Below are 46311 nucleotides of genomic sequence, written 5' to 3'. Positions count from 1 at the left end.
GATGGTCATTGCGCGGGTCTTCCAGGTCTGCAAAGTATGCGAGCAAGCTCGTTTCGGGTAGCATGGCAGCCTCCTTGTCGTTTGGCTGCCATTGTCCTACATTAGAGTTTCACATGCGATTGCCCTACCCGGCGTGGTATGATTGACGCCCGTCGATCATCTTCCCGACCGGCAAGGATTGCTTTATGCGCGTGCTGCACGCTATCGCCCGCCGGGCCGCACCCCTGGCACTGCTGGTATTCCTGGCCGCCTGTGGCGTGGACCCCGATTCCGCCCCAACGCTGACCCCCGATCCGGCGCTACCGGCCACCGCTGCGGCGCTCTTCCCATCCCCGATTCCTACCGCCGCGCCTACGCTCACGCCGCTGGCTGTTGCAGATTCCGCCGCGGCGATCGCCCGGCTGGTGGATGCCCTGCAGAGCGCCGTGCTGCGGCGCGACCGCGCCGCCTACCTGGCCCTGGTCGATCTTTCCGACCCGATCTTTGCTCTGGAACAGCGCCGCTGGGTTGATGACTGGGCTGCGCCAGGCGTGGTCCTGCGCTTCACCCTGGCGATCCGCAACCTGACACTGGCCGCCGATGGTCAGACGGCCAGCGCCAGCTTCTCCATGACCTGGAGCACCCTGGCCGACCTCCAGACCAGCCGGGGCGCGGATTTCCCGGCTCGTTTCACGCGGGGGGCGGATGGCCAGTGGCGCTACGCCGGGGAGGGCTGGGCGGCGGCGCTTGAAGCCGGGCCATTGCTGGTGCGGGCCTTGCCCGGCCTGGAAGCACCCGCCGCAGCGGTCGCGGCCTTCCTGCCGGACATTTACGCGCAGGTGACGCAGACACTGGATCATGTACCCGCCGGGCCGCTGGAAGTCAAGCTCTATGACCATCCCTGGGCGCTGATCGCCACCACCCGGTTGAGTCTCACGGCGGCGACTGACGGCTGGAGCATGCCGGGTGAGGCGATCAAGATCGTGGTTGCGGACTCTGACGAAGCAGCGGGCGCTGGCGGAACAGCGGGCGCTGGCGGAACAGCGGGCGCTGATGAGGCGACGCTCGCCTATCTCCTGGCTCGCTACACCCTGCTTGACCTGGCCGCGGGGGCTTCCGGCACTCTCCCGGTCTGGGCGCTGGAGGGAGCGGCTGAAGCTGTCGCGGCCCGTTACCGGACGCAGGCTGACCGCAACGCTCGCCTTCTCCAGTTACAGGAGCGTCGCCGGGCCGGAGGCCTGGCGGCCTGGGATAGCCTGGCCGCCCCCGGCCCGCTGGCGGCGGACCTGAGCGATCTCGCCCGGTTGCAGGGATACGCGCTGCTGGCTTACGTCAGCGAAACCTACGGACAGGCGGCATGCAATGCCTGGTTGCGCACCCTGGCTGGCACGTCACCGGAGGAAGCGACGCCATCCGCGCTGGGCATGCGCTTTGCTGACCTCAATGAGAACTTCCTGGCCTGGCTGGACAGCCGCTTCTAGCCGCCCCTACCCGCGCAGGCGCAGGCGGGTGATCCGCGCATCCTGGAAGCCGCTGGCGTGGTAGAAGGCACGGGCGACGGCGCTGGCCTGCTCCGTATTGACGTAAATCTGGCTCATATTCAGCAGGTCAGCCTGGCGCAGGGTGGCTTCCAGCAATGCCGCGCCCACGCCCTGCCGCCGGTAAGCCTGGTCGACAACCATGGCATCGATCCAGCCGATCGGGCTGGTCAGGGTTGGGACGCGGGACAGGGCCACAAAGCCGATCACCTGCCGGTCAGGGCCATAAGTTTCCGCGACAAACAGGAGCAGAGAAGGGTCTTCGCGGACACGCTGGGTGACGGCGCGGGCCAGGTCTGGCTCCGGTGTGATCCGGCCTGGAATCTGCGCGGCCAGCGCCAGCATGCGGTCGACGTCATCCGGCAGTGCGGCGCGGATGTAGAAGCCGTCCCGTTCGACGGTGTGGTAGGTCTGCCAGTGGACGCTCTGGCGGGCCTGCCAGCGGGCCAGCGCCTGGCGATGGGTGCGGAAGGGCAGGTCCGGGAAGGAATCCGGCAGGAAGACGCGCACCTCCGCCGCGTCGTCGCCGGCGCCCAGCCGCCCGCCGACGGGCCGGGCGCGGTAGAAGACGATGATCCCGCTGGTAGGCGGCCCATCGGGGAAGGAGAAGACCCCCACCATATCGCGCAGGGTGACCTCCAGGCCGGTTTCTTCCCGCGCCTCGCGGATGGCCGCCTCCTCTACGCTTTCGTCGGCTTCTACAAAACCGCTGGGCAGCGCCCAGTGACCGGCCTTGGGCGGCTGGCCGCGCTTGACCATGACCAGCCCGCCATCCTTCTCAATCAACAGGCCCACCGCCGGAATGGGGTTCTGGTAGTGGACAAAACCGCACTCCGGGCAGACGGGGCGCTGTCGTCCGGCCATCTCCCGCACCACCAGCGTGGTACCGCAATTGGGGCAATAAACGGGGGCCGCTTGGCTCATCCCTCTCTCCCTGACAGGCCGGCTGCCTTGCCCCTGATTATAGACTCGCCGGGCCGCTTTTTCCTATTGCTTCCAGTATGGATTGCCGTTTCTGAGGTGGTTTACGCCGATGTATTACCCCAGGCCGCCGCATCGTAGCCACGTAATGGCCGCTGCCCGCCGGAAGCGAAGGCGTGCATGGTGATATCAGCTACTTCAAAGCCGTGCCGGAACAGCCGCTCGAATTCCTCAGGCGTGATCCGGCGCAGGGTCGATTCCATCGTCGCCGCCAGGCGGACCTCGCCCTCCGGCAGGTAGCGCGGTGCGATGGCCGGTATCTCCGCTGCCCGGCCTGCTTTTTCCAGCAGGTAGGCGGCGGAGTTATCGATCTGGAAGAAGCTGCCGGGGTTACCGGCCTGCAGATGGGCCACCACCATCCGTGCCCGCAGGGCGCGTACCTGGTTGGTCGCCAGGCTGATCAGGCGGTAGGCGGACTTGAAGAAACGGTAACGTTCGCCGCCGGGCACGGCCCCCGCGTCGCTGGTGAGCAGGAATTGCACGTTGTAGCGGTAGCCCTGGCCGGGCTTGAACAGCGCTTCAACACCCAGGTTCTCGTACACGCCGCCGTCCCACAGGTGAACACGGGTGTGCAGCGGCGGGCGGGGCGCCGTCTCGCTGCCGGAAGTCCAGACATAGCGTCGCGTGTCCAGGGTTAGCGGGCCGATGAAGCCGGGGAACGCGCCGGAAGCGGCCATGGCTGCAGCCAGCGGAAAATCCGGGTCGCGGCTGTAGCCGAAGAGGTAGTCGCCCATCCGATCCGGGGCGAAGCGCCAGTTGACGCCGGTCTCATAACAGGTGGCGTTGATCAGCCAGTAAGGGGCGCGGGGGAGTTCGCGCAGCGACGTTCTGACACCCCACAGTTCCTCGATCAGCCGGGCAATGTCACCCGCCCTGGGCCGCAGCAGGCTCAGCGGCGCACGCAGCAAGCGACCGAGGTAGGTACCCTGGAGGTCCTGCGTGGTCAGGATGTGCCGGGCGCGGGGCACAACGGTCGCCCGGTATTCGGCGCTGGTCGGCCAGCGATAGCTGTTGGCAGCGTAGACCAGCCCGATTCCCAGGCTACCGCCTGAGACAGTTGAGAGCGCTACAACCTGTTCCAGCAAAGATTCATCCGCCAGGCGGGCCAGCACCCCCAGGTGAAAGACCAGGGCGCGCACACCGCCGCCGGAGAGCGCGAGTCCGATGTTCATATGCGTTTCCCCTCACAACAATACTATCCGATGTTTACCGGCCCACTGGCGGGGCCGGGACTGCGCAGGCTTCATTATAAGTGTTCATGCGGAAGTACGCGCGGCGCTACTGTACGCCATCTTCAGACAATTTGGTCCCCGGAAGAACCCCGTTGCTGTCCCCGCTTGCCCTCTTTGGTTTCTGATTGCTCGCTGGCTTACCGGTGTTACGCGGCGCTCTACGAGCCGGGGCGGAATTCCCAGATCTGCAGGCTGCTGCCATGGTCCTTGGGGTATTCCCAGATCAGCGTTCCCTGCGCCAGCAGATCGACAAGGCTTCGGCCTGGCCAGATGGTATAGGCGCCTTCCGCCACCGGCGAAAGGACAAGAAAGGTACGCCCCTGAGCCGCACGCTCCTGCACAATGGCCGCCAGTTCCGGCCAGCTGGGATCAAGCGCCTCCAGGCGTACATTGCCGGATGGCGGCAGAACCAGCCGAAGACCCAGGAACGAAGAGCTTAGCGAGGAGATATGCAGTACGGTAACACCCCCTGGCTCGCTGGCGGCCTGCTCCTGAATGAAGCGGGCAGCTTCGTCCAGGCCGGTGCCGGAGGGCCAGCCGGTGATATATTGCCAGCGGACACGCTCCGGCAGGGGAGCGCTGGCTGGATCAACGGCGATCAAAGCGTTGAGCGTTAGCGGCCAGGCGGCCAGTAACGCCAGCCCGCCGGCCAGGACGGCCGTCCGCACCGGGCGGGAGGTCAAAGTGTGGGTGATCCGCTCTCCAGTCGCGTTGAGGAAACGTCCGCACAGCACGATCAGCGGTCCCAGGGCCGGGAGCAGATAACGCGGATACAGCACGCCAGCCCCAACTACGTAGGGCAGGATGAATAGCGCCAGCAGCGCCAGCAAGAAGATATCCGCTCGCTGGCGGCTCAGCGCCGCCCGGCCCGCCGCCAGCACGGCGACTATGGCAAACGGTGGCGTGAGCAGCATCCAGGCCCATTCTGCCATCTGCTCCAGGTTGGCCAGCGGCGCGGGTTCGGCCAGCTTTTCGGCGAACTGCGTCGCGGCGAATTCCCGTGCCCGCAGAGCCAGGTAAACCACTGCCGCGCTGATCAGAGCCGGGAGGATGCGGGGGATGACCGCCCGCCACCGCCGCACGGGGATGAGAATCCCCACACCGAGGATCGGTACGGCGACATACAACGCACCGGTGAGCTTGGCCAGCATCGCCGCGATCAGGGCGAGGGTCAGCAGGATGGCACCGCCGGAACGGTATGCATGCAGGATGTCCAGCGTCAACAACACCCCGAGCAGCCCGAACAGGATCATGCTATGGTCGGTCAGTGCCAGCCGGTCGTAGAAAAAGGTGTAGGGCAGCAAGACGTAGATCAGCCCGGCCAGCAGACCGTCGCGGCGGGTGCCCAGCCGCGCCCCGATACTGATGATCAGCAACAGCGACCCCAGGCTCAGAATCACGGCGCACAGCCTCGCCGCCAGCAACGGCGGCAGCGGCAGGCCGCCCACAAAGCCAGCCATGATCACAATCGAGAGCCATTTGCCGTCAACCCAGCCACCAGCCAGATTCTCCTGTGCCCAGAAGATATGTGCGCCCTCGTCCACAAATACCGGCAGGCGCGTTAGCAGCGGCAGGCGCATCAGCAGGAATGCCAGCGCCAGGGCGACCGCCAGCCAGATACAGGCAGTTCGCTGCGATTCGTTTTGCCGCCTCCGCTGAATTCCCATAGACCCTTTCTCCATAAAACACAGCACCGCCTGTAGCACTGACCCGATAATGCGTGGCAGCCTGCCACAAGAGAATCCGGTGTTTACCAGCCCACTGGGGGGCCGGGATTGCGCAGGCTTCATTATAGGTGTTCATGCGGAAGTACGCGCGGCGACAGTTGTGAGGCTGGCGATCCGGGGTAGAATCGAGGGCCAGCGGGCGGAGCAGCCCACCGCCAATCCCTGCCGCCCGGAGGAACGCAGACTGTGACAACCCCTGAATCCTCAACCCCGCCAGCAGCAAACCCTGATCCGCCAGCTGCCGGTTACGTTGTGCCCCAGTGGGACCGCACCACGCGGCTGGTGGTCGTCATCTTCCTGATCATCGCTGCCGTCTATGCTCTGACGCTGATCGCGCCGGTGATGCAGCTGGTGATCTTCTCCCTGTTGATCGCCTTCCTGATTCACGGCCCGGCCCGCGCCCTGACCCGCCGGTTGCCGATCTCCTGGCCGCTGGCCATTGTGCTGCTGTACATCCTGCTCATCCTGGCGATCCTGGGCAGCCTGCTGGTCGTCATCCCGCCGGTGGTCAGCGGCGTCAACACCCTGGTTCTGGAAGGCGTGGATGCCTACGAGAATCTCAAGGACACGCTGCGCAACTACACGCCGGAGATGGGCGTGATCGATATCCTGGGTTTCCGCGTGGACATTAATTCGATCGCTGTGCCACTGCGCCAGTTCATCCTGGGTAGCGAGCTGGCCGCCGGCCCGGCGGAGGAAACTGCCCCGGCGGACGCGGAGACCGTCGATGCCGTTACCGGAGAAACGTTGCTGGAACCGATCAGCTTCGACCAGTTGCTGGATGGCATTTCCAGCGTGGCCGGGCAGGTCACCGGCACGGTGACTTCGGCCATCACCACCGTCACTGGCTTTTTCGGCGCGTTGCTGCTGGCGCTGTTCGTCTCGTTCCTGATCCTGCTGGACTGGCCGCGCACGCGGGAAGCGGCCATCAACTGGGTCGCACCCGGCTACCGGCGCGAATTCCGGCTGCTGGCCCGTGAAATCGCCCGGGTCTGGAACGGCTTCTTCCGTGGCCAGGTGACCATCGGCGCGATCATCGGCCTGGTAACGTGGCTGCAGCTGATGCTGATGGGCATCGAAGGGGCCGAGATTCTGGCGCTCTTCACCGCTCTGATCTCCCTGATCCCGACGCTGGGCGGCTTCATCAGCCTGGTGCCGCTGTCGCTGGTCCCGCTGTTGCGTGGCTCAACCGTTTTTGTCGATATGCCCTATGGGCTGGTGGCGCTGCTGGTGATCGGGGTGAATATGGTGCTGACCCAGGTCATCTGGAATGTGGCCGCGCCGTTGATCCTGGGGGACGCCCTGGATTTACCCCTGCCGGTGATCATCATTGGCGTGCTGATCGGCGCGGCGGTTGGTGGGGTGCTGGGTGCGTTTCTGGTGGCTCCCTTTATGAGCACCATCCGCGTGATCGTTGACTACCTGCTGCATAAAATCCGTGCGGAAGACCCCTTCCCGCCGGAGACGCTGCCGCCACCCCACCCGGTTTGAGAAGCACAGCGATGCCGGGGCAGGGCGACCGTTCCTGGCAGCGCATCGATGCGCCGCCAGAAACTGAGCCTCCTGAGGTTCCTGCAACCAGATCTGACGCCCCGCCCGGCGGGTGGCCCGGCGCGGATTGTGCGCTATACTCTGCGCCAGGCGCGGCAGGAGCCGCCAGAGGAGGACACAGGCCCCAATGAATCCCGGCGCGATCTGGAGCCAGGCTTGGCGTCTGGCGCGTCAACACTCCTGGCTGTGGCTGCCCGGTTTGTTTCTGGCCGGGCTGGGCAGCGGTAATGTCGACCTGACCCTGCCCGGCACGCTGAACACCGTCGGCGACAGGACGCTGGTCTATTCCGTCCCGGATGTGATGGGGATCGTCTTTCTCAGCGGGGTGCTGGCGGTAGGCGGCGTAGCCCTGTGGGTGGCGGGCGCGGTGGCGCGCGGCGCGCTGATTGTGGCCGTCGACCGCCTGGCTGATGACCAGCCGATCGATCTGGTCACGGCGCTGGACGCGGGCGTGGCTCATTTTGGTCGCCTGTTCCTGATCGGCCTGCCGGTCGCCATCCCGGCCCTGCTGCTGACGTTTGTGGCCTATACCGGCGCACTGGCCAGCCTCTCCGGCCCGGCGGGGACGACCTCGGAACTGGTGCTGACCGTATTGCTGCCCGTCTGCGGGCTGCTGGTGATCATGAGTCTGGGGCTGACACTCGTTCAGCACTTTGCCGATCGCGCTGCCGTGCTGGAGGACCTGGGTCCGCTGGCTGCGATCCGGGTCGGATGGAGTGAACTGATCACCCATGCCCGTCAGTTGCGGGGGACGATTGCCGGGTGGGTCGCTTTGACCATGCTGGTGCGTCTGCTGCTGACGTTGCCAACTACCGGCCTGATGCTGCCGGCGCTATTCTCGATGGTTGCTGGCGGGGGGCTGGCGATGCCGGGTCTGTTGTTGCTAGCCGTGGCCATGTTCCTGACGGTCATCCTGGTGTTGCTGCTGGCGGTGGCAAATGTGTTCATGTCCGCCCTGTGGACGCTGGTTTACCGCGCCTGCCGGGCCGCCCCGCCGGAAGCGCCTGTGACGCATCCTGAAGAGCCTGCGCCCCACGAACCGGCTGAGGAGCAGGCGTAGTCTGGGATGAGGAGTAGTGCCGGTGCGCATCTGGCTTAGGGGATTGCTGATTCTGATCATGCTGGCCGGGGCAATCCCGGCCGCCGCTGATGAGCCGCGCCTGACGGTCACGCCCGGCTTTTCCACGCTGGCGCAGGGGAAGGTCGGCCTGCTAACGGTGCAGGGCGTGGGCCTGGCCGGGGTGCGGGCGCGCTTCCTCAACCGCCTGATCGATTGTTACGAGCGCGATGAAGCCTGGTATTGCCTGCTGGCGGTCAACATGGAGCAGCAGCCCAACCCCTACCCGCTGGAAGTCTACGGCTGGTTTGACGATGGCACCCGCGAGACGTGGACGGGTCAGGTGACCGTGATCGCCACCGAGTTCATGCGCCAGGATGTGACAATCACCAACGACCTGGGTTACTTACTGGAGCCGGAAGTGGACCGCGCCGAGCGCGCCCGCCTGAGCGCGATCTTCAGCCGGGTGACGCCGGTGCACTACTGGCGCGGGCCGTTCGCCAAACCGCTGGAAGCGGAGTTCACCTCACCGTTCGGCGCATGGCGGCTATACAACGAGTCGCTGTGGGGGCGCCATACCGGCGCTGACCTGCGCGGTCCGGCGGGAACGCCGCTGCTGGCCCCGGCAGCCGGGCGTATTGCCCTGGCGGAACGGCTGGATGTGCGCGGCAACTATGTGCTGATCGATCACGGCCTGGGCGTCTATTCTGGCCTGGCTCACCTTTCCGAGATCTATGTCACCCGCGGGCAATACGTCCGCCAGGGGCAGGTAATCGGCATCAGTGGCAGCACCGGGCGCAGCAGCGGGCCGCACATCCACTGGGAGATTGCCGTCAACGGCGAATGGGTTGATCCGGCCCAGTTCCTGGAGGTCGCCGCACCCTGAGAGGGCAAGCCCGTCCCTCAGCGGACGCCGCGCACCCGCCGGTACCATTCCCAGGTACGCCCCAACCCCTCGCGCAACGGGACCCGGGGCGCGAAGTTCAACAACTCGCGGGCGCGGGTGTTGTCGCAGTAGGTGATCGGCGGCTCGCTGGGCGGCGCGGGGGCGTCCCTGGTCAGTGCCCGGCGGCCGGTCAGTTCCTCCAGCAGGGCCACAAAAGCCAGCATGGTCTCCGGTTCCCCGCAGCCCAGGTTGATGATCTGGTAACCCAGTGGTTGTTCCAGTGCAGCGCTCAGACCATCGACGATATCGTCAATGTAGGTCCAATCGCGGCGCATCTGCCCGCCGTTGTAGAGTGTGATCTCCCGCCCGTGGACGATTGCTTCCAGTACGCGCAGCGGCATCATGTCCGGGCGGCCATTCGGCCCGTAGACGTTGAACAGGCGCAGGAACGTCACGTTCAGACCGAACAGGTGAAAGAAGGTGTGGCCGATGATCTCCGCTGCCCGCTTGCTGGCGGGGTAGGCGGCCAGCGGGTGCAGGGCGGGCATGTCCTCGGTGAAGGGAACGGGTGAATCCGCCCCATAAACCGAGGAGGTTGAGGCGCATACCACCTGCTTGACACTGTGCTTGCGCGCCGCCTCCAGGACGTTGACCGTCCCCAGCACGTTGACTTCCGTATACAGCGGAGCCTGCTCAATGCTGGCCCGCACGTTAGCCATCGCCGCCAGGTGCAGGATATGCGTGATGCGATGATCGACGATCAACCGCTCAACGCGGGCGGCATCGCGCACGTCGGCCTCTACCACCACAACATTGCGGGTGGTCGTCAACGCGCGCACGTTGGCCCACTTGATGGCCGGGTCATAAGCGTTGTTGAAGTTATCCAGCAGGACAATACGTTCGGCCTGCGGCGCCATCCGGCGGGCCATATGGCTACCGATGAAGCCAGCCCCGCCGGTGATCATCAGGTTCATGGGGCTTGCCCCCTTTGGTATGCTTGATCAAACACCGGGGATTATAACCGTTCTGAAACTGTCGACCCATGTCAACTGCTCCACTGTAGCAAAAGTGTTATGATAGGCGCGATTTCAAAAGGCCTGGTGAATAGCAGGAAGAACCATGCTGCGCTGGTATACCCTATTTCAGGATGCTGGTCTGGCTAGGCTGGCCAGACGGCTGCGCACCTCTGAACATGGCGCGATTCTGGCCCTGGCCGCTGCCCTGGGGCTGGCTGTGGGTTTGGCCATCTGGTTGTTCCGGGAGGGGATACAGGTCTTTCATGAGTTGTTCGTCCTCTCCCTGGCGGAGACGGCACTGGCTGCGATCGTTGGCCCGGCGGCGATCGTCATCGCTCTGGCGCTGGCCGGGGCGATCGTCGGCCTGATTGTGGATCGCCTGGTCGGGGAAGAGCGCCATCACGGTGTGGCCGGGGTGCTGGAGGCGGTCACGCTGGCCGGTGGACATCTGCCTTACCGGCGGATGCCGGCTAAGGCGCTGGCTTCGGCGTTGTCGCTCGGCGCAGGCGCGTCAGTCGGCCCGGAAGACCCCAGCGTGCAGATCGGGGCGAATCTCGGTTCGTGGTTTGGGAGCCTGCTGCACCTGCGGGAGGAGCAGATGCGGCTGCTGGTCGCGGCGGGGGCGGCCAGCGCTATTGCCGCCGCATTCAAGGCGCCGATCGCCGGGGTGTTCTTCGCCCTGGAAGTGATCCTCAATGGCGCGTTCGAGACGCGCGCTTTCGGCGTGGTGGTGCTGGCGGCTGTGGTCTCGTCTGCTCTCACCGGGGCGATCGAACCGGCCCCGGAACTTGGTCGCTTCAACTATACGCTGGGCGGGCCGCTGGAAATCCCGCTGGTCATCCCCCTGGGCGCAGCACTGGCGCTGGTTTCTGTGCTGTTTATGCGTGTTGTCGACTGGCAGCATCAACTGTGGGGGCGCGTCCACCTGCCCCGCCCGGCCAGGACCGCGCTGGCCGGGGCGCTGGTCGGGCTGGTCGGCATTTTCTTACCGGAGATCATGGGGACCGGGCGCGAGACGATGCGGGCCATTCTCAGTGGGACAGGCAGCTTCCCGCTGGCGACCCTGGTGGCAATGGCTGGTTTCAAGGTTCTGCTGACGGCGGTTAGCCTGGGCGGCGGCTTCGTCGGTGGCATCTTCGCGCCGTCGCTATTCGTCGGGACGGTACTGGGCAGCCTGTACGGGCAGTTGGTCAACACCCTGTTACCTGTCACCACCATTGGCGATCCGCAAGCCTACGCCATCGCCGGTATGGCGGCGGCGATGGGAGGGGTGGTGCGTGCGCCGATTACGGCCATCATGCTCGTTTTTGAGTTGACAAATGACTACCGGTTAATCCTGCCGATCATGCTCGTCACCGTGTCCTGTGTCTTTCTGACGGAGCGTTTTGAGCCGTTTGGCATCTACACGCGGGCATTGCTGCGCAAAGGGGTGCGCCTGCCACAGGGTCGTGATATCGATTTGATGCAGGGGATGACTATCGGGGAAGTGATGCGCACGCCCGCCCCGACAATCACCGAAGAGGCCAGCCTGCTGGCGTTGCGGGATGCGCTGCGTCAGCATGGGGGGCATGCTCTATGTGTGGTGGATGGCGATGGTTTGCTGTGCGGCATTGTCACCCTGTCGGATTTGCAGCGAGCCTACAGCCAGGCTAGAGATCAGGTGCTGACGGTCGGAGATATTTGTACCCGCGAGGTGGCAACAGTCAGCCCGGATGCCCCGTTGTGGACGGCAGTGCGGATGATGGGCACGCGCGGCGTCGGAAGCGTGCCGGTTGTCCGGCCTGGCACACGTGAGGTCGTCGGGTTGATCGCCCGGAGTGATATCATGCGGGCCTATAACATCGCCATCGCCCGCAAGCTGGAAGATCAGCATCTGGCGGAGCGCATCCGCCTCAATACCCTGACCGGTGCGCATGTCTTTGAGCTTTACCTGGAACCGGGGGCGCCGATTGCCGGTCGGCGCATCTGTGAGGTGATCTGGCCGCCGGAGAGTATCGTGGCCGCTATTCGACGGGAAGGCCGCCTGGTCGTCCCCCACGGCAACACGGAATTGCGGGCGGGGGATGTCATCACTGTCGTTGGCAGCCCATCCGTCAGCGGTGAGCTGGCTGCGTTGGCCCATGCGGCGGGCATCCGCCGATCAGGAGATGAACAAACTTGAACGTGCTCATGATCAGCCTGAGCGATGATGTGCTGGACGGGCTGCAGAGCGAAGTCTACCGGCGTCATGAGCGTTACGGGGAGGTCGCTGGCCACCTGACGATGATTGTCTATACTACCCGTCGTCCAGTGGTCAGCCCGATCTTCTCCCCTCAGCTGTCTGTGCACCCGGTCGGCGGCAGCCGCGCGCTGTTCGTGGTCCGCGCCGTCTGGACAGGGCTGCGGCGCGCCCGCCGCCCGGTTGATCTGATCACCGCCCAGGACCCTTTCGGCACCGGTCTGACCGGGGTGATCCTGAGCTGGCTGCTGAAGGCTCCGCTGCTTGTCCAGAATCACAGCGCCTTCTTCGATAACCCTTACTGGATCGCCGAGCGCCCGCGTCGCCACGCGATCTTCAACCGGCTGGGCAAATGGGTGATCCGCCGGGCAGCGATGAACCGCGTGGTCAACGAGGCCGAACGCGATAAATACCTGGCGCTGGGCATTCCCCCGGAGCGTGTGCGTGTCATCCCGCTGGCGGATCCGGCCCCGTTTGCTGCGCCTGTCCCGGCGGAGCAGATCGCGGCGCAACGCGCGACCTGGGGGCTGACCGCCGATCATCGTGTTGTCCTGTGGGTGGGGCGGATGGTGCGCCTTAAGCGCCTGCCGGTGTTGCTGGATGCCATGCGCCTGGTGGCCGACGCCGAACCGAAGGCGCGCCTGGTGCTGGTCGGTGATACTGCCGCCGCTGAGGAGGACATCCCGGCAGAGATCGCACGGCGAAACCTGGGAGATCGCGTTATCCTGACGGGCCGGATTCCCTTTGACCGGCTCCCGGCTGTCTATCGGGCGGCAGACGTTTACGCGCTCACCAGCGTCTACGAAGGAGTACCTCGCGTGCTGCAGGAGGCCGGGGCAGCAGGTCTGCCGCTTGTGGCTATGGAGTCGGCGGGCGCGCGGGCGGTCGTGGTCGATGGCGAGAACGGCTACCTCATCCCCCAGGGCGACGTGGAAACCTTTGCCCGGCGCGTGCTGGCGCTGCTGCGCGCCCCGGAACAAGCCCGGGCGATGGGTGAGCGCGGGCGTGCCCTGGTGCTGGCGCGGTTTGATTCAACGCGGTTATTTGAGGAGTGGATGGCCTGCTGGCGGGAGACCGCAGGCATCGGCAGGTAGGCAAACTGGGCGCTGGCGTGCTATGATCGGGCGCATTCGCAGGAATATGGGGGGCTTGTGGCGCGATCGTTGCGGGTTCTGATGATGACCCAGGTGCTTGACCGGCACGACCAGGTGCTGAGCTTCACCCATGACTGGGTGGCAGCGCTGGCGGCGCGGGTGGAGCGACTGGTGGTTATGCCAGTCCGGGCAGGGGATTACAGCCTGCCGGGTAATGTGGTCGTCGAATCGCTGGGCAAGGAGCGCGGCCTGGGCCGACCGGGCCGCGCTGCGGCGTTTCTCCGCACCCTGGAACGTCACATCCGCGAGGTTGATGTGCTCTTTGCCCACATGATTCCGCGCTATGTCCTGACGGCAGCGCCGCTGGCCGCCCTCTACCGGAAGCCGATCACACTGTGGTATACCCACCGCGAGGCCAGCCTGGAACTGCGTCTGGCCGTCCCGTTGACCCGCCATATCGCCACCGCTCACCCCTCCAGCTTTCCCATCGCCAGCCCGAAGGTGCACGCCCTGGGGCACGGGATCAACACCGCTGCCTTTCAGCCAGCGCCCGCCCCGCCGGATGACCCACCGCTGATCGTCAGCCTGGCGCGGCTTTCCCCGATCAAACGCCACGAGACGCTGATCCGCGCCGCGGCTATCTTGCGCGATCGTTATGGCGATCCTCCCGCCCGCTACGCCATTGCTGGTGGGACGCTCCCCGGCCAGCCTGCGGATTACGCCGATTTCCTGCGGCGGGAAGTCGACCGGCTGCGCGTCGGCGACCGGGTGACCCTGTGGGGGCCGATTCCCGCCGAAGGTGTGCGGGGCGTCTTTCATGAGGCCAGCCTGGCCTTTAATGGCAGCCCGCCAGGCCTGTTCGACAAGGTGGTGCTGGAGGGTTTGCTGTGCGCCGTGCCGACGGTGGTCGCCAACCCGGCCTTTGATGACCTGCTCGGCGAGTACAGCGATCACCTGCGCATCCCCGATGGCAGCGACGCCGAAGCGCTGGCTGCCCGTCTGAACGCCCTGCTCAGGCTAACAGCCGAGGAACGACGGGCCATTGGCCTGACCCTGAGCGCGCGCGTCGCCGCTGCCCACAGCCTGGATAGATTGATGGACCGCCTGGTGGCGTTGATGGCCTCCTGAGCGCGTCGCCTGCGGCAGGTAACCCACCGCTGTTCGTCGGTGATGGGTATGATGAGGCAGAGACTGGGGACGATAACGGATTGATGAGCCAGCGATCCGTCTGCTATCTTGGCGCTTTTGATCCTGCTGCCACCCGCAACCGCGTTATCCGCGCCGGGCTGGAAGCGCGCGGCTGGAAGGTCTCGATAGCCCCGCTGCCCACCGGCCTCAACCTGCGCCAGTCCCTGCCGGTTCTATGGCGAACCATGCGGCGGGAAGCCCGCGAATGCGACGCCTTGATCGTGGCTGAATATAACCAGTTACTCGCCCCGCTGGCCGTGGCGTTAGGGCGGCTACTGGGCAAGCCCGTGCTGGTCGATTACATCGTCGGGCTGTATGAATCGCGTGTGGTGGATAGCAACGTCCGGGAGCGTCGCTGGCGCAGCCGCGCCTACCGGGCGCTGGACGCCTGGAACCTGGCAACGGCGGCAGGCGTCTTCACGGATACCAACTGCCACAAAACGGCCTTCCTGGAGCAGATCGGCGCACCGGCGCGGCGGCTGGCCGTCGTCCCGGTAGGAGTTGGCCCGGAATGGTTGTCTGCCGTCCCGCCTGTCGAAAAAGGGCCGGACGAGCCGCTGCTGGTGCAGTTCTACGGCAACTTCAACCCCTTTCATGGCACAGAGGTGATCCTGCGGGCGCTGAGCTGGCTCAACACGGATGAGCGCTTTCGCTTTGAGATGATCGGGCGCGGGCCACGCCACGCCGCCGCCATCGAGCGCGCTCACCTGCTGGGTATCCAGCGGCTGGACTTCATTGAGCCACCGGCTCTATCCGACCTGATCCCGATGGTGGCGCGGGCCGATATCTGCCTGGGTGTCTTTGCCCGGCGCACCAAGACGGATTATGTGGTACCACACCGCATTCTGGAATGCCTGGCGCTGGAGAAGCCGTTGATCACCGCTGAGTCGGCAGCCATCCGCGAATACTTCGCCCCGGGGGAAGACCTGATCACCGTCCCGCCGAGCAATCCCGGCGACCTGGCCCGCATGATCCGCCGCCTGGCGGAAGACCCTGCCCTGCGTGAGCGCCTGGCCGTGACCGGCGCCAGAACAGTGCGCCGCCATTACACGCCGGAACAGGCCGTTGCGCCGTTGGTCGCCCTGTTGGAACGGGTGACGTAACGGCGTCAGCCCTGGTTTACAGGTACTGGCGGATGATTGCAACCAGCGCCTGCGCCCGGTGACGATAAGTGTGCTCTTTGAGGAAGCGTGCTCGCGCCGCCGCCCCGATCGCCGCCCGCGCTGCCTCGTGATCCAGCAGCCAGGCGATACGCTCTGTTGCTTCCTCCGCGCTGGCCAGGATGATCACTTCCTTTTCCGGCTCGAACCACGTTTCCAGCCCGCTGTAGGGGCTGGAAACCATGCACGCGCCCAGCGCGGCCAGCTCAAAGGGGCGGGCGTTGCTGCTGGCATAGACGCTGGCGTGGGCCTGGCGGGTGATCAGCAGGTTGATCCGGCTGCGGCAGGCGTACTGGCGTAGCTTGCTGAAGGAGAGGTAGGGCAACCGTTCGGCGCGGCCCAGATCACCCAGCGCTGTGCCGCGCACGGCAAAGCGCCGCTCCGGCAGCGCCCGCGACGGCTCCGCGATCATGGCCCGGATCCAGTCCTCGCGGTATTCCGCCCCGTGACCGTAGAAGAAGACATCGATGTCCTGCGGAACTTCCAGCGGCGACCAGATGTCCGGGTCGGCGGCGTAATGTAGGGTGTGGACATGGCGCGCCCCGAGGGCGGTCAGATGTTCCAGCGCCCCGACCGAGCTGCCCAGTACCGCCGTGTACTCGCCGGGGTCAGCCCCCTGGTAGATGCGGAAGCCGGTAGCGAAGCCCCTGAACTGCGGCAGGCTGGCCGGCAGGTCGCCATCGTAGAAGAACACCGGCTTGCCGTGCTTTGCGATCAGGTAGGCTGGCACGCCGGCCACGTGATTGAGCGGGATGGTCAGGAAGAGCAGGGCGTCGATGTCTGGCTGCTCAGTCAGCAGCCGGTCGAGTACCGCCCGCCAGCGGGGGGCGATCAGCGTTTGCGCCGCCCGGCGGATCAGGCGCTCGCTGAGCGATTCCGGTTGCCCGGCGGCGGGAGTCCTGACGGGTGGTGTCCCACTGATTCGCGGCAGGCGGTGGGCGGCATCGCGCAGCGCCTTGAACAGGTCGCCCTGGCGCTTGACCGGATTGGGGACGGCCTGCCACCACAGCGTTTCGATGGCCGGACCCTGATAGGTGGTCACGACCAGCTCAACGCCGATCTCATACAGTCCCTTGAGCAACTGCCACCACGACGGTGTGCTGCTGAACGGTTGCTGGAGATCGAGGGATGAGGCGACGATCAGGAGTTTCATGCGCGGTTTGTGCTATGATCAAGTATAAGAAAGAGCACGGTTCATACAGGCACTCTCACCACGATACTCTAACCGATCCCGCGCCAGTTGGGTAGGCCAGCGATAGTTCCTGTTTCTTTCCAGAATCCAGGGGATCGGCGTGCTCCAGACCGGGAAACAGGAGAAGACGACGATGACGACAAGCGCGGATGAGCACTTTCTGCGGCTGACGTTCAAGCTGGCTCTTAAAGCTCGCCAGCACGGGGCTGACCCATTCGGCGCAGTGCTGGTGCACGACGGCACCGTGGTGGCCCAGGATCGCGACCGCAGTGTTGAAGCTTCTGACCCGACCTACCATGCCGAACTGGCCGTGATCAGCGCCTACTGCCGGGAGAATCACGCTTTCTCTCTGGAGGGCTTTACCCTATACGCCAGCGTCGAGCCGTGCATGATGTGCGCCGGCGCGATCTACTGGGCGCGCATCTCCCGCGTGGTCTTCGGGGCGCCGCAGACCGTCCTCCAGCAGATGACGGGCGGCACACCCAAGCCATCCTGCGAGAGCATCCTGAACATGGGCGGCAAGCGGCGGGTGGAGGTTGTAGGGCCTCTCCTGCTGGATGAAGCCCTGGCCGTCTTTGAAGGCTACGTCTGGACGCCCCGCCTGGCCCGTCACCGCCAGCTCTTCGGGACTGGCCTGTCCTGAGGGAGGAAAGCCGATGACTCATCGCTCTGACGCCATGACCACAGCCACAGCTTTCATCGTCGTTCACTACCCGGATTGCCGGGCGGCTTTCCTGGCGGGGAGTGTGGTGCGCGGTGATCATACGCCGACCTCCGATCTGGATATTGTGGTCGTGACGGGCCACCCGGACGCCCCCTTCCGGGAATCGCTGTATTTTGGCGGCTGGCCGGTTGAGGCGTTTGTCCATACGCCGGAGTCGTTGCGCCGCTACTTCGCCAGTGATGTAGCGCGGCGGCGGCCTTCCCTGCCGATGATGTGTGTGGAGGGCGCCATTCTCTGTGACCGCGATGGGACAGCCGCACAAATTCGGGCGGAGGCGGAGTCGTTGCTGGCCGCCGGGCCACCCCCTCTGACGCCGGAGGAAACCGATAGTCTGCGCTACACCCTGACCGATTTGCTCGACGATTTACAGGGCGCTGCTGATAGCGGGGAACGGTACTTCATCGCAGCAGAGCTGGCCCAGCGCGCCGCCGAGTTCGTGCTGATCACCCACGGCCAGTGGGCGGGAACCGGCAAGTGGACTCTCCGCGCCCTGCGTCGCTACAACCCCACCCTGGCCGACCGTCTGGCCGACGCCCTGCGCGATCTGTATTGCCATCGGCGGGTTGACGCCCTGATCGCCTTTGTCGATGGCGCGTTGGCTCCTGCAGGCGGGCGGCTCTTTGCCGGTTTCAGGCAGCAAGGGTAAGTGTTTCCGGTCTCCAGAGTGCCAGGCCGGGAAGCTATAGAACAGGAGGGCGACCATGGCGTTTGAAATCACCAGCGCCGCGTTCGCCAGCGGCGCGACCATCCCATCCCGTTACACCTGCGATGGCGATGACCTCTCTCCCCCGCTGGCCTGGCAGGGCGCGCCGGCGGGCACGCGGGCCTTCGCGCTGATCTGTGATGATCCCGACGCCCCGGCGGGGACGTGGATCCACTGGGTGATCTACGACATTCCGGCTACAGAAACCGGGTTGGCCGAAGGGATACCGCCGCAGGAGACGCTGCCCGGCGGGGCCAGGCAGGGCGTCAATAGCTGGGGCCGTGTGGGCTACAACGGGCCGTGCCCGCCGCGGGGCACGCACCGCTATTTCTTCACCCTGTACGCCCTCAATACACTGCTCCAGCTGGGGCCGGGAGCGCGCCGCGACGACCTGCTGCGGGCATTGCGCGGGCATATCCTGGCGGAAACCCGGCTGATGGGCACCTATGCCCGGCGGTGAGCGAAAGGCGGCGCGATGCGAGTCGCGCCGCTACGGTTGTCCGGGCGTGTTTGTGGCGGCAATCTCTGCGTGTTCAGCTTGGCTTTGAGCCCCGGAAAAGCTTAGAAATTCGTGAATTTTGCCCATTTTTGCCTAAAGAACCCTTTTATGGTGAAATTTGGCACTTTAATTTCTTACGAACTCGTGCTATATTGTAGGCAGTTTCCCCTCTAAAGCTCCGGGCTGTGTGTTTCCCCCTCTTCACACGACCTGGAGCTTTACTTTTCAGCAGGCAATGGGGCAGCGGGTTGGCTTCCCGTTCTCCCGGCTTGTTTGCTCTACCACCTGCCTCTGGCCTTGTGTCTTCAGCCTCCCGGCCTCCCAACCCCTGACCTGCTCGCTGTCTGCCGCCATGCCGCCAGAGTTGACAAGGCCCCTGTTGCCTCTGCTGTCGCTATTGACCTCAGAACATAAGTTCGGTATTATAGATTTATGAACATTCACGTGGTCCCCGATACCCTGACCCGTCTGGCCCGGCTGGGCGCCATCACCGAGTTTGAGCCGGCGGGTGACGCCCCCTTGAGCGAGCGCCTGACGCTGCAAAGTCGCCCCGCGCCCGACCCTGAGTTGCTGCCCTGTGTCACCCATGTGACCACCCCTCAGGGTCTCAAGCCGGTCATGAAGACGATGATCACCACCGCCTGCGAGAAGAACTGCTTCTACTGCCCGTTCCGCGCCGGGCGGACACAGATGCGCCGCGAGACCTTTTCGCCGGATGAGCTGGCCGCCGCCTTCGACAGGCTGGTGCGGGCCGGGGTAGTGGAGGGCATCTTTCTCTCGTCAGGTATCATCAAGGGCGGCGCAGCGGTGCAGGATCGTATCCTCGATACGGGCGAGATCATCCGTCATAAGTACGGCTACCGGGGCTACATCCACCTCAAGATCATGCCCGGCGCGGAATACGACCAGGTCGTTCGCGCCATGCAGATTGCCGATCGCGTGTCGATCAACCTGGAAGCACCTACACCCGAACGGTTGCATGCCCTGGCCCCCCGTAAGGATTTCAGCGATGACCTGCTGCTACGCCTGCAGTGGGCGCAGCGCATCCGCCAATCGAACCCGGAGCGTCGCTGGGCCAGCAGCGTGACCCAGTTCGTGGTCGGCGCGGTGGGCGACACGGACCTGGAGTTGCTGAGTCTGAGCGCCCGCCTGTACCGCCAGCTTGGCCTGAAGCGGGCCTACTACTCTGGCTTTAGCCCGGTGATCGATACGCCTTTCGAGAACCTGCCGCCGACCGATCCCCAGCGCGAACGGCGGCTGTACCAGGCCAGCTTCCTGTTGCGTGATTACGGCTGGGATGTGGAGGAGCTACCCTTTGAAGGGGTGGGTAACCTGCGCCTCGATGTTGATCCCAAGCGCGCCTGGGCCGACGCCCATTTGCTGACCGCGCCAGTGGAGATCATGCGCGCCGACCGGGAGACGCTGCTACGCGTGCCAGGGATCGGGCCGAAAGGCGTGGAGCAACTGCTGCGCGCCCGGCGGCGTGGAACGATCCGCGATCTGGCTACGCTCAACCGGCTCGGTGTGCAGGCCAACCGCGCCGCCCCGTACATCCTCCTCGATGGTCACCGCCCGCCGGTGCAATTGCCGCTGTTCTAGGCCCGCTGCCCCTGATCGGTCAATCCCGCCAGCGGTACAGGATGTATTGTGCTGCTGCGCCATCGTTGCCGCCGCGCCACACTTCAACCAGGTGCCCGGTAACGAAGTCCTCCCAGGCGGCCCAGTCGGCAGCCGTGTAGAGAATGCTGTTCTCCCGCTCGAACGTCCGCCCGAATTCGTACACCAGCAGGTAATCCGCCGTTGCCCGCCACGCCGCCGCGATCGCTGCCGGGGAGCCATCGTCAACTGCCCGCCGCGCGTAGTACCAGCCGTCCATCAGCGAGTCGGGCCAGCAGTTTAGCCGGTCGCCGTCGCAGTAGAGGTAGCGCGGCTCCCAAAGGAAGCGTACCGTCGTCCCCTCCGGCAAGGTGTTGACCTGGCGCATGGCCCCATAGTGCCAGCCCAACGCGTGCTCCAGGTAACGCTCGCGATAGCCCGCCTCGCCAGAGAAGTAAATCTGTACGCCCTTGCGCCCCAGTGTCCGCAGGGCATCACCCACCGTGAAGATCAACGCCAGTGCCACTATCGCCCGTACAACGAAGCCAAGGTTGAGCGGCTTATCCGGCAGCCGCCGCAGCGACTCCAGAGCGATGCCGGCCACGACTGCCAGCGGACCGAACAGGTATAGCACCAGTCGCGTTTGCAGGCTGATGTACGACCCGAAGGCAGCGCTCAACACCCACGCTACTGTCACCGCCCCAACCACGATCAGGGCGCAGCGCACCGTCGCCCGCTCCGCCGCCGTGAGCTGCCGCCGGGTGAGCAGGAGCAGTGGTGTCAGCATTACGAACAGCGGGCCGATGTCAGTGTTGTATGTCCCGGCTCCTTCTACCCCCAGGACGCTGGCCGTCAGCGGCAGCAGCGGAAGTTGCCAGGCTCCGCCGCCGTAGATCAGCCCGGAACCGGGCTGGCTGTACCATGCCCGGCGGATTGCGTCCATCTCTCCACCATCGAAGAGCAGCGGGTAGAACGGGTTGCCGTACCACAGCGCATTGCGGATCAACCAGGGGGCCAGAATCGCCGCCGCGACCAGCCCGTAGAGCAGGCCGTAAGACAGGACGCTTCTCCAGGCTTCCCGCCGGGCTAACCACAGCACCAACAGCCCCAGCGCCGCGCCCAGCCATACCACAGTGTACTTGGTGCTCATGGCCAGACCCGCTGCTGCGCCCACCAGCAGGAGATAGCCCACCCCCCGCCGCGTCTCCGCGCCTTCCAGCTCGCCGGCGCGGCGCACCTCGTCCCACCGTTCCGCTGCGGAGACGGCCACGACAGCCAGCGCTACTGGCAACAGATCGGCGTAGGCGTAGGTCATCTCCAGCCAGATCGTCCGCCCGGCCAGGAGGACGCCTACTGCCGCCCAGCCCGCCGCTGGGCCGGATCGCCGGGCGGCATATCCGCCAGCTGCCAGTAACAGGCCGACGCCGACGATCCAGTGCAGCAGTGCGGCGCCGGTCAGCCGCCCGGTCAGCGCCAGCTGGCCGGCGTAAAGCGTATCGACCAGTTGTGAGAAGCCAAGGAAATGGTTGTGCTCAACAGCAGAGAAGCGGCTGTTGAGGACGTGCTGGGCCGCCCCTGCCAGATGATAGGTCAACACATCCCACATCGACGGTGGGAGCAGGGCCAGCAGGAAGGCGATCGCCAGCAGAATCAGAGCAATAAAGGCCAGGAACCGTCCCCACCGGTCGCGGGGCAGACCGCCACGCAGAAGGCCCTGCCAGTCTCCCGCCCAGGTTAGCGTTTCCCGCCGGGTCAGCGCCGCCACAGCCAGCAGCAACGCTGCCATGCTCAGCGGGCTGAGCGAGACCGCCCCGACGGCCAGGATCAACAGGGCGAGCGCTCCCAGCCCGATCAGCAGGGTCGTTGCCAGTCGTTCCGCCGGGCTGAGAAAGCTCAGGTCCAGGCGGGCCAGCAGGCGCGTCCCCAGCCCGCCTGCCAGCAGGGCGAACAGGGCAGCTACTGCCGCGTCCAGGATTGCCCCGCCGATCGCCTCGGCCAGCGGCGGAGTCAGGGGTTTATGCACCCAGTAGTACAGCCCCAGGACGAGCGCCAGCCAGAGTAGAGCCGCGCCAGTGGCAATGGCGCGGCGCATGGTTTTGCCTGTGGGATGAGCCATTTCCGGGATGTGCGGGCGCTGCTAGTACGTCAGCGAAGCCTTGCTGCGCGTCTTCTGCAGCGCCGATTCCGGCACTTCCCCCGCCAGCAGGGCCAGTGAGATATCGATCACCTCGTGGGCTTCCTCGGGCGTGGTCGTGCCGATGGTCACCATATCGCAGGGCCGCAGCGTGCTCCATACAAAAGCCAGGCCCACTACCGGCAGCAACCTGCCTGCCGCCAGCGGCTTGATGGTCATGACCGGCTTGCGAGCGTTCTTGATGATGCCCATTACCCAGTCCGCCTCGACCTGCATCAGGAAGCCCGCCGCATTGTAGAGCTGGATGTACGTTTCCACATCCGCGTCCTGCATATCGGCGTAGACGATCGCTTCCGGCATGTGGGTGGAAAGGCCGGGGATCATCTCCCGCTCGCGAATCAGGCGGGTGTAGTGATCGATGTCGCGGATGACGCGCGTCCGCCGGTCGATCAGAGCGTCGGTTACGCACTGGTGCGGCATGCATATCGTTGCGCCCAGCGCCTTCGCCCGGTCCAGTACCGGCTCCGGGTCCTCCGCCGGGTTGCCGCCGGGGGTGATGTTGAAGCTCGGCGTCAGGATGCGGATCATCTCCACACCGGTGGCATCTTCGGCGTCGCGGATGGCCTCCTCCAGCGGCTCGGAAAGCGGGGCCATGACCGCATTCACGCCGCGGGCCATAAACACTTTAAAGATAGCGGTCATGCGTTCGCGGGTCTGTAAATCTTTAATGAATTTATCTTTGGCCGGGCTGGAGTGGGAATAGCCCAGCAGCCAGTTGGTGCCGATGATCAGGCGGGGCAGGCTGACTCCGCCGACGGTTGTGCGTGGGAAATCGCTCATGGAGAACTCCCTGGGACAAAGATGAAGCCGGGCAAGTTTGACTTCGATTATAGGCCAGATCGGCGGGTACGCACACCATGCTTGAAGCGGGGTATCCTTTTCGGTTGAAACCGGGCGCAAGGCCGTTCGGCTGGCGTTACCCCCTGGCCGGAATCTATGCGCAGCGCAGCAGGGGTGAGACCCAGCGCACAACCAGTTCGCACCTCAACCGAATTCGATACACTGCCATGGAACGGGATCATGGCCGCCAGATCGCAGGTAGCTTCCGGCGGGCGCATCCTTCCCTGCTTTCCGCGCCCGACCTCCGCCCATTAACAGCAGAACACGGTATACTCTTGGCGGTGTGTCTGTTCGCCTGTGCACAACAGGGGGTTGCCCATGGTGCAAAGCCTGGTGCTGCTGCCCGCGCCGCAGCGGCTGAACTACCTGGAAGGCGCGTTGGAGCTGGAGCCGGGACGCTTTATCTGGTTGGCGGACGGGGTACCGCTGCCGATTGGGCGGGCGGTTCGGGCCGCCCTGGCTGTAGCCGGGCCACACTGGACTCTGACCGCCGCCCGTCTGGACGGCAGGCAGATCGGTGCTTCGATCCGCCTGGACCCGACGGCCGTCCTCAGGGCGCAGGGCTACACCCTCAGCATCACGCCGCAGGGTATTGAAATCGTCGCCCACGACCGGCCGGGCGCGTTCTACGCGGCCATGACCCTCACCCAGATCGCCCGCCAGATGGAAGACAACCGCCTGCCCTGCCTGCAGATCGAGGACTGGCCGGATTTCCCCAGCCGCGGCGTTATGCTGGATATCAGCCGCGACAAAGTCCCGACCATGGACACCCTTTATGGCCTGATCGACCGCCTGGCCAGCTGGAAGATCAACCAGCTACAGCTTTACACGGAGCATACCTTCGCCTACCGCAACCATACCGTTGTCTGGGCGGAAGCTTCCCCCATGACCGGCGAAGAAATCCTGGAGCTGGATGCCTTCTGCCGGGAGCGGTACATTGAACTGGTGCCCAACCAGAACTCCTTCGGCCACATGCTGCGCTGGCTCAAGCATCCGGCCTATGCCCACCTGGCCGAAGCGCCGAACGGCTTTACCTTCCCCTGGGGGCGGGTTTCCAGGGAGCCGTTCAGCCTGTGCCCGACCGATCCGGGTTCGCTGGCGCTGCTGGCGGAGTTGTACGAGGAGTTGCTGCCACACTTCAGCAGCCGCCAGTTCAACGTCGGGTGCGACGAAACCTGGGATGTCGGCCAGCCCGGCACGCGCAGCGAAGCGATCGCCCGCCAGAAGGGCGCTGGCCGGGTGTACCTGGATTTCCTGCGCCAGATCCACGATCTGGTTACCCGGCATGGGCGCACCATGCAGTTCTGGGGCGACATCATCATCAAGCACCCCGACCTGATCCCGGAACTGCCCGCCGACACGATTGCCCTCGAATGGGGCTACGAGGCGGATCATCCTTTTGATGAGCACGGCGCGGCCTTCGCTGCATCGGGCATCCCGTTCTATGTTTGTCCCGGCACGTCAAGCTGGCTGAGCATTGCCGGGCGGACGGCAAACGCGCTCGCCAACCTGTGGAGCGCCGCGGAAAACGGCCTCAAGCACGGCGCGATCGGCTATCTGAACACCGACTGGGGCGATTACGGCCACTGGCAGCCGTTGCCTGTCTCCTACCTGGGCTTTGCCTACGGCGCAGCGGTGAGCTGGGCAGCGGCGGCTAACCGCACCCTGGATGTGCCCGCCGCCCTGGATCACTTTGCCTTCCAGGATGAGGCGGGCGTGATGGGGCAGCTGGCTTACGATCTGGGCAATGTCTACCAGCTGGCCGGTGTGCTGGGCGATAACCGCTCGGCCCTGCACGGCCTGCTGATGCACGCTGATGTGCCGCTGGGCGAAACCTGGATGGCCGGCCTGAAGGCCGAAAACCTGGCCCGCGCTCAGGCAGCCATCGAGGAGATCATGCTGCGTCTGGACAGCGCGCAGATCATGGCTCTGGACGCCGACCTGATCATGGATGAGTTCGACCTGGCCGCCAACCTGTTGCTGCATGCCTGCAAGCTGGGTCAGGCGCAACTGGCCGCGCCGGGCCAGAAGGTGACCAACATTCCGGGTCGGCAGCGCAAGCGGCTGGCCGAGGAACTCGAACCGCTGCTGGATGAGTACCGGCGCATCTGGCTGGCCCGCAACCGGCCCGGCGGCCTGGCGGATAGTATCGCCCGGCTGGAGAAGTTGCTGGCGCTCTACCACCAGGCATAACACTAGCAGATGCACTGAGAAGACGGGGTAGTTCGCGGGCGCGGGCTGCCCCGTCATTAACCTGAACAGCCGCGGGAGATGACCCTCAGAGGGGCAACACATGACTGAAGAAAATCCGAAAGTTGAACAGCCCGAACAGAAAAAGGATGACACCCCGGAGAAAAAGCCCACGCCGCCGGAACCCGCGCCGGTCGAGACGCGCCATACCGTCGCTGTGAACGGGCGCACGCTCTCCTATACCGTCACCACCGGGCGGCTGCCGCTGACCAACGAGGAAAAGGGCGAAGTCGAAGCGCACGTGTTCTTTGTCGCCTATACGCTTGACCGCCCGGAGGGCGCGCCGCTTGGCGCCCGCCCGCTGACATTTGTGTTCAATGGCGGCCCCGGATCGTCGTCGGTATGGCTACACTTGGGCGCGGTCGGGCCGCGCCGTGTCCTGATGCAGGACGAAGGCTGGATGCCCGCGCCGCCTTACCGGCTGGTCGATAACCCGCATACCTGGCTGGACCTGACTGACCTGGTATTCATCGATCCGGTCGGTACGGGCTTCAGCCGCGCCGTCAAGCCGGAACTAAACCAGCAGTACTGGAGCTTGCGCGGGGATCTGCAGGCGGTCGGTGAATTCATTCGCCTGTACCTGACGCGCTACAACCGCTGGGCCTCGCCCCTGTTCCTGGCCGGGGAAAGCTATGGCACCACCCGCGCGGCAGGGCTGGCCGGTCATCTGGTTGACCGGGGCATCGCCTTCAACGGCATCGTCCTGATCTCCACCACGCTCAACTTCCAGACGCTGGAATTTGAGCAGGGCAATGACCTGCCCTATGCGCTCTTCTTGCCTACCTACACGGCTACTGCCTGGTACCACCGCAAGCTGCCCGCTGACCTGCAGGAAAAGCCCCTGCGCGCCGTGCTGGATGAGGTGGAAGCCTGGGCTGGCTCGGAGTACCTGATCGCCCTGGCTAGAGGCGACCGGCTGGCCGAGAGCGAGCGCCAGGCCGTGATCAGGAAGCTGGCCCGCTACACCGGCCTGGAACCGCGTTACATCGAGGGCACGCGGCTGCGCATCGAGATCATGCGCTTCTGTAAGGAACTGCTGCGGGATGAAGGGCGCACCGTTGGTCGCCTGGATTCGCGCTTCAGGGGTTTGGACGCCCTGGCTGTGACCGAACGCCCGGAGTTTGACCCCTCCTACACCGCGATTGTGCCACCCTATACGGCCATGCTCAACGACTACGTGCGCCGCGAACTGGGCTACGAGACCGACCTGGAATACCAGACGCTCAGCTTCAAGGTGAATGCCGAATGGCAGTGGGATCAGGGCAAGTATGCCGATACCAGTGAGGCGTTGCGCGGCGCACTGGCCCGCAACCCGTACATGAAGGTTTTTGTGGCCGCCGGGTACTATGACCTGGCGACGCCCTATACGGCAACCTACTACACCCTCAGCCACATGAATCTGGCTCTGGAACAGCGGGCTAACGTCCAGACGGCGGAATATGAGGCCGGGCACATGCTCTACCTGGACCTTAAATCGCTGGCCAGGCTCAAGACGGACGTGGCCGGTTTCATCGCCGGGGCGCTGGGTGGCCAGGGATAAGCAGGCAGTGGCGCGGCGTATGCTGTGCCACTGCGCTGCTGCAGATCGCTGACAGGCCCGGCCTGCCCCGACCAGGACGCCATTTCATCCGCTAGCACAAACGTGCTATACTACCTCTTGAGCAGCTTCCAGCAGTGAGATGGGGCTTATGGCCAAGACGCGCACCAAATACGTTTGCCAGGAATGCGGGCGCGAATCCCCGCGCTACATGGGCCGCTGCCCGTCCTGCGGCGAGTTCAACACCATGGTCGAGGTAGTGGAAGCACCGCCCGCCAAAGGCGGCGGCCCGCGTCCAGCAGGCGCACCACAATCCCGCCCCCAGAAGTTGCGCGAGATCAGCGGCGACGCCGGCCTGCGCCTGCCGCTGCCCATCGCCGAGTTCTCCCGTGTGCTGGGCGGTGGGATCGTCCCCGGCAGTATCGTCCTGATCGGCGGCGATCCCGGCATCGGCAAGAGCACGCTGCTGCTGGAGGCGGCGGCGAAGCTGGCCGATACCAGCGGGCCGGTGCTTTACGTTTCCGGCGAGGAATCGGCCCACCAGATCAAGATGCGTGCCGAACGGCTCAACCTGCATCCTGAGGAGCTATACATCGTCACGGAAACCAGCCTGGGGACGATCTTTGAGCATGTAGCCCGCTACCAGCCGCAAATCCTGATCGTGGACTCGATTCAAACCACCTTCACCGAGGAGGTGGCCTCTACCGCCGGGAGCGTCACCCAGGTGCGGGAGTGCGCCAACCGCCTGCGCGAGCTGGCCAAGAGCAGCGGCATGGCCGTTTTCATCGTCGGGCACGTGACCAAAGAGGGCACGATCGCCGGGCCGCGTGTCCTGGAGCACATCGTCGACACTGTGCTCTACCTGGAGGGCGACCCCTTCCAGACCTACCGTCTGCTGCGCAGCGTCAAGAACCGCTTTGGCGCGACGAGTGAGGTGGGCGTCTTTGAGATGCGTGGCAGCGGGCTGGTGGAAGTGTCCAACCCGTCGGAGGCGTTCCTGGCGGAACGGGTGGTCAACGCGTCGGGCAGCGCCATCGCCGTCACGCTGGAAGGGACGCGCCCGCTGCTGGTGGAAGTGCAGGCGCTATGTAGCCCGACCTCCTTCGGCTATGCCCGGCGCACCGCCAATGGCATCGACTACAACCGCCTGCTGCTGATTACCGCTGTGCTGACGCGGCGGATGGGCTTCAAGCTGGTGGAGCAGGATGTCTTCGTCAACGTGATCGGCGGCCTGAAGATCGATGAGCCGGCGGCAGACCTGGCCGTAGCCGTCGCCCTGGCCTCCAGTTACCTGGATCGCCCGGTGCCCGCTGACCTGGCCATCGTTGGCGAGATTGGCCTCAGCGGGGAGTTGCGGGCGGTGAGCCAGCTCCCGATCCGCCTGAACGAGGCGGCCAAGCTGGGCTTCCGCCGCATCCTGGTGCCCCGCGCCCGGCGCAAGGACGATCTGGCGGTCAAAGGGCTGGAGGTGATCCCGGTGCGCAGCATCGCGGAAGCCTTCCGTGTGGCCGTGCCGGAGCAGTGACGGCCATCCTCCACTTGACGAATCCCGCTGGATGGCCTACAGTCGCGGGCAGGCACGATTCCCCCCAGGAGGCATCAGGCATGGCGATCAACTACGCCAAGTTCGGGCTGGATGCCAACCAGCCGCTGGATTCCTCTGGCAACATCGCGCGCCGCCTGCAGAACCCCGACCTGCTGGCTTCTTCCGGCGCGCACTGGCTACGTCTCAACTTCGTGCTGCCCAACCTCAATTACCTCGACCGCTATGACCGCATTGTTGATGGCTTCCGTAGCCGGGGGATGAAGATCTACGCCACGGTCGGCCACGACGCCTGCCGCGACTTCTGGCTCGGCGATACCCTGCGCGACCCCAACCATCCCAACGCCGCTGCCTGGATTCAGGCCTACGCTGCCCGCTTCCGGGCCATCGTCGACCGCTACCGGGGCAAGGTCTTCGTCTACGAGGCGCTCAACGAGCCGAACGGCTGGCATGGCGGCGACCGCGCTCTGGTTCATCCGCGCTGGTTCGTGGCCATGATGAACACGCTCTACCAGACCCTCAAACCCCGTGAGCGCGGCATCCGCCTGATCAGCCCCCCGCTGGAAGCGACGTGGGTCAATGGCAACGAGGCCGCCCGCTACCTGAACACTGTCTACCAGATCGGCAACTGGGCGCCCGGCGAAGTCCCGTGGGACGGCGTCGGCTACCACCTTTACATTGGCGAAGACCCTGCTTCACCGACCGGCACCGATGGCTCGATTAACCCGGAGGATATCCGCGCCACCTACCGCTCCTACATGGACCGTATGTGGGCGGTGATGCATGCCCACGACCCCGGTACCAAGCACCTGATCTTCGTCTCGGAGTTCGGCTGGTCATCTGATCTGGGGGAGGATTACCAGGCCCGCCAGAATACGCTGGGCATGTCCCTGCTGTCCGCCGATGACCGGGTGGCGTTGGCCTCGCTGTTCTGTGCGGAGGATTTCGGCAAGAAGTACGGCCTGTTTGTGGAAGGGCTGGGCCGCCCCAAGCAGGCCTTCCACAAGTTCCAGGAACTGATGCGCGCTCACGCCCCGCAGCGCAGCGCCCAGGTTGACCTTAAAGCGCTGGAGGGACCGGTTAACGTGCCGGTGGAAGGCGCGCCCAAAGGCCCAAGCTGGCCATGGTCGGTCGGGCCGGGGCTGATGAAGCACCCGGTGCAGCGGCGGGTGGTGATCCTGCTGCCGCCTTTTGACGACGGCCGCTGGGGGCGGGCGGTGCTGGACGCCGGTTACTACGGCCAGGGCGGGGTGACGATCACCTGGAGTCCGGGCGAAGCCGGGCTGACCATCGCCGGGGAAACGCGCCTGGTGCTGGTGGTCAACCCGCTGGAATGGGGCACGCCGGATGGCTCGATGGTGCCCTGGTTCCGGGCCAATACGCCGGGCGTGAAGGTGCGGGAGGAGACCTTCACCTCCCCCAAAGCCCTGACTGACTGGCTGAAGGCCAACCCTGACCCCTTCGCCGGGATGCAGTAGCCCGCGGCCTGAGCAAAGAGAAAACGGGCGCAGCTGGCTGGCTGCGCCCACTTTTCCCGTTACATGTTGGACGAATCCCCCGTTTGCGTCTAATGTTAGAGGCGAATGGCCCTGGATGGTGCCCCTGACGCACCGGGAGGACAGTATGCGGCACGCGCTTCTGATCGCCCTGACTGCGCTATTGCTGGCGGCTGGCCCGGCCCTGGCCCAGAGTCCCGGCGGCGCTGGCCTCGGCGACAGCTATTACCCCGCTCTGGGCAATGGCGGTTACGACGTCCAGCACTATGACCTGAACCTGCTCTACGACTTTGACGCCCGGCTGCTGATGGGCACAGCCACAATCGAGGCTGTTGCCACGCAGGACCTGAGCGCCTTCAACCTGGACTTCCGGCGGCTGACGATCAACCAGATTCGCGTCGACGGGGCCATCGCTGCTTTCGAGCACCGCGGCACGGAGTTGACCGTCATCCCCACCCGGCCCATCCCCGCCGGGGCCACCTTCACGACCGTCGTTCTGTACGAGGGCATCCCCGGCATGGGCAGTACGCGGATGACTGAGCTGGGCTGGACACATCATGAGAACGGCGTCTTTGTGGCCGGGGAACCAGCCGGAGCGTCGTCCTGGTATCCGGTCAACGAGCACCCGCTGGACAAAGCTACCTATACGATCCGCGTTACCACCCCGGCGGAATATGTCGTCGCCGCCAACGGCCTGCTCACGGAGACCATCGACCGGGGGGCTATGCGGACGTTTGTCTGGGAAAGCAGCTATCCGACTGCCAGCTACCTGGTGACCGTCAGCATTGGGGACTTTGTGATCGAGGAGCAGGAGGGGCCGAACGGCCTGCCTATCCGCAACTATTTCCCGCCCGATATCGCCGAAGAAGCCTCTTACGACTTCGGGCGCACACCACAGATGATCGCGCTGTTCAGCAGCCTGTTCGGGCCGTACCCGTTCGAGGCGTATGGCGTGGTTGTCGCCGATGCACCCATCCCCTTCGCCCTGGAGACGCAGACGCTATCGCTCTTCGGGCGGCGGCATGTGGACGGCGAGCGGGGGGATGAGATCACCGTCGCCCACGAACTGGCCCATCAATGGTTCGGGAACAGCGTCAGCCTGGCCGACTGGTCCGACATCTGGCTCAACGAGGGCTTCGCCGAATACGCTTCCTACCTGTGGTACGAATACCTGGAAAGCCGCGAGGCGCTTGACGAGGTGCTGCACCACTTCTACAACCGCCTGGCAGAAAGCCTCCTGCCCCCGCCCGGATCGCCGCCGCCGGATGACCTGTTCAATATTAGCGTGTATGTCCGGGGGGCGATGACCCTGCACGCTCTGCGCGCCCGGCTGGGCGATGAGGTCTTCTTCCGCATCCTGCAAACCTACTACGACCGCTTCAAGTATGGCAACGCGACCACCGGGGACTTCATCGCCGTTGCGGAGGAAATCAGCGGGCAAGAACTGGACAATTTCTTCGACGCCTGGCTGTACCGTCTGCCGCTGCCCCCGATCCCGGAGCTGGGGTGGGCGCCACCCCCACCGCCAACGGCAACGCTGCGGCCGACGGTGCCCGCCCGGCCAACGGTATCGGCCCTGCCAACGGTGTCAGCTCTGCCAACGGTATCAGCCCGGCCAACGGTGTCGGCTCTGCCGACGGTATCAGCTCTGCCGACGGTATCAGCTCTGCCGACGGTATCGGCCCGACCAACGGAATTGGCCCGGCCGACGGTAACACCCCGGATCACGGTGACACCGATGCCGACCCCGGCCCGCGGGTAAGAAACAGCCTGTCACCGGCTACTGGTTATAGTTCTCGCCGAAGACCTCGACCATCAGCGGGCCAAGCGCGTAGCGGTTAGGGATCACCACCGACTGGCCGTCTGGCGTGGTGTAGAAGCTAATGTAATGCTCGTCGATCACACCGGTACGGATATTTTCCGGGGGGATATCCTTGGCGTACCAGGCCAGCCGGAGCAACTGATCAAAGGTCAGGCCGGTGCGCACACCATCGCGGATGCTGGCCCAGATCGTCGGAGCGGCGACGACAAGCTGCGGCAGATTGCCCACCTGTAGCACCCGGTCGCGGATGGCGAACAACACCTGCTGCTGGCGCTCCGCCCGGCGGAAATCGTTAGAGCCATGCCGGGTACGGGCGTACTTGAGCGCGGTCGCGCCGTCCAGGTGGTGCTGACCGGCTGGCAGGTAGAATGGATCATAGCCGTAGAACATATCGGGATACTGGGGATCGTTGATGGTGGTCTCCACGGTCACGTCGATGCCGCCGATGGCGTCAATCACAGTGATGAAGGCGTTGAAGTCCACAATCAGGTAATCATGGACGCGCATCCCCAGGTTGTACTGCACCGTTTCCATAGCCAGGCGGGGGCCGTAACCCGGCTGGCGCAACTCGCCCAGCACATAGGCGGAATTAACGCGCTGCAGCTGGTTATAGCCGGGGATGTTGACGTACAGGTCACGGGGGATGCTCAGCACGCCGATGCGCCCCGTCGTCGGGTCCAGGCTGGCCAGCATCATGGTGTCGGTGCGGTAGGCGGCGTCGGGGGGGTCGCCGGGCCGCCGGTCCCAGCCCATCAACAGGATGGTAAAGCGTTCCGTGCCGTTCCAGGGTTCGATCCCCAGGTTGGCCGGATCCAGGGTTGGCTGTTCGGCCCCAGCGTCTGAACTGATGGCAAAGTTCGGCACGGCGGTAGGCAGGATGACGACCGAGGTGGCCGACGCCGCGACCATGCCCTCATCCTCAACAAAAGCGTCTGCCCGGCTGCTGCGCAGGATCATGAAGATGCTCAGGCTGGTGACCAGCGTCACACCGATCATGGCCATGGCCACCACCAGCCAGGCCCACTCATTGCCGCGTCGCCGGCGGGGCCGTGTTCGCCGCCGGTACGCCACTTCCGGCGGGCCGGCAGGCCGGGATTCCAGCAGGGGGGGACGCAACGGCGCTGCCCCGGCGACCGGCTGCTGGCGCGGGTAGGGGATAACCGGCGGCAGTCCGGCGGGCCGGGTCAGGGCGGCGTCTTCGTCATCTGCCGGGATGCGCGGCAGGTGCGGCACGGTGGACTGGGGGTCCTGTTCTGAGCTTGCCGGGAATCGTTCGTCCATGCGGTATCACCTGTAAGCGGTCGGACGCCCTCATTTTACTCCTGGGCGGCCCGCCGCCCAAGCCTGTGCTCAGGCGAGAGCGGACTGTAGTTCTACCGTAGACGCGCTACAATTGCCAGCGCGTTTGCGCCCGCACGATGTGCGCCGCACAGCCGGAGTGAAGCAAGAACGATGACTGTTGCCCGTGAACACTGGCGTTTGCTGGTCACGCCGCCATGTACCGGCGCGTACAACATGGCGCTTGACCAGGCTATTCTGGAACAGGTCGGCGCGGGGAATGCGCCGCCTACGCTGCGCTTCTTTGCGTGGACTCCGCCATGCCTGTCCCTGGGACAGGCCCAGCCCAGCGCCGATGTTGACCTGGCGCGCCTGCAGGAACGCGGCTGGGGGCTGGTCCGCCGGCCAACCGGCGGGCGGGCTATCCTGCACACCGATGAGATCACCTATAGCGTGACCCTGCCGAAAAACCATCCGCTGGTGCAGGGCGATGTGGTCGCCAGTTACCACCGTCTGAGCGCTGCCCTGCTTGACGGGCTGGCCCGGCTGGGCTTGCAGGCCCAGGCCGACCGGCGGCTAGAGCGGTCGGCGACGCGCCCCGGCGGGCCGGTGTGCTTTGAGGTGCCTTCCGATTACGAGATCACTGCCAACGGCAGCAAGCTGATCGGCAGCGCCCAGGTGCGGCGCTTTGAAGGCGTGCTGCAGCATGGCGCCCTGCCACTGTGGGGAGATATCACCCGCATCTGTGACGCGCTGGCCTTCCCTGACGAAGCCGAGCGCGAGCGCGTGCGGGCGCGGGTGGCGGTGCGGGCCACCACGCTGGAGCGGGCGCTGGGCCGCCGGGTGAGCTGGGAGGAAGCCGCGGACGCCCTGCGCGACGCCTTTGCAGAGCGCTTCGGGCTGCTCTTTGGCCCGCCGGAAGGGCCGACCGCGGCGGAAGAGGCGCGGGCGGTGGCGCTGGTAACCGATGTCTACGGCGCGGATACGTGGACCTTCCGCCTGTAGGAGGCGGCACACTCCTGGCGATTTCCCGGCCTCTTGTGGGGTACGTACGGTGCTGGTCAGGCTTGTGCGCCGGCGCTACAATCCAGCCAGAACCGTTGCGCCCTGCTGACCGATCGTTGAGAGCCGCGCTATGCCCGATCCATCACCAGCGCCGAATCCGGTAGATTCTGCCGCCGCCAACTGGGGCATCATCGGCCACCAGTGGGCGGTTGAGCATCTGGCCAGGGGGCTGCGCCATGGTCGTGTTCGCCACGCCTACCTGTTTGTCGGGCCAGCCGGGATCGGCAAGACGACGCTGGCCCACGCCTTTGCCGCCCGCCTGAACTGCCTCCACGACGACGAGAACGCCCGTCCCTGTGGCCGGTGCCTGGCCTGCCGCAAAATCGCCGCTGGCAACCACCCGGATGTCAGCCTGATCGAAGCCGAAGAAGTCGGTGGGACGCTCAAGATCGAGCAGGTGCGCGAGTTGATGCATATGCTGGCGCTGCGACCTTATGAGGGCCGCTACCGGGTGGGCATCCTGCGGCGTTTTCACGAGGCGCGCCCGCAGGCCGCTGACGCCCTGCTCAAGACGCTGGAAGAGCCGCCGTCGTATGTGGTGCTGGTGCTGACGGCGGAAAACGTCAACCTGCTGCCGCGCACCATCCTCAGCCGCTGCCAGATACTGCGCCTGCGGCCTGTGCCGGTGCGTCAGGTGGAAGCGGCGCTGACCGCCCGCTGGGGGGCCAACCCGGAACAGGCGGCGCTGCTGGCCCAGCTTTCCGGTGGGCGACCGGGCTGGGCCGTGCGCGCCCTGACTGATCCTGAGGCGCTGGCCTCCCGCGACCTGGCCCTGGATGACCTGGCTCGTATCCTGACGGAGAGCCGCATCGATCGTTTTGCGCGGGCGGAGGCAATGGCCCAGCCGCGCAACCGCGCTGCCCTGCGCGAAACGCTGATCCTGTGGCAACTGTTCTGGCGGGACGTGATCCTGGTCCTGACGCATAGCCGCGTGGCTCCGGTTAACCGCGACCGGCGGGCTTTACTCAACCAGTACGCCCGTGATTTTTCGCTGGAGCAGGCGCAAACCGCCCTGCGCGCCACCCGGCTGGCGCTAGATGACCTCAGCCGCAACGTCAATGTGCGCCTGGCGCTGGAAGTGATGCTGCTGGATTACCCCGGCTTGAAGGGCTAAGAACCTCATATCCGTAAAAGGAGTGCTCAGACAAGGGGTTTAAGCCCCTTGTCCTGTCAGTTCATGGGGATGTTTTACGCAATGGGCCTGATCATCCCTGCCGAAGCCCGGCAAGGTGAGCGCCACGTCTGGGGAGGGCGTGGCGCTCCGGGGGGGGTGAGCAGGGATGGCAAAACTGCTCATGTTTCAGGAGAAGGCCCGCGTAAGGAAGGCTGAGAGAAGCAGGCCTTTACAGAAAAGCCAGGTAGCGACGCAGATCGCGCAAAAAGTTAAGGAAGAACATGGGCCAGCTCCTTGGTCTCAGGGTCAAGTCACGGAAGGGCAATGATGCCTGACAAGCATGATAACACATTTTGTTGTGGAAAAATTGTCCTGCGGTAGAAAATTAACGAAAAATTCACGTTTTGCTTGCTGGAATTTCGATCAGTCAACAAGGTTTGCTTGGTTCTATCTTCACATTGGCTGTGGTTGACTGGTTGACGGGTGCATTCCAGATTGGGGGCAAAAAAGCAAGAAGCTGGCGGAACACTGAGGAGGGATGGGCAATTGGAAACAATACTCGCCTGGCCGGTCCGAGAATGCCCTGATCCCCCCGTGTTGAGCAGATACTCGTGCTGCGTTTGGCTTGGCTTGAGCCACGACTTCGATGACCTCTGGGTTGTGGCGGCTTGACCCTGCCCCAAATTTGGAATGCACCCTGGTTGACAGACTGCTTGCCTGTTTGTCGAAATTTATTCTATATTTAAGGTGTTGGTGTTCTGATGGCCGGCCTTGTGTAACCCCTGCTTGCAGAACTCCACACCTGTTCTTGTTGCCCGACAGGCAGCGCCTCCCTGGCTATCACAGCCTGGGGGCTGCGAGTGTGACCTGGTTGTTGCTTTGTTCCTGCGCTGACCAGGTTTTGCCGGGGAGGCCTTGATGTCCAAGCGCATCCTGATCGTCGAAGATGAACAGACCAACCTGCTGGTAGTGACCCAGATTCTGGAGCTGATTCTGGATCAGCACGACCTGCTCTTTGCCCGCGATGGGCACGAAGCCATCACCATGACTTACCAGCACCAGCCCGACATCATCCTGATGGATCTCTCCCTGCCCAAACTGAGCGGCTGGGAGGTCGTCCGCTCGCTCAAGAAGGACAGCCGGTTCCGGAATACGCCCATCCTGGCCCTGACCGCCCATGCCATGGTCGGGGATCGGGAGCGCGCCCTGGAGGCCGGCTGTGACGACTATTTCACCAAGCCGATTGACATCGACCGGTTTGTTTCGTTCCTGAAACCCTATCTACAGGACGATCATTGAGCCAGCAGGCAGAAAGGCAGGCGAACCATGTTGTTCATCAGAACGGCGCGGGTATACTGGCGCATCCTGAGGAATGTCGGGTCAGTGATGCGGCTCGGACGGCAGGCCGACAAGATATTTCGTTATTATGCCCTGAAAGTTTTTGATGATGCAGGCCTGTTTGAGTACCTGAAAGAACCGCGCACTTACGGTCAGATTCTGGCGGAATTTGGCTTCGCCGACATCGACTATACCCGCGAGTGGCTGGAAATCCTTTCCACCGACAAAGAGAACATGCTGATTCATGAGGATGGTCTCTTCCGCCGCAACCCGGCAGTGGAAATGCCGGACATCAACGCCATCATGGCCCGCACATCGGGCACGGTCAAAGGCTTTTCTCACATGGCCGAGGGCATGACGGTGAACATCCTGCCCCGCATGCGCCAGGAGCCGGTCATCCTGCTGGAAAGCTTTGAAAAAGATGGCCGCCAGTTCCTGACCAAACTGGATAAGACCCTGGGCCAGCGGCTGTACCAGTCCATGCGTAAGGCCGTCTTTGATTTCCTGACGGCGGACGATCTGCGCTGGCTGCATAGCGGCGGCAGGCTGCTGGAGGTGGGCTGTGGCAGCGGGCGGGAAACCGCCGAAATCTGGCTGCGGCTGGGCGGCAAGGTGCGCATCGTCGGCGTCGATCCTGTCCCCGGCATTATCGAGCTGGCCCAGCAGAGCTTCCCCGGCTACCTGAAGGAGATCGATCCACATCACCCACCGGTCACCGACGAAAACCGCCCGGAATTCCTGGAGGCCAGCGCCACGCGCCTGCCCTTTGAGGACAACAGTTTTGAGTCGGCCATGACTTTCTGGATGTTGCACTGGACCCCCGATCCGCGCCAGGCCATCAGCGAGCTGGTGCGGGTGGTCAAGCCGGGCGGCCTGATCTTCGGAGCGCAGGCCTTCAAGCCGGAGGCTAACCCGTACTTTGACCTGGTCTTCCGTACGAACGAAAACTGCCACGGCATGTTCTGGCGGGAGGATTTCCGGCGGTGGTTTGCGGAACACGGCCTGGCGGTGGAACTGGCCTCGCCAGTGGGAACCTACCGCGTCCGCAAGCCCAAGTGAACTTAGCCCGGCAACGGGCCTGAGGGGGGTCCTCTGTGACCCAAGGGTGATATGGCAAGGGACTTGTTCAACACACTGTCGCCGTACAAGCGGCTGGAGCATACCCGGCGGCAGCGCCTGGTGATGGATATCAGCTGGGGCATGGCTCTGTTCATCATTCCGGTGCTGGCGCTGTATGCCCTCATGCTGCTGGACCGCTACGACACACGGGTCCTGCTCACGCTGGTGCTGTGCATGTTCATCATCCCCATCAGCCTGAGCGCTCGTGAACTGGCCCGCCGGGGTAATCCTGCTCTTGGCGGCTACCTGCTCTTGCCCCTGATCATGCTCATCCTGGCCATCAATTCCCTGCTCATCGAAGGGTTGAGCATGGTGGTCGGGCCAGTTTATATCGCTATCGTGGTGATAGCCGGGATGATGCTGGGGCCGCGGGAAAGCTACGTGAGCGCCGCGATTGCCTCCATCCTGTGGGTTGGGACGCAGCTGGCCCTGACCCAGGGGTGGGTTAGCCCGGCCCCGCTGCCGGAGCCTGTTGGCTCGATCAGCATGATGGTCATCATGATCCTGACCATCTTCTTTGTGGGGGTCCTCAGCCAGCTGGGGACCAGCGATCTGCGTCACGCCCTGGACGAAGCCACCTACGACCTGGTGCAGGCTAACCGCCAGCTGGAAGAAGCCAGCAAGCTTAAGTCGCAATTCACCGCCCGCACCAGCCATGAGTTGCGCACACCGTTGAGCGCGATCATCGTCTTCACTGACCTGGCCCTGCGCGGGGCTTATGGCCCCCTGACTGAGAAAATGCGCGCCAGCATGGAACATGTGCTGCTCAGCGCCAAGCGGCTCAAATCCCTGATCGATGACATCCTGGACATCTCCAAGATCGAAGCGGGGGAGATGGTGATCGTGGAAGAGCCGTTTCCGCTGCACCGGCTGGTAGACATCCTGCATACTACCCTGGCTTCCGGCGCCCAGGAAAAAGGGCTGCGCTTTACGGTCACCCTGGCCCCGGATATGCCGACGCAGATCGTGGGGGATGAAAAGCGGCTCAGCCAGATCGCCATCAACCTGGCCCACAACGGCATCAAGTTCACCGACAAAGGCTCGGTTGAAGTGACCATCGACCGGCTGAGTAAGACGCTCTGGCGTATCCGCGTGGCCGATACCGGGCGCGGCATCCGCGAGGAGAACTTCAAGACCATCTTTGAGGAGTTCCGCCAGGAAGTGCGCAACTCCCAGGAAAGCGGCACCGGTCTGGGGCTGGCCATCACCCGCCATCTGGTCCAGATGATGGGCGGGGAGATTCGTCTGCAGAGCGAGATCGGCAAGGGCAGCACCTTTGACGTACTGCTGCCGCTCAAGCCCGCGCCGCCAGAGGAGCCGCCAGCGGAAGCCGGGCAGCCCGAATCGGCGCCCCGGGCGTCAACGCCACAGACTGGCCCGGCGGCGTAGCAGCGGCGCGGCTTCCTGCTACACATAGAGCGCAGAGAACAGGCCGGGAGGCCGGGGAATCGCCCGGCTTCCCGGCCCTCTCGATCTCCCGGCGCTTCCCGGCGCTGCCCCGGCAGCCCGGTCGTGGTACAATCGGCGCCTTGAATGTGAGCGTCCAACCTGCGCCTGAGCGAGATACCCGCCATGACCCGCTACGAACCCGTCATCGGCCTGGAAGTCCACGCCGAACTGCTGACCCGCAGCAAGATGTTCTGCGGTTGCGCCGTCGTGGATAGCACCCAGGCTCCGCCCAATACCGTCACCTGCCCGGTCTGCCTGGGGATGCCTGGCGTCCTGCCGGTCATCAACGCGCGGGCAGTGGAGATGGCCCTGCTGGTCGGCCTGGCCCTGGACTGCGAGATCCCGCCGTTCAGCCAGTTCGCCCGTAAGAACTACTTCTATCCCGACCTGCCCAAGGGCTACCAGATCAGCCAGTACGAGCATCCGCTGGCTGTGAACGGCCACCTGGACGTTGACCTGCCGGGCGGCGGGGCAAAGCGGATCGGGATCATCCGCGCCCATCTGGAAGAGGATACCGGCAAGCTGACCCATACCGGGGATGGCCACAGCCTGGTTGATCTCAACCGGGCTGGGGTGCCGCTGCTGGAGATCGTTTCCGCGCCGGATATTCACAGCGCGGCGGAAGCCGAAGCCTACGCCCGCAAGCTGCGGGCCATCCTGCAGTATCTGGGCGTCAACCACGGCGATATGTCCAAAGGCGTGCTGCGCTTTGAGGCCAACGTCAGCGTGCGGCCGGTCGGGTCGGACGAGCTGCGCACCCGTACCGAGATCAAGAATCTCAACAGCATTCGCAGCATGGTTCGCGCCATCGAAAAAGAGGTCGAACGCCAGATCAGGCTATGGGAAAGCGGCGAAGGAGTCAAACAGGCCACCCTGGGCTGGGATGATGTGGCGGGCCGGATCATTATCCAGCGCGTCAAGGAAAGCGCCAGTGACTACCGTTACTTCCCGGAGCCGGACCTGCCGATCGTGGTGATGAGCCGGGAGCAGGTGGAAGCCACCCGCGCCCGTCTGCCGGAACTGCCGGACGCCCGGCGCGACCGCTTCATGGCCGATCTGGGCCTGAGCCGCGAGGACGCCGCCGCACTGGTGGCCGACCGCGCCGTGGCCGATTATTACGAGGCGGCGCTGGCCGCCGGGGCTGAACCCAAGCAGGCGGCCAACTTTGTCCTGGGCGAGATCTTCCGCCTGATGAACGCCGAGTCGCTGCCCCGCGAGGCCATCGACCAGATCCGGGTGACGCCGGGGGCGCTGGCCGGGTTGCTGGCGCTGGTCAACGCCAGGACGATCAACCTGAACACCGCCAAGCGGGTGCTGGACATCCTCTACGCAGAGGGCGGCGACCCGGCGCAGATCGTAGCCGCCCACGGGCTGGCCCAGATCACGGACGAAACGCCGATCCGGGCGACCATCGAGCAGGTGCTGGACGCCCACCCGGACGAGGTGGCGGCTTACCTGGCCGGGCAGGAGAAGCTGGCCAAATTCCTGATGGGCCAGGTGATGCGTGCCCTGCGCGGTCAGGGTCAGCCGCAGGTCGTGCAGGCCCTGCTGGAGGATGCGCTGGCCGCCCGGCGGGGGAAGTCATGATCCCCGAGCCGCTGATACGCTTTCTTCTCCACAGGAGGACCTGGCATGACCCCGGCCACGAAGCCGATTCTGCTTGATTTCCCTGACCAGATCGAAACCGAGCGCCTGATCATCCGCGCCCCGCGTCCCGGCGATGGCCCGCCCCTGGCTGAAGCTGTCCGCGACTCACAGACCCACCTGCAACCGTGGATGCCCTGGGCGCAGCGCGTGGCTTCTCCGGAGGAATACGAGGCTCTGGTGCGCGAGGGTATCGCCCGCTGGACGCGCCGCGAGGACTTCTGGATGATGCTGATCCGCAAGGCAGACGGGCGCTGGATCGGTGGCAGTGGCCTGCATGACCCGGACTGGGACGTACCGCGCTTTGAGATCGGTTACTGGGTGCGTGCTGACGAGGAAGGCAAGGGCTACATCAGCGAGGCTGTGCGGGCCATCACCGATTTCGCTTTTGTCACGCTCCGTGCTGAACGCCTGGAGATCCGCTGCGACGCTCTCAACAGGCGCAGCCGGGCGGTCGCCGAACGCTGCGGCTTTACGCTGGAGGGCTGCCTGCGCCGCGACACCCGCACCCCCGGCGGCGAACTGCGCGATACGCTGGTTTTCGGCCTGATCCGCCCGGACTGGGAAGCACGCCGGGCACAGGCGACGCCCTGAACAGACCCCTTTCCCGCCAGCATCAACAGGCCCGGATCCGCCCGGCTGGCGCCTGCCATCCACGGCGATCCGGGCCGGTCTCTCGTCTGGGGGGATCTCCTCCGGCGTTAGCCCTTCAGCGGCAACACCAGTTCCTTGTGCATTGACGTCAGGCTGTGAGCCACGCCCTGCTCATCGATGTAGACGGTATCTTCCACGCGGATGCCAAAGCCGCGATCCGGATAGTATACGCCCGGCTCCACCGTGAAGACGTTACCAACCTGCACTACATCCCGGTTGCGGAGGTGGGTGAAGCCCGGACGTTCGTGAATCTGCAGCCCCAGGCCATGCCCCAGGCTGTGGATGTAACCGACCGTTGAACCTGGATCGCTGCGACCGGTGGGGTGGCCGAACTCCTCCAGCACGTCCAGCGCGATCTCCTGATAACGCTTGGTGCGCTCCCCGACTTTGATCTGGCTCATCACCGCGTTGAAGGCGGTCATCACCTCGTCGTAAGCCTTCTGCACTTCCGGCGTAGCATAGCCGATGCTCCAGGTGCGCGTCATGTCGTGGTAGTAGCCGCTCTGCATGTCGCGCGGGAACAGGTCGAAGACAATCGCCCGGCCCAGGTAGAGCGGTTCTTCGTCGTTGCCATGGCTGTGGGGGAAGCCGCCGTCACGCCCCTGGGCGAAGATCATGCCTTCCGGGTCTTCCAGCCCATGTTCCAGCAGCTTAAGCCGGACGAAACGCTTGACGTCTCCGATCGTCAGCGGCGTACCATCCGCCCTGATGACGACGCCACCCTGAGCACGATGCCCGGCAATGAAGTCCCAGGCCGCCTGCATGACCAGGTTGGTGCGGCGGGCGACATCCTTGAGAAGTTTGATCTCGACGGCGTCTTTGGTCGTCACGGCTTCGTCAAAGAGTGTATCTTCCCGCTCGCCAACGAAGGTCATGGCCGGGAAGTGCTCGCTGAGCAGCTTGAGCATCTCCCAGCTGGCGCCGATATCGCCGAAGCCGTAGACGCCGATCCGCCCGCCGGTGATGCCCAGCCGCTCAAAGTAGCGCTCAAAGCTCCTGACCGTGCGCATGTCGGCGTCATCGGGATATTGCGCCCATAGCTCGTGGATGTTGAAGTCGTTGTAGTTATAAACCGGCAGGCCGCTCTGGCGGGCGTTTTCGATCTCCAGGGTATTGGTGATCATCACGGCTGGCTCGCCGCGCTTCTTGAAGACCAGCGCACTGGCTTCGTGGCCGTTAGTGATGTAGGCCCGGTGCGGGTTGGGCATCTCCCCACCGAGAATGATCAGGGCGTCCAGGCCCCGCTTTGCCATCAGCTGATCGAGATCAGACTTCATGGGCGTTTCCCCTTCGCAATGTTGGTCCAGGCCCGCCTATTGTAACCCGCCAGCGTCGGGCGTGGACAGGGCCAGCCGCCGCACCACCGCCACGGCTTCCACCGGGTAATCCGGCAGGCGGTCGCGCAGCAACCGCTCGGCCAGCGCCAGCAGTGCGGCGGCGGCCTGCGGCGTTTCCAGTAGCAGCGCAGCGTTGATCTCCGCCGCCGGGGCCGGGTAAGCCTGCTCAAAGCGGCGGGCCGGATCGATGCTGTCTAGCACGCCGGGCCGGTCGGCGGGAACCAGCGCTGCGATCAACGTCAGCAGATGGGTGACGGCCTCGCCGCGCACAAACCGGTGCCCGCTCAGGCGTTCCCCCCGCCGGTGTCGCCCGATTCCCACCCACAGGTTGGTCAGGAACTGGCCGAAGTGATAGGCCGGGTCAGCCTGCCGCCTGGCATGCTCGGCTGCCGGGCGGGCTGCGATCTCCCCGGCGCGGGCCGCGATCCGGGCGCGGTCGATCAGGACGCGGTAGCTGTTCAGGCGGGTGACTGCCAGTTCGTCCGGCGCAAACACAGCGTATTCCACCAGGTGGCCGAAGCGGTAAAGCACTTTGAGGCCGTGCGCCGTCTCCCGGAAGACCAGGACGATCTGCTCGTGGTCGGGCAGCCAGTCGAAGGTGGTACGGAAGTGCTCCTGCGCGCCCGGCGTGGTTACGATCCAGAAGTCATGGTCGGAATACTCATCCGGGGCGTGGTCGGTGGCGGCCATCGATCCGGCAGCAATCAAACCCAGCACACGGGAATCGGCGCCCAGGGTGCGCACCAGCGCCGCTGTAAACGCCTCATACTCAGCCCGGTTCATGCAGAGTTTCCCCCCTTTCGCGGCGGAAGTGCCCCGGTCACTGCTGTGGCAATGCCGCCGCCATCAATCCTCCACCATCAGTGCCTCCCATTCGGCCAGGGCGGCTTCCAGCTCCTGCTCGGCGCGGGCGTAATCCTGCCCCAGGTCGTGGACGCGGGCCGCATCCCCGGCGGCGCTGGCCTCCCCGATTGCGCCGCTGAGATCGACCAGCCGCACCTCCAGCGCCTCGATGCGGCGCTCCAGTTCGGTGGTGAGCCGGGCGCGTTGATAGGGGGAGAGCCTGGGCGAACGCCCAGCGCGCTCATCATCCGCCGGGGGCTTTGGCGCTCTGGATCGTTTGGGGGCGGTGATCGCCGTACGCTCTGCCGGGGCAGCGGGCTGGGGCGGTTCGCCTTCGGCGCTACGACCGTCCCGCACAACCAGATATTCGGCATAGGGGCCTTTGAAGACAATCAACTCGCCGGGGCGGGCATCCCAGATCTGCGTCGCCAGGCGATCGATCAAATAGCGATCGTGGCTGACCATCAGGATCGTGCCGTTGAAGCGATCCAGCACTTCTTCCAGAATCTCCTGGCTGGCGATATCCAGATGGTTGGTTGGCTCGTCCAGCAGCAGGAAATTAGCCCCGCTGAGAGCCAGCTTGGCCAGGGCCAGCCGCCCGCGCTCCCCACCGGAGAGCGTGTTGACCGAACGGAAGACATCCTCGCCGGTGAACAGGTATGTTGCCAGGTAATTGCGGGCCTGGCTCTGCGGCATATGGCGGACGCTCAGCAGTTCGTCGATGACCGTGTTGGCAGGGTTGAGTTCCTCGTGGGCCTGGGCGAAGTAGCCGATCTGCACGCCCGCCCCCAGCCGGGCGCTGCCCTGTTTGGGAGCCAGCTTGCCCAGCAACGTTTTGAGCAGCGTGGTCTTCCCTACCCCATTGGGGCCGATGAGGGCGGCGATCTCGCCCCGGTAGAGGGTGATATCCGGCACGGTGAAGAGCAGGTCGCCATCCGGGTAGCCAACGCCCAGGTTGTAGGTCATCAGCACCTTGTCCCCGCTGCGGATGGCCGCCTCCAGGCGCATGTGCATGTGTTTCTCGTGCTGCGCCGCGCTCAACAACCGCCCGCCACGGGCAGGCAACTCGCCGCGCAGGGCGGCCTCCAGGCGGTTGAGGTCGCCTTTTGACTTGCCCAGCACCATCGTTTCCAGCTTGCGGATTTTGCCGCGGGCCTGGCTGGTGTTCTGCTTGCCCAGGTTGCGGCGGATGTAGTCCAGTTCCTTCTCGATGAAAGCCTGCTGGGCTTCGTATTCCCGGCGTAGCCGTTCGTGGCGTTCCTCGCGCTGGGTGACGTAGTGGCTGTAATTGCCGCGGTAGACCTCCATCCGGCCAAAGGCCATCTCCCAGATGGTAGTGACCACGCGGTCCATAAAATAGCGGTCATGACTGACGGCCAGCACCGCTCCAGCGAAGGACTTGAGAAAGCCCTCCAGCCATTCCACCGCGTCAATGTCCAGGTGGTTGGTCGGCTCGTCCAGGACGAGCAGATCAGGCGTTTCCAGCAGCAGGCGGCCCAGCAGGGCGCGGGTGCGCTCCCCGCCGGAGAGCCTGGTCAGCGGACGCGCGTATTCGTCCGGGGTAAAGCCCAGGCCGGTCAGCACCATCCGGATGCGGTGTTCGTACTCAAAGCCGCCGGCCTGTTCATAGCGTTGCTGCAGCGCGCCATAGGCTGCGATGAGTTCGTCATCGTCCGGCCTGCCAACCATCTCGTGTTCCAGTTCGGCCAGGCGGGCTTCCATGTCACGTAGCGGACTAAAGACGCGCAACATCTCCTCATAGAGCGCATGATCGCCGGCCAGCTCCGGACGCTGGGGCAGGAAGCCGATGCGCAGGCCGCTGGCCCGCGTGATTGTGCCGCTGGTGGGCGTGTCCAGGCCGACGATCAGGTTGAGCAGGGTGGTCTTGCCGACGCCATTGGCGCCGACCAGGGCGATACGCGCACCGTGGGGGATGCTGGCGCTGACATCGGTGAAGATATCGCTGGCGCCAAAACTCTTGGTGACGTTAGTCAGGGTTACCAGGGCCATGATGGTGTTTACCTTCAGCTTCCAGCGACCTGCGGGGCCGCTGAACAGACCGTCATCAGTGTGCTGGGATAAGCGTTCCCGGCGTTACGCTCCGCCGGGCAAAAAAGCAAAAAGCTGCGGGACATGCGCCCACAGCCTTAAGAATTTGCTCGTAGCATTGCTAAGGGCGTGCAGGCGCAACATCAGGCTGGAAAAGCGCCACCAGCCATTCTGATCATCAGCCTGCCGTCCATGGGTGACTCCGTTGTGTTTTACCAGCGCCCTGGAGTGTACATGGCCGGGGAAGGCATGTCAAGCGCAGATGGGCAGCTGGCACGGCTGTTGCAAAGTCCGGTAGTGTATCTTTCGCGGTTGAAATTCAGATGCCGGTTGAAGGTTGCCCATCTAAGCACCAAATCGCATGTGTATTTTCTCTCAAAATGACACGCGACTTCATT

The 46311-nt window shown here is 64.7% G+C and carries 35 protein-coding genes; 24 read left to right on the top strand and 11 right to left on the bottom strand.

Features of this window, described 5'->3' with window-relative positions; all coding sequences use genetic code 11:
* Positions 1-185 precede the first annotated feature (185 nt).
* A complete protein-coding gene (locus tag HPY64_14000) occupies positions 186-1460 on the top strand; it encodes a hypothetical protein (GenBank protein NPV68249.1) in 1275 nt (424 codons plus the stop codon).
* 6 nt (positions 1461-1466) lie between these two features.
* On the opposite strand, the gene HPY64_13995 is transcribed toward HPY64_14000, so the two are convergent.
* The 3 genes from HPY64_13995 to HPY64_13985 form a co-directional block, all read right to left on the bottom strand.
* Positions 1467-2441: a GNAT family N-acetyltransferase gene (locus tag HPY64_13995; protein ID NPV68248.1), complete on the bottom strand. Its 975-nt coding sequence runs from the start codon at positions 2439-2441 to the stop codon at positions 1467-1469.
* Between the two features lie 101 nt (positions 2442-2542).
* Positions 2543-3670, bottom strand: coding sequence for a patatin-like phospholipase family protein (locus HPY64_13990; GenBank protein NPV68247.1), 1128 nt, complete (start codon positions 3668-3670; stop codon positions 2543-2545).
* A 218-nt stretch (positions 3671-3888) separates the two neighbouring features.
* Positions 3889-5397, bottom strand: a complete 1509-nt coding sequence (locus tag HPY64_13985; GenBank protein NPV68246.1) for a hypothetical protein — start codon at positions 5395-5397, stop codon at positions 3889-3891.
* A gap of 246 nt (positions 5398-5643) precedes the next feature.
* Here HPY64_13985 and HPY64_13980 point away from each other — a divergent pair, with 246 nt between their 5' ends.
* From HPY64_13980 to HPY64_13970, 3 genes are all read left to right on the top strand, one after another.
* Complete coding sequence (locus HPY64_13980; GenBank protein NPV68245.1) at positions 5644-6948, top strand: AI-2E family transporter; 1305 nt, start codon at positions 5644-5646, stop codon at positions 6946-6948.
* Positions 6949-7135: 187 nt separating this feature from the next.
* On the top strand, positions 7136-8068 hold the full coding sequence (locus HPY64_13975; protein ID NPV68244.1) for a hypothetical protein: 933 nt from the start codon (positions 7136-7138) through the stop codon (positions 8066-8068).
* Positions 8069-8090: 22 nt separating this feature from the next.
* A complete protein-coding gene (locus HPY64_13970; GenBank protein NPV68243.1) occupies positions 8091-8951 on the top strand; it encodes a M23 family metallopeptidase in 861 nt (286 codons plus the stop codon).
* Positions 8952-8968: 17 nt separating this feature from the next.
* On the opposite strand, the gene HPY64_13965 is transcribed toward HPY64_13970, so the two are convergent.
* Entirely contained in the window at positions 8969-9925 is a 957-nt protein-coding gene (locus tag HPY64_13965; protein ID NPV68242.1) for an NAD-dependent epimerase/dehydratase family protein, read from the bottom strand.
* A gap of 145 nt (positions 9926-10070) precedes the next feature.
* Here HPY64_13965 and HPY64_13960 point away from each other — a divergent pair, with 145 nt between their 5' ends.
* The 4 genes from HPY64_13960 to HPY64_13945 all read left to right on the top strand — a co-directional run bounded on the left by HPY64_13960 (position 10071) and on the right by HPY64_13945 (position 15570).
* Positions 10071-12128 carry a CBS domain-containing protein gene (locus tag HPY64_13960; protein NPV68241.1) on the top strand — a complete coding sequence of 686 codons (2058 nt, stop codon included), beginning with the start codon at positions 10071-10073 and terminating at the stop codon, positions 12126-12128.
* Positions 12125-13279 carry a glycosyltransferase family 4 protein gene (locus tag HPY64_13955; GenBank protein ID NPV68240.1) on the top strand — a complete coding sequence of 385 codons (1155 nt, stop codon included), beginning with the start codon at positions 12125-12127 and terminating at the stop codon, positions 13277-13279. The genes HPY64_13960 and HPY64_13955 overlap by 4 nt, the downstream gene beginning before the upstream one ends.
* Before the next feature lie 57 nt (positions 13280-13336).
* A complete protein-coding gene (locus HPY64_13950; GenBank protein NPV68239.1) occupies positions 13337-14407 on the top strand; it encodes a glycosyltransferase family 4 protein in 1071 nt (356 codons plus the stop codon).
* Positions 14408-14490: 83 nt separating this feature from the next.
* Positions 14491-15570 carry a glycosyltransferase gene (locus HPY64_13945; protein NPV68238.1) on the top strand — a complete coding sequence of 360 codons (1080 nt, stop codon included), beginning with the start codon at positions 14491-14493 and terminating at the stop codon, positions 15568-15570.
* A 16-nt stretch (positions 15571-15586) separates the two neighbouring features.
* Here HPY64_13945 and HPY64_13940 read toward each other — a convergent pair whose 3' ends face one another.
* Positions 15587-16780, bottom strand: a complete 1194-nt coding sequence (locus tag HPY64_13940) for a glycosyltransferase (protein NPV68237.1) — start codon at positions 16778-16780, stop codon at positions 15587-15589.
* 172 nt (positions 16781-16952) lie between these two features.
* On the opposite strand from HPY64_13940, the gene HPY64_13935 reads away from it, so the two are divergent.
* The 4 genes from HPY64_13935 to HPY64_13920 all read left to right on the top strand — a co-directional run bounded on the left by HPY64_13935 (position 16953) and on the right by HPY64_13920 (position 20344).
* Complete coding sequence (locus tag HPY64_13935) at positions 16953-17462, top strand: nucleoside deaminase (protein ID NPV68236.1); 510 nt, start codon at positions 16953-16955, stop codon at positions 17460-17462.
* A gap of 13 nt (positions 17463-17475) precedes the next feature.
* Positions 17476-18189: a nucleotidyltransferase domain-containing protein gene (locus tag HPY64_13930; GenBank protein ID NPV68235.1), complete on the top strand. Its 714-nt coding sequence runs from the start codon at positions 17476-17478 to the stop codon at positions 18187-18189.
* A 55-nt stretch (positions 18190-18244) separates the two neighbouring features.
* A complete protein-coding gene (locus HPY64_13925) occupies positions 18245-18706 on the top strand; it encodes a YbhB/YbcL family Raf kinase inhibitor-like protein (GenBank protein NPV68234.1) in 462 nt (153 codons plus the stop codon).
* Between the two features lie 471 nt (positions 18707-19177).
* On the top strand, positions 19178-20344 hold the full coding sequence (locus tag HPY64_13920; protein NPV68233.1) for a radical SAM protein: 1167 nt from the start codon (positions 19178-19180) through the stop codon (positions 20342-20344).
* Between the two features lie 19 nt (positions 20345-20363).
* Here HPY64_13920 and HPY64_13915 read toward each other — a convergent pair whose 3' ends face one another.
* Positions 20364-22433 carry a hypothetical protein gene (locus HPY64_13915; GenBank protein NPV68232.1) on the bottom strand — a complete coding sequence of 690 codons (2070 nt, stop codon included), beginning with the start codon at positions 22431-22433 and terminating at the stop codon, positions 20364-20366.
* A gap of 45 nt (positions 22434-22478) precedes the next feature.
* Positions 22479-23315 (bottom strand): hypothetical protein, encoded by an 837-nt coding sequence (locus tag HPY64_13910; GenBank protein NPV68231.1) that lies wholly within the window; start codon positions 23313-23315, stop codon positions 22479-22481.
* A gap of 378 nt (positions 23316-23693) precedes the next feature.
* On the opposite strand from HPY64_13910, the gene HPY64_13905 reads away from it, so the two are divergent.
* From HPY64_13905 to HPY64_13885, 5 genes are all read left to right on the top strand, one after another.
* Positions 23694-25568: a family 20 glycosylhydrolase gene (locus HPY64_13905; GenBank protein NPV68230.1), complete on the top strand. Its 1875-nt coding sequence runs from the start codon at positions 23694-23696 to the stop codon at positions 25566-25568.
* Between the two features lie 100 nt (positions 25569-25668).
* Positions 25669-27165: a peptidase S10 gene (locus tag HPY64_13900; protein NPV68229.1), complete on the top strand. Its 1497-nt coding sequence runs from the start codon at positions 25669-25671 to the stop codon at positions 27163-27165.
* A gap of 148 nt (positions 27166-27313) precedes the next feature.
* On the top strand, positions 27314-28687 hold the full coding sequence (gene radA / locus HPY64_13895; protein ID NPV68228.1) for a DNA repair protein RadA: 1374 nt from the start codon (positions 27314-27316) through the stop codon (positions 28685-28687).
* Positions 28688-28767: 80 nt separating this feature from the next.
* Positions 28768-30183, top strand: coding sequence for a hypothetical protein (locus HPY64_13890; GenBank protein NPV68227.1), 1416 nt, complete (start codon positions 28768-28770; stop codon positions 30181-30183).
* Positions 30184-30328: 145 nt separating this feature from the next.
* On the top strand, positions 30329-31963 hold the full coding sequence (locus tag HPY64_13885; GenBank protein NPV68226.1) for a M1 family peptidase: 1635 nt from the start codon (positions 30329-30331) through the stop codon (positions 31961-31963).
* 18 nt (positions 31964-31981) lie between these two features.
* Here HPY64_13885 and HPY64_13880 read toward each other — a convergent pair whose 3' ends face one another.
* Complete coding sequence (locus HPY64_13880; protein NPV68225.1) at positions 31982-33304, bottom strand: LCP family protein; 1323 nt, start codon at positions 33302-33304, stop codon at positions 31982-31984.
* A 171-nt stretch (positions 33305-33475) separates the two neighbouring features.
* Here HPY64_13880 and HPY64_13875 point away from each other — a divergent pair, with 171 nt between their 5' ends.
* The 7 genes from HPY64_13875 to HPY64_13845 all read left to right on the top strand — a co-directional run bounded on the left by HPY64_13875 (position 33476) and on the right by HPY64_13845 (position 41624).
* Positions 33476-34306, top strand: coding sequence for a lipoate--protein ligase family protein (locus HPY64_13875; protein ID NPV68224.1), 831 nt, complete (start codon positions 33476-33478; stop codon positions 34304-34306).
* A 130-nt stretch (positions 34307-34436) separates the two neighbouring features.
* Positions 34437-35480, top strand: coding sequence for a DNA polymerase III subunit delta' (gene holB, locus HPY64_13870; protein ID NPV68223.1), 1044 nt, complete (start codon positions 34437-34439; stop codon positions 35478-35480).
* 918 nt (positions 35481-36398) lie between these two features.
* Complete coding sequence (locus HPY64_13865; GenBank protein ID NPV68222.1) at positions 36399-36779, top strand: response regulator; 381 nt, start codon at positions 36399-36401, stop codon at positions 36777-36779.
* 27 nt (positions 36780-36806) lie between these two features.
* Positions 36807-37877, top strand: a complete 1071-nt coding sequence (locus HPY64_13860; protein NPV68221.1) for a class I SAM-dependent methyltransferase — start codon at positions 36807-36809, stop codon at positions 37875-37877.
* A 51-nt stretch (positions 37878-37928) separates the two neighbouring features.
* Positions 37929-39326, top strand: coding sequence for a hypothetical protein (locus tag HPY64_13855; GenBank protein NPV68220.1), 1398 nt, complete (start codon positions 37929-37931; stop codon positions 39324-39326).
* A gap of 183 nt (positions 39327-39509) precedes the next feature.
* Positions 39510-40973 carry an Asp-tRNA(Asn)/Glu-tRNA(Gln) amidotransferase subunit GatB gene (gatB, locus tag HPY64_13850; protein ID NPV68219.1) on the top strand — a complete coding sequence of 488 codons (1464 nt, stop codon included), beginning with the start codon at positions 39510-39512 and terminating at the stop codon, positions 40971-40973.
* Between the two features lie 45 nt (positions 40974-41018).
* The gene (locus HPY64_13845; protein NPV68218.1) at positions 41019-41624 is read left to right on the top strand and encodes a GNAT family N-acetyltransferase; all 606 of its coding nucleotides are present in this window, start codon (positions 41019-41021) and stop codon (positions 41622-41624) included.
* Positions 41625-41731: 107 nt separating this feature from the next.
* Here HPY64_13845 and HPY64_13840 read toward each other — a convergent pair whose 3' ends face one another.
* From HPY64_13840 to HPY64_13830, 3 genes are all read right to left on the bottom strand, one after another.
* Positions 41732-42961: an aminopeptidase P family protein gene (locus HPY64_13840; GenBank protein ID NPV68217.1), complete on the bottom strand. Its 1230-nt coding sequence runs from the start codon at positions 42959-42961 to the stop codon at positions 41732-41734.
* Between the two features lie 36 nt (positions 42962-42997).
* A complete protein-coding gene (locus HPY64_13835; protein ID NPV68216.1) occupies positions 42998-43804 on the bottom strand; it encodes a hypothetical protein in 807 nt (268 codons plus the stop codon).
* Between the two features lie 63 nt (positions 43805-43867).
* Entirely contained in the window at positions 43868-45874 is a 2007-nt protein-coding gene (locus HPY64_13830) for an ABC-F family ATP-binding cassette domain-containing protein (GenBank protein ID NPV68215.1), read from the bottom strand.
* Positions 45875-46311: the final 437 nt, after the last annotated feature.

It is taken from the genome of Anaerolineae bacterium, from assembly GCA_013178165.1.
Classification (GTDB): domain Bacteria; phylum Chloroflexota; class Anaerolineae; order Aggregatilineales; family Ch27; genus Ch27.
The sequence above is the reverse complement of the archived record's forward strand: the minus strand, read 5'-3'. Positions and strand labels throughout refer to the sequence as shown.

Coding starts and splice junctions, on each gene's coding strand:
- radA (NPV68228.1), top strand. CDS start 27,314: ATGGCCAAGACGCGCACCAAATACGTTTGCCAGGAATGCGGGCGCGAA.
- HPY64_13945 (NPV68238.1), top strand. CDS start 14,491: ATGAGCCAGCGATCCGTCTGCTATCTTGGCGCTTTTGATCCTGCTGCC.
- HPY64_13965 (NPV68242.1), bottom strand. CDS start 9,925: ATGAACCTGATGATCACCGGCGGGGCTGGCTTCATCGGTAGCCATATG.
- HPY64_13940 (NPV68237.1), bottom strand. CDS start 16,780: ATGAAACTCCTGATCGTCGCCTCATCCCTCGATCTCCAGCAACCGTTC.
- HPY64_13890 (NPV68227.1), top strand. CDS start 28,768: ATGGCGATCAACTACGCCAAGTTCGGGCTGGATGCCAACCAGCCGCTG.
- HPY64_13900 (NPV68229.1), top strand. CDS start 25,669: ATGACTGAAGAAAATCCGAAAGTTGAACAGCCCGAACAGAAAAAGGAT.
- HPY64_13915 (NPV68232.1), bottom strand. CDS start 22,433: ATGCGCCGCGCCATTGCCACTGGCGCGGCTCTACTCTGGCTGGCGCTC.
- HPY64_13925 (NPV68234.1), top strand. CDS start 18,245: ATGGCGTTTGAAATCACCAGCGCCGCGTTCGCCAGCGGCGCGACCATC.
- HPY64_13920 (NPV68233.1), top strand. CDS start 19,178: ATGAACATTCACGTGGTCCCCGATACCCTGACCCGTCTGGCCCGGCTG.
- HPY64_13855 (NPV68220.1), top strand. CDS start 37,929: ATGGCAAGGGACTTGTTCAACACACTGTCGCCGTACAAGCGGCTGGAG.
- HPY64_13875 (NPV68224.1), top strand. CDS start 33,476: ATGACTGTTGCCCGTGAACACTGGCGTTTGCTGGTCACGCCGCCATGT.
- HPY64_13865 (NPV68222.1), top strand. CDS start 36,399: ATGTCCAAGCGCATCCTGATCGTCGAAGATGAACAGACCAACCTGCTG.
- HPY64_13830 (NPV68215.1), bottom strand. CDS start 45,874: ATGGCCCTGGTAACCCTGACTAACGTCACCAAGAGTTTTGGCGCCAGC.
- HPY64_13910 (NPV68231.1), bottom strand. CDS start 23,315: ATGAGCGATTTCCCACGCACAACCGTCGGCGGAGTCAGCCTGCCCCGC.
- holB (NPV68223.1), top strand. CDS start 34,437: ATGCCCGATCCATCACCAGCGCCGAATCCGGTAGATTCTGCCGCCGCC.
- HPY64_13960 (NPV68241.1), top strand. CDS start 10,071: ATGCTGCGCTGGTATACCCTATTTCAGGATGCTGGTCTGGCTAGGCTG.
- HPY64_13860 (NPV68221.1), top strand. CDS start 36,807: ATGTTGTTCATCAGAACGGCGCGGGTATACTGGCGCATCCTGAGGAAT.
- HPY64_13880 (NPV68225.1), bottom strand. CDS start 33,304: ATGGACGAACGATTCCCGGCAAGCTCAGAACAGGACCCCCAGTCCACC.
- HPY64_13985 (NPV68246.1), bottom strand. CDS start 5,397: ATGGGAATTCAGCGGAGGCGGCAAAACGAATCGCAGCGAACTGCCTGT.
- HPY64_13975 (NPV68244.1), top strand. CDS start 7,136: ATGAATCCCGGCGCGATCTGGAGCCAGGCTTGGCGTCTGGCGCGTCAA.
- HPY64_13840 (NPV68217.1), bottom strand. CDS start 42,961: ATGAAGTCTGATCTCGATCAGCTGATGGCAAAGCGGGGCCTGGACGCC.
- HPY64_13905 (NPV68230.1), top strand. CDS start 23,694: ATGGTGCAAAGCCTGGTGCTGCTGCCCGCGCCGCAGCGGCTGAACTAC.
- HPY64_13845 (NPV68218.1), top strand. CDS start 41,019: ATGACCCCGGCCACGAAGCCGATTCTGCTTGATTTCCCTGACCAGATC.
- HPY64_13930 (NPV68235.1), top strand. CDS start 17,476: ATGACTCATCGCTCTGACGCCATGACCACAGCCACAGCTTTCATCGTC.
- HPY64_13935 (NPV68236.1), top strand. CDS start 16,953: ATGACGACAAGCGCGGATGAGCACTTTCTGCGGCTGACGTTCAAGCTG.
- HPY64_14000 (NPV68249.1), top strand. CDS start 186: ATGCGCGTGCTGCACGCTATCGCCCGCCGGGCCGCACCCCTGGCACTG.
- HPY64_13990 (NPV68247.1), bottom strand. CDS start 3,670: ATGAACATCGGACTCGCGCTCTCCGGCGGCGGTGTGCGCGCCCTGGTC.
- HPY64_13835 (NPV68216.1), bottom strand. CDS start 43,804: ATGAACCGGGCTGAGTATGAGGCGTTTACAGCGGCGCTGGTGCGCACC.
- HPY64_13995 (NPV68248.1), bottom strand. CDS start 2,441: ATGAGCCAAGCGGCCCCCGTTTATTGCCCCAATTGCGGTACCACGCTG.
- gatB (NPV68219.1), top strand. CDS start 39,510: ATGACCCGCTACGAACCCGTCATCGGCCTGGAAGTCCACGCCGAACTG.
- HPY64_13885 (NPV68226.1), top strand. CDS start 30,329: ATGCGGCACGCGCTTCTGATCGCCCTGACTGCGCTATTGCTGGCGGCT.